The 57,671-nt window shown below is 53.8% G+C and carries 52 protein-coding genes (1 of these 52 running past the window's edge); 39 read left to right on the top strand and 13 right to left on the bottom strand.

The genetic code is table 11. The features are described 5' to 3' along the window. From C173_RS02485 to C173_RS02535, 11 genes are all read left to right on the top strand, one after another. The coding region (locus tag C173_RS02485; RefSeq protein ID WP_155991201.1) for an LPXTG cell wall anchor domain-containing protein at positions 1-1,272 on the top strand (1,272 nt) is incomplete at its 5' end. A gap of 484 nt (positions 1,273-1,756) precedes the next feature. Then, a complete protein-coding gene (locus tag C173_RS02490; RefSeq protein ID WP_036722297.1) occupies positions 1,757-2,722 on the top strand; it encodes an alpha/beta hydrolase in 966 nt (321 codons plus the stop codon). 494 nt (positions 2,723-3,216) lie between these two features. Then, positions 3,217-4,752, top strand: a complete 1,536-nt coding sequence (locus tag C173_RS02495; RefSeq protein ID WP_051477768.1) for an HD-GYP domain-containing protein — start codon at positions 3,217-3,219, stop codon at positions 4,750-4,752. 204 nt (positions 4,753-4,956) lie between these two features. Continuing rightward, entirely contained in the window at positions 4,957-5,346 is a 390-nt protein-coding gene (locus tag C173_RS02500) for a NusG domain II-containing protein (protein ID WP_036700638.1), read from the top strand. Further along, a complete protein-coding gene (locus C173_RS02505) occupies positions 5,330-5,893 on the top strand; it encodes a Gx transporter family protein (RefSeq protein ID WP_036700635.1) in 564 nt (187 codons plus the stop codon). The genes C173_RS02500 and C173_RS02505 overlap by 17 nt, the downstream gene beginning before the upstream one ends. A gap of 19 nt (positions 5,894-5,912) precedes the next feature. Beyond that, positions 5,913-6,779, top strand: coding sequence for an ATP-binding cassette domain-containing protein (locus tag C173_RS02510; RefSeq protein ID WP_051477769.1), 867 nt, complete (start codon positions 5,913-5,915; stop codon positions 6,777-6,779). Further along, positions 6,755-7,663 (top strand): energy-coupling factor transporter ATPase, encoded by a 909-nt coding sequence (locus C173_RS02515; RefSeq protein ID WP_036722110.1) that lies wholly within the window; start codon positions 6,755-6,757, stop codon positions 7,661-7,663. The genes C173_RS02510 and C173_RS02515 overlap by 25 nt, the downstream gene beginning before the upstream one ends. Further along, positions 7,623-8,447 carry an energy-coupling factor transporter transmembrane component T family protein gene (locus C173_RS02520; RefSeq protein ID WP_327196425.1) on the top strand — a complete coding sequence of 275 codons (825 nt, stop codon included), beginning with the start codon at positions 7,623-7,625 and terminating at the stop codon, positions 8,445-8,447. Before C173_RS02515 ends, C173_RS02520 begins: the two co-directional genes overlap by 41 nt. Before the next feature lie 21 nt (positions 8,448-8,468). Next, positions 8,469-10,394, top strand: coding sequence for a peptidase U32 family protein (locus C173_RS02525; protein WP_036722113.1), 1,926 nt, complete (start codon positions 8,469-8,471; stop codon positions 10,392-10,394). A gap of 126 nt (positions 10,395-10,520) precedes the next feature. Beyond that, positions 10,521-11,804: an aspartate aminotransferase family protein gene (locus tag C173_RS02530; RefSeq protein ID WP_051477770.1), complete on the top strand. Its 1,284-nt coding sequence runs from the start codon at positions 10,521-10,523 to the stop codon at positions 11,802-11,804. Positions 11,805-11,821: 17 nt separating this feature from the next. Then, positions 11,822-12,706 (top strand): UbiA-like polyprenyltransferase, encoded by an 885-nt coding sequence (locus C173_RS02535; protein ID WP_051477771.1) that lies wholly within the window; start codon positions 11,822-11,824, stop codon positions 12,704-12,706. An 844-nt stretch (positions 12,707-13,550) separates the two neighbouring features. On the opposite strand, the gene C173_RS02540 is transcribed toward C173_RS02535, so the two are convergent. The 4 genes from C173_RS02540 to C173_RS02555 form a co-directional block, all read right to left on the bottom strand. Beyond that, the gene (locus tag C173_RS02540; RefSeq protein WP_036722116.1) at positions 13,551-14,531 is read right to left on the bottom strand and encodes a polyprenyl synthetase family protein; all 981 of its coding nucleotides are present in this window, start codon (positions 14,529-14,531) and stop codon (positions 13,551-13,553) included. 18 nt (positions 14,532-14,549) lie between these two features. Beyond that, positions 14,550-14,999, bottom strand: a complete 450-nt coding sequence (locus C173_RS02545; RefSeq protein WP_036722118.1) for a hypothetical protein — start codon at positions 14,997-14,999, stop codon at positions 14,550-14,552. Between the two features lie 239 nt (positions 15,000-15,238). After that, on the bottom strand, positions 15,239-17,116 hold the full coding sequence (locus C173_RS02550; protein ID WP_036722120.1) for an FAD-dependent oxidoreductase: 1,878 nt from the start codon (positions 17,114-17,116) through the stop codon (positions 15,239-15,241). A gap of 49 nt (positions 17,117-17,165) precedes the next feature. After that, positions 17,166-18,071 carry a hypothetical protein gene (locus C173_RS02555; RefSeq protein WP_036722123.1) on the bottom strand — a complete coding sequence of 302 codons (906 nt, stop codon included), beginning with the start codon at positions 18,069-18,071 and terminating at the stop codon, positions 17,166-17,168. Between the two features lie 482 nt (positions 18,072-18,553). Between C173_RS02555 and C173_RS02560 the strand changes: the two genes are divergently transcribed. The 5 genes from C173_RS02560 (at position 18,554) to C173_RS02580 (ending at position 22,955) form a co-directional block, all read left to right on the top strand. Next, positions 18,554-18,757 carry a CsbD family protein gene (locus tag C173_RS02560; protein WP_036695255.1) on the top strand — a complete coding sequence of 68 codons (204 nt, stop codon included), beginning with the start codon at positions 18,554-18,556 and terminating at the stop codon, positions 18,755-18,757. 228 nt (positions 18,758-18,985) lie between these two features. Then, positions 18,986-20,401, top strand: a complete 1,416-nt coding sequence (locus C173_RS02565; RefSeq protein WP_036722127.1) for an ATP-binding protein — start codon at positions 18,986-18,988, stop codon at positions 20,399-20,401. A 101-nt stretch (positions 20,402-20,502) separates the two neighbouring features. Next, positions 20,503-21,777, top strand: a complete 1,275-nt coding sequence (locus tag C173_RS02570) for an MFS transporter (protein WP_036722129.1) — start codon at positions 20,503-20,505, stop codon at positions 21,775-21,777. Between the two features lie 25 nt (positions 21,778-21,802). After that, positions 21,803-22,465 carry an oxidoreductase gene (locus C173_RS02575; RefSeq protein WP_036722131.1) on the top strand — a complete coding sequence of 221 codons (663 nt, stop codon included), beginning with the start codon at positions 21,803-21,805 and terminating at the stop codon, positions 22,463-22,465. Positions 22,466-22,574: 109 nt separating this feature from the next. Beyond that, positions 22,575-22,955, top strand: coding sequence for a RidA family protein (locus C173_RS02580; protein ID WP_036722134.1), 381 nt, complete (start codon positions 22,575-22,577; stop codon positions 22,953-22,955). A 169-nt stretch (positions 22,956-23,124) separates the two neighbouring features. Here the strand turns inward: C173_RS02580 and C173_RS02585 are convergent, their stop codons facing one another. Next, entirely contained in the window at positions 23,125-23,889 is a 765-nt protein-coding gene (locus tag C173_RS02585; protein ID WP_036722137.1) for a tryptophan-rich sensory protein, read from the bottom strand. Positions 23,890-24,087: 198 nt separating this feature from the next. Between C173_RS02585 and C173_RS02590 the strand changes: the two genes are divergently transcribed. From C173_RS02590 to C173_RS32645, 3 genes are all read left to right on the top strand, one after another. Continuing rightward, on the top strand, positions 24,088-26,538 hold the full coding sequence (locus tag C173_RS02590) for a glycoside hydrolase family 31 protein (protein WP_036722139.1): 2,451 nt from the start codon (positions 24,088-24,090) through the stop codon (positions 26,536-26,538). 379 nt (positions 26,539-26,917) lie between these two features. Further along, on the top strand, positions 26,918-30,007 hold the full coding sequence (locus tag C173_RS02595; RefSeq protein WP_036722140.1) for a DEAD/DEAH box helicase: 3,090 nt from the start codon (positions 26,918-26,920) through the stop codon (positions 30,005-30,007). A 39-nt stretch (positions 30,008-30,046) separates the two neighbouring features. Then, on the top strand, positions 30,047-30,841 hold the full coding sequence (locus C173_RS32645) for a hypothetical protein (protein WP_051477772.1): 795 nt from the start codon (positions 30,047-30,049) through the stop codon (positions 30,839-30,841). Between the two features lie 640 nt (positions 30,842-31,481). Here the strand turns inward: C173_RS32645 and C173_RS02605 are convergent. Then, a complete protein-coding gene (locus C173_RS02605) occupies positions 31,482-32,144 on the bottom strand; it encodes a GTP pyrophosphokinase (protein ID WP_051477780.1) in 663 nt (220 codons plus the stop codon). Positions 32,145-32,428: 284 nt separating this feature from the next. Beyond that, positions 32,429-32,803: a hypothetical protein gene (locus tag C173_RS02610; RefSeq protein ID WP_036722142.1), complete on the bottom strand. Its 375-nt coding sequence runs from the start codon at positions 32,801-32,803 to the stop codon at positions 32,429-32,431. Between the two features lie 278 nt (positions 32,804-33,081). Between C173_RS02610 and C173_RS02615 the strand changes: the two genes are divergently transcribed. The 3 genes from C173_RS02615 to C173_RS02625 are packed head-to-tail and all read left to right on the top strand — an operon-like array spanning position 33,082 to position 35,122. Continuing rightward, a complete protein-coding gene (locus C173_RS02615; RefSeq protein ID WP_036722144.1) occupies positions 33,082-33,912 on the top strand; it encodes a zinc ribbon domain-containing protein in 831 nt (276 codons plus the stop codon). A gap of 36 nt (positions 33,913-33,948) precedes the next feature. Next, positions 33,949-34,767, top strand: coding sequence for a TrmB family transcriptional regulator (locus C173_RS02620; protein ID WP_036722147.1), 819 nt, complete (start codon positions 33,949-33,951; stop codon positions 34,765-34,767). Positions 34,768-34,816: 49 nt separating this feature from the next. Further along, on the top strand, positions 34,817-35,122 hold the full coding sequence (locus tag C173_RS02625; RefSeq protein ID WP_036722149.1) for a hypothetical protein: 306 nt from the start codon (positions 34,817-34,819) through the stop codon (positions 35,120-35,122). A 580-nt stretch (positions 35,123-35,702) separates the two neighbouring features. Here the strand turns inward: C173_RS02625 and C173_RS02630 are convergent. Both C173_RS02630 and C173_RS02635 read right to left on the bottom strand, forming a co-directional pair. After that, entirely contained in the window at positions 35,703-36,656 is a 954-nt protein-coding gene (locus tag C173_RS02630) for a diacylglycerol/lipid kinase family protein (RefSeq protein WP_051477773.1), read from the bottom strand. A 104-nt stretch (positions 36,657-36,760) separates the two neighbouring features. Then, positions 36,761-37,099, bottom strand: a complete 339-nt coding sequence (locus C173_RS02635; protein WP_036722151.1) for a DUF4870 domain-containing protein — start codon at positions 37,097-37,099, stop codon at positions 36,761-36,763. 526 nt (positions 37,100-37,625) lie between these two features. Between C173_RS02635 and C173_RS02640 the strand changes: the two genes are divergently transcribed. The 8 genes from C173_RS02640 to C173_RS02675 all read left to right on the top strand — a co-directional run bounded on the left by C173_RS02640 (position 37,626) and on the right by C173_RS02675 (position 44,126). Then, positions 37,626-37,814, top strand: a complete 189-nt coding sequence (locus C173_RS02640; protein WP_019913840.1) for a hypothetical protein — start codon at positions 37,626-37,628, stop codon at positions 37,812-37,814. A gap of 416 nt (positions 37,815-38,230) precedes the next feature. Beyond that, complete coding sequence (gene coxB, locus C173_RS02645; protein WP_036722155.1) at positions 38,231-39,280, top strand: cytochrome c oxidase subunit II; 1,050 nt, start codon at positions 38,231-38,233, stop codon at positions 39,278-39,280. Positions 39,281-39,408: 128 nt separating this feature from the next. Then, complete coding sequence (gene ctaD, locus C173_RS02650; protein ID WP_051477781.1) at positions 39,409-41,247, top strand: cytochrome c oxidase subunit I; 1,839 nt, start codon at positions 39,409-39,411, stop codon at positions 41,245-41,247. A gap of 6 nt (positions 41,248-41,253) precedes the next feature. Further along, complete coding sequence (locus C173_RS02655; RefSeq protein WP_036722156.1) at positions 41,254-41,880, top strand: cytochrome (ubi)quinol oxidase subunit III; 627 nt, start codon at positions 41,254-41,256, stop codon at positions 41,878-41,880. A gap of 4 nt (positions 41,881-41,884) precedes the next feature. Next, positions 41,885-42,208 carry a cytochrome C oxidase subunit IV family protein gene (locus C173_RS02660; protein WP_036722158.1) on the top strand — a complete coding sequence of 108 codons (324 nt, stop codon included), beginning with the start codon at positions 41,885-41,887 and terminating at the stop codon, positions 42,206-42,208. 25 nt (positions 42,209-42,233) lie between these two features. Further along, the gene (ctaG, locus tag C173_RS02665; protein WP_245368478.1) at positions 42,234-43,145 is read left to right on the top strand and encodes a cytochrome c oxidase assembly factor CtaG; all 912 of its coding nucleotides are present in this window, start codon (positions 42,234-42,236) and stop codon (positions 43,143-43,145) included. A 36-nt stretch (positions 43,146-43,181) separates the two neighbouring features. Beyond that, entirely contained in the window at positions 43,182-43,646 is a 465-nt protein-coding gene (locus C173_RS02670; RefSeq protein WP_036722160.1) for a DUF420 domain-containing protein, read from the top strand. Positions 43,647-43,739: 93 nt separating this feature from the next. Next, positions 43,740-44,126 carry a hypothetical protein gene (locus C173_RS02675; protein ID WP_036722162.1) on the top strand — a complete coding sequence of 129 codons (387 nt, stop codon included), beginning with the start codon at positions 43,740-43,742 and terminating at the stop codon, positions 44,124-44,126. An 8-nt stretch (positions 44,127-44,134) separates the two neighbouring features. Here C173_RS02675 and C173_RS02680 read toward each other — a convergent pair whose 3' ends face one another. From C173_RS02680 to C173_RS02690, 3 genes are read right to left on the bottom strand one after another with little or no spacing between them, the layout of a single operon-like run. Continuing rightward, positions 44,135-45,724, bottom strand: a complete 1,590-nt coding sequence (locus C173_RS02680; protein WP_036722164.1) for a methyl-accepting chemotaxis protein — start codon at positions 45,722-45,724, stop codon at positions 44,135-44,137. 29 nt (positions 45,725-45,753) lie between these two features. Further along, positions 45,754-47,754, bottom strand: a complete 2,001-nt coding sequence (locus C173_RS02685; protein ID WP_036722166.1) for a chemotaxis protein CheA — start codon at positions 47,752-47,754, stop codon at positions 45,754-45,756. A gap of 29 nt (positions 47,755-47,783) precedes the next feature. After that, on the bottom strand, positions 47,784-48,212 hold the full coding sequence (locus C173_RS02690; RefSeq protein WP_036722168.1) for a chemotaxis protein CheW: 429 nt from the start codon (positions 48,210-48,212) through the stop codon (positions 47,784-47,786). Between the two features lie 210 nt (positions 48,213-48,422). Between C173_RS02690 and C173_RS02695 the strand changes: the two genes are divergently transcribed. The 6 genes from C173_RS02695 to C173_RS02720 all read left to right on the top strand — a co-directional run bounded on the left by C173_RS02695 (position 48,423) and on the right by C173_RS02720 (position 54,186). Beyond that, positions 48,423-49,382, top strand: coding sequence for a tyrosine-type recombinase/integrase (locus C173_RS02695; protein ID WP_036722170.1), 960 nt, complete (start codon positions 48,423-48,425; stop codon positions 49,380-49,382). A gap of 496 nt (positions 49,383-49,878) precedes the next feature. Then, positions 49,879-50,607: a hypothetical protein gene (locus tag C173_RS02700; RefSeq protein ID WP_036722172.1), complete on the top strand. Its 729-nt coding sequence runs from the start codon at positions 49,879-49,881 to the stop codon at positions 50,605-50,607. Positions 50,608-50,659: 52 nt separating this feature from the next. Next, positions 50,660-51,070, top strand: coding sequence for a GntR family transcriptional regulator (locus C173_RS02705; protein WP_036722177.1), 411 nt, complete (start codon positions 50,660-50,662; stop codon positions 51,068-51,070). Further along, entirely contained in the window at positions 51,070-51,999 is a 930-nt protein-coding gene (locus C173_RS02710; protein ID WP_036722179.1) for an ATP-binding cassette domain-containing protein, read from the top strand. Before C173_RS02705 ends, C173_RS02710 begins: the two co-directional genes overlap by 1 nt. Positions 52,000-52,001: 2 nt before the next feature. Further along, positions 52,002-52,904, top strand: coding sequence for an ABC transporter ATP-binding protein (locus C173_RS02715; RefSeq protein ID WP_036722182.1), 903 nt, complete (start codon positions 52,002-52,004; stop codon positions 52,902-52,904). Beyond that, positions 52,897-54,186 carry an ABC transporter permease gene (locus C173_RS02720; protein WP_036722184.1) on the top strand — a complete coding sequence of 430 codons (1,290 nt, stop codon included), beginning with the start codon at positions 52,897-52,899 and terminating at the stop codon, positions 54,184-54,186. Before C173_RS02715 ends, C173_RS02720 begins: the two co-directional genes overlap by 8 nt. Before the next feature lie 93 nt (positions 54,187-54,279). On the opposite strand, the gene C173_RS02725 is transcribed toward C173_RS02720, so the two are convergent. Further along, positions 54,280-54,828, bottom strand: coding sequence for a TetR/AcrR family transcriptional regulator (locus C173_RS02725; RefSeq protein ID WP_036722318.1), 549 nt, complete (start codon positions 54,826-54,828; stop codon positions 54,280-54,282). A 229-nt stretch (positions 54,829-55,057) separates the two neighbouring features. Here C173_RS02725 and C173_RS02730 point away from each other — a divergent pair, with 229 nt between their 5' ends. The 3 genes from C173_RS02730 to C173_RS02745 all read left to right on the top strand — a co-directional run. Next, positions 55,058-56,059 carry an NADP-dependent oxidoreductase gene (locus C173_RS02730; protein WP_036722185.1) on the top strand — a complete coding sequence of 334 codons (1,002 nt, stop codon included), beginning with the start codon at positions 55,058-55,060 and terminating at the stop codon, positions 56,057-56,059. A 140-nt stretch (positions 56,060-56,199) separates the two neighbouring features. Beyond that, positions 56,200-56,898, top strand: a complete 699-nt coding sequence (locus C173_RS02735) for an SDR family oxidoreductase (RefSeq protein WP_036722186.1) — start codon at positions 56,200-56,202, stop codon at positions 56,896-56,898. 609 nt (positions 56,899-57,507) lie between these two features. Further along, positions 57,508-57,671, top strand: the start of a protein-coding gene (locus C173_RS02745) for a hypothetical protein (protein ID WP_036722192.1). It continues 526 nt past the right edge of the window; 164 of the gene's 690 nt are visible here — the first part of the coding sequence; it begins with the start codon at positions 57,508-57,510; the stop codon falls past the right edge of the window.

The following is a 57,671-nucleotide window of genomic DNA, read 5'->3' on the forward strand; positions in this document are numbered from 1 at the left end:
CCAACGGCAGTACCGACACCAACACCAACAGCAGTACCGACACCAACGCCAACGGCAGTACCGACACCAACACCAACAGCAGTACCGACACCAACGCCAACGGCAGTACCGACACCAACGCCAACGGCAGTACCGACACCGACGCCAACAGCGGGACCGACACCAACGCCAACGGCAGAGCCGACACCAACACCAACGGCAGAGCCGACACCAACACCAACGGCAGAGCCGACACCAACGCCAACGGCGGTACCGACACCAACGCCAACGGCAGAACCGACACCAACACCAACGGCAGAGCCAACACCAACACCGACGGTAGAACCAACACCGACACCAACGCCAACGGCAGAGCCGACACCAACACCAACGGCAGAGCCAACACCAACGCCGACAGCGGAACCGACACCAACGCCAACGGCAGAACCGACACCAACACCAACGGTAGAACCAACACCAACGCCGACAGCAGAGCCGACACCAACGCCAACGGCAGAACCGACACCAACGCCAACGGCAGAGCCAACACCAACGCCAACGGCAGAGCCAACACCAACACCGACGGTAGAGCCAACACCGACACCGACGGTAGAGCCGACACCAACACCGACGGTAGAGCCAACACCGACACCGACGGTAGAACCGACACCAACGCCAACGGCAGAGCCAACACCAACACCGACGGCAGAGCCAACACCAACACCGACGGTAGAGCCAACACCGACACCGACGGTAGAACCGACACCAACGCCGACGGTAGAGCCGACACCAACACCGACGGTAGAGCCGACACCAACGCCGACACCGACACCAGAGCCGACACCAACGCCGACACCGACACCGACACCGACACCGACACCAGATCCAACACCAGTAACAACGCCAGCGCCAACATCGCCGCCGTTCAGTTTCCCTCCAGTGCCTACGCCGACTCCGATTATCGGATTTATCGTGAGCAATGATGTGGTTGTGAATGATGATCCGCTGCCGCTTGGACCTGTAGCAACTCCAATAGCTACAACAGTGCCGACGCCGACACCGGCTGTTGCGGTTGCGCCAATAGCAGCAACACCGGAGCCAACGCCTTCAGCAGAACCGGCACCCGATGTAGTCCTTATTGATGATGAGGTTCCTCTAGGCGGTGTGCCTGTGGATGGAACCTTGCCGAAGACGGGCGAATCCAGTCCTGCGCCTTATTATTTTGCCGGTTTGGCACTCGCTGGTCTGGGCTTGATTCTTAGAAGAACCACCAGAAACAGCAAACGTAAGTGAGTGACCCGAACTGAGATTTATACAAACAAACGATGATCCTGTAATTTGACAAGGGCTGCTTTCGGAGAAGATGTTCTCCTGGAAGCAGCTCTTTTTTTCGTTGGAAATAAGTGCCCGGATACAGAATGTATGCGAAAAACAACATACAATGTGCCGGTGAGAGAGTCAGCGGACCAATGTATGCGAAAAACAACATACAATGTGCCGGTGAGAGAGTCAGCGAACCAAATGTATGCGAAAAACAATATACAATGTGCCGATGAGAGAGTCAGCGGATCAAATGTATGTGGAAAACAGCATACATGCAATCTGCTGCGGGAAGGCGAGTGTGCTAAATAGAGTCCACCTGCTTCTTTCAAGAGTCTTGCAGAGTACAATGGAGTTGAAGTTTGCGCCTCAGCCGTATTTTTAGTTGGCCGTACTCCCATGCTATACTAGGCTCAAATTAATATGGTTGCTTACTGAAGGAGGAACGTTGATGTGGATGATATACCTGCTTGTGGTGCTGATCGTGGTGGCCGGAGGGGTGGGGTATGCCGGATTCTATTTTTATGGAGTAGCCATTAAACGGGCCCCTAAGGAATTCCTGGCCAAGACCCCAGACCTTAAGATCGATCCGCCGCCGGTGGCCGGAGCCTCGTGGGGAGAAGGAGCGGAGTGGGTGTCCCGGCAGACCTTCCGTGAGGTAGAACTGGTCTCTGAGGATGGGCTCAAGCTGCAAGGCTATTATCTGGCGTCGGAGCGTGCTGCCGGACGGACGGTCATTGTTGCCCACGGTTATTCCGGGAAGGCCAAGGATATGGGAGCGACCGCCAAGAACTATTATGAGAACCTGGGGTACAATGTGCTGCTGCCTGATGCCAGGGGACACGGGAAAAGTGAAGGAGATTATATCGGCTTTGGCTGGCCGGAACGACGGGATTATCTGAAATGGATCGGATTCGTCCTGCAGGAGAATGGTCCGGACGCGCAAATCGTACTGCATGGTGTATCTATGGGCGGAGCCACGGTGCTGATGACGTCCGGCGAGGAGCTTCCTCCGCAGGTCAAGGCGATTGTCGCCGATTGCGGTTATACCTCGGTCAAGGCACAGCTGTCCTATCAGCTGAAGCGGATGTACCATCTGCCGAGCTTCCCGTTTGTGCCGGTGGCCAGTCTGGTGACCCGGATGAAGGCCGGCTATTCCTTCGGGGAGGCGTCTGCGCTGAAGCAGGTACGCAAGGCCAAGGTGCCGATTCTGTTCATCCACGGAGATGCGGATAAGTTCGTGCCTTATGCGATGATGAATGAGCTGTATGAGGCCTGCCGGAGTCCGAAGGAGCAACTGGTGGTGCATGGAGCGGGGCATGGTCTGTCCTATGATACGGATAAAAGCACATATATCCGCACAGTAGGCGAATTCGTGGAACGCTATGTACACAGCCCGGCTGCCGCTGAATCTGTCAGATAAAAGTCCCTGGAACGTAGACGCGCCCGATATCCGCTGACAGCGGTTATCGGGCGCTAATTATGTTCCACACATGGAGCCTTTCCCTGAAGAACAGAGAAGCAGCTATCCATGTCTTATCGGTATATTAATCCCCCGCCGTCTGTGAGCAAGACGGGTGTCGTTATTCCTTGTTATTTCCAGCAGCCGTGTGGCGAGAATAATCCTTCCAATACGACAAAAGCCCTACCTCTCTTTTGTCCTTGCGGCTCCGTGGCCGCGCCAGTGTGAATCGGAATGCTATGTTCGAATTTAGTCTCATAAAAGGGATAAGTACTGCAAGAAAACGTAAGATATTGTGTCCAAACCGCCGATAATATAGAGAAGTGATTCATCGGCCTGACATCTTCTTGATGGGGATAAACATACTCGAAAACAAATATTATTTTATTATAGCATGGTCTTTACATAAATGCAACTGCATATTGGGCTGAGGCCGGACGGGGATGAGGGGACAGATGAGACTATACAGAAGCTTTTTGAGAAATCAGATCCGGAACTATATCTTCGGCTCAGCGGTAGCGGTACTCGCGGTCGGGAGTCTGCTTATGTTATCTTCCCTGGAGATCAGCCGGGTTGAATATTACCGCCTCTTGCTGGTGCTTGCTTGTTCTTTCTTAATAATGGCCTCTATTGAGATTACTGTCTTTCTCAGACAGATCAGGCCCGTACGGGCTGCGCTGGTTCAGGAGAATGCCGCATTGTCTATGCTGGAGGAAGCTTATCTGCACACGCACCAGCTGCCCAAACGGGCCATACAGCGGATTATGGGGCCACATCTGTTCGGATTATCGGTGCCGGCCCTGCTGTTAACGTTCTGGATGATTCATACGGGCTGGGTTACGTTCCCTTATATCTATCTGATTCTGGCGATGTGCTGCGCAGTACTTGTGGCTTGTATGCATTCCCTTATTGAATTCTTCCTGACCTGCACCTCCATTATTCCGCTGATCAAGGAATTCAGGAACCGTGCGCTGGAGCAGTATGGTGTGGATTTTTCCCTGGAGGGCCATGTGTTCGTGCCGATACGCCCCAAATTCCTGGTAAGCTGTATGCTGATCGGCACCTTCCCGCTGTTCCTGTTTATTATGGCCACGCATATCCGTATGAACGGTGAAGGGGATTCGATAGTCGTCGTCGGACTTCAGAGCTACTGGGCCTGGGCGGGGATGGTGCTGCTGATCGGCACGCTGTTCTCCTCCATTGCGGCCTGGCTACTGACGAACAGCGTACAGCATCCGATCCATGAGCTGTATCAGGCGATGAACCAGGTGAAGGACGGCAATCTGATCCAGGTGCAGGATGAGTACTCCGATGAGTTCTCGAAGCTGGTGGCAGGCTTTAACATGATGGTCCGGGGGCTGCAGGCGCGGGAGCAGCAGAGCCACCAACTGCTGGACAGCTATTTCTCCACCCTTGCCGTGGCGCTGGACGCCCGCGATTCGTATACGGCAGGACACTCGCTCCGTGTAGCGGAGTATTCGGTAATTATCGGGCAGCTGGCCGGACTGAGGGGGCAGGAGCTGGATGATCTGCGCAAGTCAGCGCTGCTGCATGATATTGGCAAGATCGGGGTCAGAGACAGCATCCTCTTCAAGGAAGGAGCCCTAACAGATGAGGAATTCCTCCAGATTCAGAGTCATACTGTGCTAGGGGAGAATATTCTGCGGCAGATTGAACCGGCGGACAAAATGGCACCCTATCTGGGCGGCGTCCGCTCGCATCATGAGCGTTATGACGGCCGGGGCTACCCGGATGGTCTTGCCGGTATGAATATTCCGTTGCACGGCCGGATTATCGCTGTGGCGGATGCTTATGATGCTATGACGTCGGACCGGCCTTACCGTAAAGGGATGGACCATGAGCGGGCGCTGAATATTCTGGAGCAGGGCAGGGGGAGTCAGTGGGACCCTGAATTCGCCGGACTGTTCCTGGGGTACTTCGGCCGGAAGCCGGATGCCTCTAAGGATGCTCAGCCCGTCCAAGCCGGGTAATTCTATAAATGATTGCATTATCCTTATATTCCTTGCCGAAGCGGATACTATCCAGTTTATGGAGGTTCCGCTTCGGCTTTGCGTGCCTATTTTGTGAACTGCCATGGAAATGCGACAATTAACGACTACATTCATTGAAGGATTGAGGGCAGACCGTTATAATTATTAAGTCTGGATTTTAATTAAAATATAAGGGAGATTTCTATGAAACGCGCAGATGTGCTGCTGATTTCTATCGTTCTGATTGCTGCGCTCGCTTTTCTCGTGCCAAGATGGCTGTCAAACGATGCTGATAAAGGTGGGCCAGGCAAAGAACTCAAGGCCAATATAACGGTAGATGGTAAGTTATTCAAAACGATAACCCTGACCAAAGAAGAGCAGACTATTGAGGTCCGCACTGAACGGGGCTATAACATTCTGAAGGTGCATGATTATGGGGTTGAGATGTTCGATGCGGATTGTCCGGATAAGGTCTGCCTCGGCTTCGGATTCATCACGCTGCCCAAGCAGACCATCGTATGCCTTCCACACCGGGTATTGGTTGAGATTGCAAGTGCGGCCGGGGAGGATGAAGTAGATGGCTATGTCCAGTAGTGAATCGGCTACAGCGCTGAAGCGGACCGTAATTATTGCTATATTCGCTGCCGTTGCTGTCGTGTTGAGTATTGTGGAGGCACAGATCCCGCTGGCTGGAGTGGGGCTGATGCCCGGAGCGAAGCTGGGCTTCGCCAATATTATGATTTTGACCTGTATTTACTTTTTGCGCGGACGTGATGTCCTGGTTCTGGTGATCCTGAAGACACTGCTGACCGCCTTCCTGCTCGGCACGCTGTCCAGCCTGCTGTTCAGCCTGTTCGGTTCCCTGTTCAGCTTCATCGTGATGTTCGCGCTGGTGAAGCTTGGCCGCAGAAAGTTCAGTGTCATCGGCATCAGCATTGCAGGCGGATTGGCTCACAATACGGGGCAGCTGCTGGCAGCCTCGTTCGTGTTCAATTCAACGAGTATTTTCTATTACCTGCCGGTGCTGCTGATTACCGGTATTATTACGGGTATTGCTGTCGGCTTTGCCGTCCGGTATGTGGTTGACTCGCTATCCAAAATATCCTTGTTTGAAGAGTTCCTGAACGGACCGGGTCACTAGCTGCGGAAGGATGAGTAACATGAACCAAGCGTACAACGATACAAAAGCCGGTGAGAAGCCGGCAGTGATTGCCCTTGAGGGAGTATCCTTCGGCTATGACCCGGAACATCCGATTCTCCATGATATCAATGTGTCGATCCCGCAGGGCCAATGGGTGAGTATTGTGGGGCCTAACGGCTGCGGCAAATCGACCCTGGTCAAGCTGTTGAATGCGCTGCTCCCGAAGAGCGCCGGCCAGATCTCTGTCTGCGGACATACGCTGCAGGAAGAGACGGTTCAGTCCATCCGGCAATGCATCGGAATGGTCTTCCAGAACCCCGATAACCAGTTCATCGGTCAGACGGTGGAAGAAGATATTCTCTTCGGCCTGGAGGGCCAGTGCCTATCCTACGAAGAGATGAAGGAGCGGCTTGAATTCTATACTGGTAAGCTCGGGATTGGCCATCTGCTGTCGAAGCATCCCGGAGAGCTGTCGGGCGGGCAGAAGCAGCGAGTGGCCATCGCCTCGATTCTCGCCATGAAGCCAGGCATCGTCATCTTCGACGAGGCCTCTTCTATGTTGGACGAAGGCAGCCGCGATGAGCTGATGGGGATTCTGCGGGACATGCAGGCCGCGGGCAGCTACACGATTCTGCTGATTACCCATGATGCCGATGAGATTCTGGCTTCGGACCGGGTGCTTGCGCTGCACGGGGGAAGCATTGCGGCAGATGTATCACCTGCGGAGCTGTTCCGTGATGCGGAGCTGCTGGAGAAGTGTCATTTGCGGGAGCCTTATACTTGGCAGCTAGCCCGTGAACTGGAGAGCCGGGGAATTACGGTGGATGTACCCGCCAGCGAAAAGGAGCTTATAGACACACTATGGCAATACAACTACAGCAAGTAAGCTACACGTATGCCGACCGCAGTATGTGGAAGCAGACGGCGCTGCACGGGATTAATCTGGAGATTGCCGAGGGTTCGCTGACCGGCATTGCCGGAGCTACCGGCTCCGGCAAATCTACACTGCTCCAGCTGTTCAATGGCATTCTTAAGCCGACGGAAGGCACGGTGCAGGTGCTGGATGTAACGATAACTGCTGGGGAGAAATCACCGAGGCTGCTTCCGCTGCGGCGGAGGGTAGGCCTCGTCTTTCAATTCCCGGAGCAGCAGATGTTCGAAGATACGGTGGAGAAGGATCTCTGCTTCGGGCCGCTGAACTTCGGAGTCAGTCTGGAGGAGGCCAAGGCACGGGCCCGCAAGTCGATGACGGACATGGGGCTGGATCTGGCGCTGCTGGAGCGCAATCCCTTCCGGCTCAGCGGAGGACAGATGCGCAAGGCGGCTATCGCCTCCGTGCTGGCGATGGACCCGGACATTGTGGTGCTGGATGAGCCGACAGCCACCCTGGACCCGGTAAGCCGCGCGGAGCTGATCGCGCTCTTGGAGCGGCTGTGCCGCGAGCAGGGCCGGACGATCATCATCGTGACGCACCGGATGGATGAACTGTTGCCGTATGCCGACAACTGGGTGCTACTTAAGGATGGGGAGCTCGCCTTCCAGGGCAGTGGCGGCGAACTGGCCGCTGATCCGGCGATTCTTACGCGCTGCGGACTGCGGGTTCCGCAGTCTCTGCGTTACTGGCAAGCTGCCGCCGAGCGCTTCGGCCTTAGCGGCGAGAAGCCGCTCCTTACAGCGGAGGGCCTCGCGGGGCGGCTTGCGGCCTTGCTGGAAGAGCGCCGCACGCTGAATGCCTCCGGCACGGAAGAAATGGGGAATGGCCATGAATGAGCGTCTGCTGCTGGGACGCAGCATTGATACGGGCTCCTGGGTCCATAAGCTGGATGCCCGGTCCAAAATCACCGGGATGCTGCTCTATGTAGCCATCATCCTGCTGTCTACTTCGTGGAGATCGATCGGTCTGGTCGCGGTCTTCTCCATCGTGGTGATGGCGACGACCCGCATTCCACTGAAATATTTCATCAAGGCTGCGAAGCCTCTGCGTTATCTGATGTTGTTCATCTTCATCGTACAGGCGCTGTCCGTGAAGGAAGGGGAGGTGCTGTGGTCGCTTGGCTCGTTCTCGCTGCATGCGGGCGGCCTGCGGATGGGAGCATTTTCTGTCATCCGCATGTTATTCCTGCTGACCTTCACAGCCCTACTGACCTTCACGACGACACCCGCCAAGCTGAATCAGGGACTTGAGGGAGTACTGGCCCCGCTTAAGAAGCTCCGGCTGTCACCCGACCGGATTACGCTGATGATCAGCATCGCGCTCCGCTTCATCCCGACGATTCTGGATGAGGCGCAGATTATCCTGAAGGCGCAGGCCTCGCGCGGAGCGGATCTGAAGGAGCTGCCGCTGAAGGAGAAGGCGCGGATGCTTGTCTCGCTGCTGGTCCCGGTTATCGCCAGTGCGTTCCGGCGCGCCCAGGATCTGATCTATTCCATGGAAGCCCGGGGCTTCCGCATGGATGCGCCGCGCAGCCGGTATCACCGGCTCAGGTGGGGCGCGGCAGATACGCTTTTTGTTGCTATGTTCGTTGTACTGGGAGTTGCAGTTGCATTATTGTAAGACATTTAGGGGGATACGGGAATGGCACGTTATTTTAATGGTAAAGAAGTAGAGTTACTGGCACCTGCGGGAACCTTCGAGATCTTCAAGGCTGTTATTGAATCGAAGTGTGACGCGGTGTATTTCGGCGGTCCGGTGCTGAACATGAGAATGATGCGCAAGGGCTACAACTTGAGTCATGAAGAGATTATCGAAGCCCTGAATATCGCTCATAGTATGGACAAAAAAGTATATATCACGGTCAATAATTTGTTCAGCGAAGAGGATGTGGAAGAGGCCAGAGCGTACCTGAGCATCCTGGACACGGTCCGCCCGGACGCGCTGATCGTGCAGGATATGGCGGTGCTGGAATTGATCCGCGAGATGGGGCTGAATCTGCCGGTTCACGCATCCGTCATGATGAATGTGCATAATCTGGAGATGATCCACGCGCTGAAGGAGCTGGGCGTCAGTCGGGTGGTTACCTCGCGGGAGATGGATCTGCAGACTGCGAAGCTGCTGGGACGCCAGAGCGGTATGGAGCTGGAGTATTTCATCCATGGCGATATGTGCTCTGTCCACGGGGCGAACTGTTATTTCAGCTCTCAGGTGTTCGGGATGAGCAGCAACCGGGGCAAATGCATGAAGCCTTGCCGCTGGGATTACCGGATCAAGCGTGACGGCTATGTCTTCCCTGCGGAATATCCGCTGGCGGTGAAGGATATGTTCATGTATGAGCATCTTCCGGAGCTGATTGAATCGGGCATTACTTCCTTCAAAATCGAAGGCCGTATGCGCGATAAAGACTTCATGGTCATGCTGTCCAACAGCTACGGCGATGCGATTGACCGTTATATCGATGATCCGCTGGGCTTCGACCGGACCCAGGATTCCAAAGAGCTGTATAACAACCGTAAGCGTGATTTCTCCACGGCGTATGCTTTTGGCAGACCGGGACTGTCGAATATCAACCGCCGTTATGAGGGAACAGGCAAGTTCTACAGTACCGGCAAAGTGTTCAGTACGCCGACTGCCGAGCGTGAGCTATCTGTGGAGCGGGTGACGGAACTGCGGGCACGAATGGCTGAAGACAGACGCAGTACCCTTATCAAGCCTGAGCTGGCAGTGCGTGTGAATAATATGGAGCAGGCTCGTCTCGTACTGGAGATGGGAGTAGACAGCTTGTATCTGCCGGGCGATGTGTTTGAGCCGGACCGTCCTTTTACGAAGCAGGATATTAAGGATCTTGGAGCGGTAAAAGGCCATACCAAGCTATATCTAGGTCTGCCGCGGATGATGAACGAACTGCATTTCGACCAATATGATCATCTGCTGAACGGGGAACGGCTGCCGATTGACGGCCTGATCATTACGAACCTGGGGGCGATCCGCCGTTACCGTGGCACCGGTTACCCGATGATGGGCGATGCCAATCTGAATGTATACAACCATCTGTCAGCCGGACTGTATGCCGGACTGGGCCTGACGAAGCTGACCGTTTCGCCGGAGATGACGCTGGAGCATTTCGCCTCCTTCACCTCGCACAGTGACTTGCCGCTGGAGGTTGTGGTTCACGGAACGCCTGCATTGATGTATATGGAGCATGATCTGTTCGAGAATACAGAGGTGATGGAGCCGATTGGGGAGGAAGACAACCAGTATGTCCGTAATGAAGTGCTGGTGCTCAAGACCGACAAGGGCGAGAACCCGGTCTACCGTGACCAATATGGCCGCTGCCATCTGCTGTTCGCCAAGGAGCTATGTTATCTCCCGATGCTGGGTGAAATGAACGGCCTGGGAATTACAAGCTTCCGGATTGAAGGTGCGACATACAGCATAGAGGAGCTGCGCGCCATTATTGCTGCTTATCAGGCTGCGATGGATGGGGCGAAGCCGGAGGAGGAACTGCTGGGCGGGCTGAAGCCGGTCTATGCGGGATACACCCTCGGTTCACTGCAATTCAACTAATGCTAATAATTCAATTTTAAAATAAAGCTACTGCGAGTATAATAAGGGCATATGGCGCAATTATAAGTACCTTTTTTCACAAACTAATCATCTTGAATTATCAGCAGTTGAAAGTGAGGGATTTACATGGAACAGAGCGTCATCATTGGAAGAGAAGCGGTAGCTGCCAAAAGAAAGCAGTATTTCTACCCGTGCACCGCACATTTTTACCGGGATGCCCCGCAATTGGTACGCGGAAGCATGCAGTACGTCTACGATGAGAACGGCAAGGAATACACCGACTTCTTCGCAGGAGTCTCAGTGGTTGCCTGCGGCCACTGTAATCCAGCTATTACTTCCCGTACGATAGCACAGCTTCAGCAATTGCAGCACACTTCGCCGATCTACCTGACCCAGCCGAATGTAGATTTGGCGGAACGCCTGGAAGAAGTGCTGCCGGGCGCGCTGCGCCGGACATTCTTCGTCAACAGCGGCTCGGAGGCGAATGAAGGGGCGCTGCTGCTGGCGCGGATGCATACCGGCCGCAAAGGCTTCATCGCCCTGGAAGCTGGCCTGCATGGCCGGACCAATCTCACTATGAGTGTGACCGGGCTGCAAATGTGGAGGACCGATGCCTACCTCGATGAGGATGTAACGTTCATTAAACGCCCGTATCATCCGGAATTGACGCTGGAGGAAGCGGCGGCGCAGTCGATCCAGAATCTGAAGGAGGTACTCGCTGCCCAAGGAGACACCATTGCCGCCATGATCGTGGAGCCGATTCAAGGGAACGGCGGGATCGTCATGCCTGCGCTGTCCTATTTCCGTGAGGTGAAGGCGCTGCTTGAGCAGTACGGTGTACTGCTGATTGACGACGAAATCCAGACCGGCTACGGCCGGAGCGGAGCTATGTTTGCGATGGAGCATTTCGGCGTCGTGCCGGACATTATCAGCATGGCTAAGGCGCTGGGGAACGGAGTGCCTATCGCTGCCTTTTCCACAACGGATGAGATTGCGGCATCGCTGAACAAGCCTTCCGCCTCGACGTTCGGAGGGAATCCGGTCTCAGCGGCTACGGCGCTGGCGGTGCTGGACTACATCCGTGATGAGCGGCTGGCAGAACGTGCGGCTGAGCTGGGCGGGCAGCTGAAGCAAGGCTTGCTTGCTCTCCAGGAGCGTTACCCTGCGTTGATTACCGACGTACGGGGCAGCGGACTTATGCTGGGGGCCGAGCTAGCCGGTTCAGAGACTGAGGATGCCGCTGCGGTGACAGACTATGTGCTGGAGGAGCTGAAGGACCGCGGATACCTGATCGGCAAAAACGGTATAGGCCGCAACGTCCTCGCCTTCCAGCCGCCGCTTGTGGTCACTTCCGGTAATATCGATGCCCTGCTGGATGCACTCCATGAAGTGCTGCAAGCGATCCACTGAGAAAGAGGCCTAACAATATGGTTATCATTAATGCTTTTAAACATACGGCGCTTAAAATGAAAATGTTCAGCGAGCTGGTGATGTTCTCGCATACGCTGTTCTCACTGCCTTTTGCCATCATCTCGATGGTCTGGGCGGCGGGAGGCTGGCCTTCCGGCCATATGATGTTATGGGGACTAATCGCGCTGATTGGGGCACGCAACGGGGCGAATGCGTTCAATCGTCTGGTAGACCGCACCTTCGACGGCAATAATCCGCGAACCGCCCACCGGCATCTGCCGCAGCGTCTGCTCGCAGAGAAGGAAGTCATTCTGTTCATTATCATCAATTATGCCCTGTTCATTGTGGCCTCCGGGATGCTGAACCTGCTCTGCCTGGTGCTGTCCCCGGTAGCTATTGTACTGATCTCATCCTACTCTTATACGAAGCGGTTCACCTTCCTGAGCCATCTGTATCTGGGCTTCGTGATTGCTTCGGCCCCGATTGGCGCCTGGTTTGCGGTTACCGGGAATATCGCGTTCACGCCATTCGTGATCGGAACCGTGGTGATGCTCTGGATTGCCGGGTTTGATATCATCTACGGGACTCAGGACATTGAGTTCGACCGGAAGAACGGCTTATGGTCCATACCGAGCTTCTTCGGCCTGGAGAACGCGCTGCGGATCTCCAAAGGGCTGCATTTCATTATGGTTATGCTGCTGCTGTTCCTGTACGTCTGGCGTGATCTCGGCTGGATGTATCTGGTGGGCATCGGCATCGCTACGGTGCTGCTCATGACGGAGCACAAGATCATCAAGCCTGCTAACCGCAAGCTGATGAAGGTGGCTTCTTATAATTTGAATCAGGTGATCAGTATGGTGATCTTGCTGTGTACGCTGATTGATTATTTTTACGTTAATTAGGTGGGGGGGAAGGAGGTTGGGGAGCTGCACTGCGCGGAATGTTTGGACTTCCGGTCGCTGTTAACTTCGGATTCCCTGATTCGAGCCGCTGAACGCGGTAGGAATCCGAAGTTAAAGGCGAACGCTGCCGCTCCTACAGTTCCAAAATTCCTCTCCGTTCCGTCCTAACCTCTCCCTGAGCAACACTAACTTCAAAAAGACAACAGGCCTACCCAGCGGGGCGGGCGGCAAAAAAGCGCGAATAAGCTTAGAGCTTCGCGCTTTTCTTCTTTTTGGGCGGCAAACAACCCCGAACCCCAACCCCCAATGGCCAAAGCTCCCTGCTAAACTCACTCACGTACGCTCCGCTGCGTTCGCTATTTAGCGGATAGGTGAGATGTGGGCGGTTAAGTGTATTTCGTACAACTAAAAGACATCCAAAAAGCTAATTTCGTATGATACATGTATTCTGTACAACTAAAATAATGAAAAGTAGCTTTTGAGGGCATTCCAGCCTAAATAGGTGTACAGAGTGCAATTAAAGCACCTGCCAGCTCATTAGAGGGGACTTTAGTTGTACAAAATACAATTAGCGCGGCGAAATGTGATAAAAAACAAAAAAACGAGCCTTACTCAGGCTCGTTTACTTAATATGTGTTAATACATATAGTGTGAAGGGTGGAGCGTACAGTATGAACTAATAAAGCAGCGTGGAGCTTGCAGCATCATAATACAGCTGAGCTACGTAAGCATTGTACGAAAGCTTACAGATGCTAACCGATTGCAACAGCCTTGGCCAGGTATTCTCTGCTGACGGCCACAATGCGTTAGAGCATCGCTGGCTATAACCCATTCAGTCCGGAGCTCAGCGGTCACGCCCAGCGAAGTACTGCAGCAGGGTTTCCAGATCGGCATGCGCCGGGAAGCTGGAGAGCTGCTCCACAATCGCAGCAGCCCGGGCCAGATAGTCCTGGCTGACGGCCTCTGAGCGGGTTAGGGCATCACTGCCCCTTACCAGCTTCAGGACTTGTTCGATGTCGGCGGGAGATGAGCCAGGGCCTATTCTGCGGATGACAGGGGCAAGCTCGGCATCCTCTAAGGCAAAGAGCACCGGAAGGGTAACCTGGCCGTGGCGGAGATCGCTGCCGGCCGGCTTGCCTAGTATATCCGCCGATTGCGTGAAGTCCAGGATATCATCCTGGATCTGGAACGACATCCCCAGCGCTTCGCCGAAATCATAGAGGAGCTGGGCTGTCTCTGTGCTGCTCTCCGCCGACAGTGCGCCTACCCGCAGGCAGGTGGCCATTAGCAGCGCGGTTTTGTTACGGGATTTCTCCAGATATTGCTCCAGCGTAAGATCATAATCGAAGGCATGCTCTAATTGCTGATATTCACCCAGACATAACTGGGCCGTGGCAACAGAGGACAGATCGTGAACATAACGGTCCTTATCCCCGGTGTACTTGCTGAGCAGTTCAATGATGCGGGCAGACATATAATTACCGATATGAACAGCGGATAGAATGCCTGTCTTGATATGAAGCGCAGGCTCGCCCCGCCGCAGCTCGGCGTTATCAATAATATCGTCATGAATCAGTGAGGCCACATGGATAAATTCAGCCGCAGCGGATAATTGCAGAGTTCGGCGTCCGGCAGGTCTCAGGCCAAACCGGCTGCCGACAATAACCATCAGCGGGCGGAGGCGTTTACCGCCGGAGCCTGTTAATTCGAGAATGCTCTGCGCCAGCTGCGACTTTTTGGGAACATCCTTATCATGGGTGACCAGATTCTTAATTTCACGGTTAATTTCATTCAGATCAATATTCAAGGCTTCATGCAGCTTCATCGTTCATGTTCCCACCTGTCAAATGGCTTTACTGGTACGGCTTCGTTGTCTGCGCTCCTGAATGAGGAATTCATCCAACTCCCGGGCCGGATTGTGTTCGGTGAACTCTCCATTTGAACGTGCGATCTGCATTTTTTTGATGGAAGGGGCCATGTAGGCAACCAGATCCAGCTCCCGGCATTTCACTGCAAACTGCAGATAGAAGCTGTACAGATAATCTCCATCCAAAATGTTACGGGTCAGGTCAGGATGATGTGGGACACATTCCATATGGCGCTGTGCTGCCACGGTAAGAATGGTATAAATGCCTAGCAAATGGGTTTTGCGGTCATATTCCAGATCATGGCGTTCCAGTACCGAGAGCATTTGCTCACATTCTGCCGGAGAGAGAGACAACTGAATTCCGGCGATCTTAGACATCTCAGCCTGAAGCAACCGGAATGTATCTTGGGCGATTTTTTGGTTCACAAGCTTCTCTCCTTCATGTCGGTTTTGCTGGATGGAACCGAATCCCTGATTATCCCTACAAAACCATTTTGTTGAAAACAAACATATAAATGTACTTTCACCTCGTTAAACAAGGAGAGTAATGTGTCCTAGGGACACATTACTCTTAAGAATATCCTATTCAGCTTGCAGCAGCGCAGCTTGTGCATACGCCGCTGTTATAAATGAATGTAGTTCTTAACCACCGGTTACCCGGTTCATCAGTCGGTATACAGATACCAGCGCCGGACGAGAGGTATTCTCTTCCACTGCTTTTTGAGCCAAGGAAGAACATAGTAATCCAAGCTGAACACGGTGCCGGAACCGCCGATGCAGGCAATCGCTGCCCCAACATACCAGAGCATTTCTGTTGCTGCCATCTTGGTGGTCCAGATCATAACCGCCATACCTATCGTGGCTATAGCAGAGATAGCTGTGAACAGACCGACGATCAGCATTACACCGAAGACGATCTCGGCACAGACCATACCGATTTGGAACCATTTGGCGAGGAAGGTGTAAGAACCATCCGGGTTATAGAACATGAGATCCATGAACCAGTTAGAGATATCATAAATGAAGCCTGGAACCGGAAGAGCCGATACAGCTTCTTTGGCAGTGGATACTGCGGAAGCGGCAGATTGGGCATCTACGGTAGTTTTGACTGCATCCACAGCCTGACTTGCTGCCGATGTGGCGTCTGCATAAGGAGCCGCAGGAATCAGGAAAATCTTATTCGGATCAACCCAGATTTTGCGGATCTTCTCTATACCTTCATATAACCACATTCCCCCAAGGAGCATACGGAGTGGAACGAGCCAGAAGTTCGGCGAGCGCTTGGAGAAGTAACCGCCGACGAAGCTCTTGCGGTTCTCAACATGGAAGAACTCGTGCATCATGTAGGTCCAGACCTTATTGAAGCCTACAACCTGTGACAGATAGAACATATTGATGAAATGTTTGGACAACATAGCCATGAAGCCGGTCAGCATGAAGAACTTGCCCGGAAGACCAACGTTCGCTACACCGTAGCGGCTGCCAATCGAAACCATGGTGCCGTGGAAGCCTGGTTTGTATGCTTTTTTAGGCGTACCCTTGATATCGGCAGTGATATTGCCTGCGATAACCGGAGCCGCTTGTTCAGCATTCTCAACCATTTGCGGAACTGGACGTTCTTCGCCTTCAGGGATGAAGAAGATGTTATCCCCTACAACGTATACGTTCTTATGGTCAACACTTTCAAGGTGTTCATTGGTAACAATACGTTTGCGGCCTTGCTGCTGAACATCAAGGTTGCCGACAATTTCGGAGCCTTCAACACCGGCTGTCCAGACAATTGTCTGTGCATCCACGATGTTCTTCTCGCCGAGGGCAACAGAGCCTGCGCCTACTTCGGTGATTTTGGCGCCTGTAACAATTTCTACCTTCAGCTTACGCAGACGGGCTTCGGCTTTCTGGATCAGCTTATCCGGCAGGATAGGCAGGATCTTCGGAGCCATATCAGCCACGATTAATCTCACTTCGGAAGGATCGATGAAGAATTCTCTGCAGAGCTCATCGCGCTGCTCGGCCATTTCACCTACAAGCTCAACGCCGGTAAAGCCGGCACCGATAATTACGAAGGTCAGCATAGCACGGCGTGTAGCCGGGTTCTTTTCCTTCGCAGCTTTGGTGTACATGTCGCGGATTTGACGCTTCAAGGCAACTGCATCATCGTAGGACCAGAAGGAGAAGGTGTTCTCTTCTGCTCCGGGGATTCCGAAGAAGGTTGGCTTGCTTCCTGTGCCGATGACCAGATAATCATAAGCATAAGTGGCTTTGTCGGACTTCAGCTTCTTGTTCTTGAAATCAATGTTGCTGATTTCGTCCAGAACAACATCTACCTTCAGGCCGGCAAAGATTTTCTTCAAGTCAATTTTGATCGAATCCTCAGGTGCGCGATTCGCAGAAACCTCATGCAGCTCAGTCAAAAGAGTGTGGTATGGATTTCGGTCGATCAGTTTGATTTCTACATCTTTGTCGTTCTTAAATTTCTTTGCCAGTTTCTTAGCCGTGAGTACGCCGCCGTAGCCGCCGCCCAAAATGACTATTTTCTTCAAGAGAAACTCACCTCATTCATCTGATTAGCTGCAAAAGGGTAGCGAATAATTATTTCGCGCCTTCGAGTGCTTTTTGTGCAAGTGTGAAATATTCACCAACGTGGATGGATACGCCGGAGATTGCATCTGTTTTACCTTCAGCATCCAGGGTAGGAGCTACGCCTTTGTTCTCAAGGAAGTATTTCTCGGCAAGGGCGATTTCTTCATGCCATTCAGCAGCAGCGCCGCCGGCTTTCATGCCGTATTTGCCATCTACAGAATATTGTTTCTTATCGTCGCCTGCAGCATTCACACCGCTGAAATTAACAGCTACAACGTTGCCGTTAGCAACAGAGAGAGCTACTGTGGACTTCCAGCCGGATTTAGCATCCATTTCACCTTCAGCAGTATATCCGCCATCTTTGTATGGGCCTGCTTGTGCAGGGCCGGCAGCAAGTGCAGCCTGAGCCGCGCCAACGAAATCACTAACGTGTACGGATACACCGGAGATTGCATCTGTTTTGCCTTCAGCATTTACAGTGAGAGCAGCAGGATCTTGTTTTTCAATCAGGTAGGCTTCAGCAAGAGCAGCCTGTTCATGCCATTCGGACTTCGCTCCGCCGATTTTTACCAGGCCGTAGTTGCCGTCTTCAGATACTTTTTTCTTCAAATCGCCCGCTTTTTTAACATTGAAAGCATTCCAGTCAGCTTTGGTGATTTTGCCGCCTTCTACAGTCAGTTGTGTAAAGGTCTGCCAGCCAGTCTCTGGATCGGCATCCACTGTACCGTAGTAGGTTCCGTCCTGGTACTTGCCTGTTTCGGCTGCAGGTGCAGTAGTTGCTTCAGTTGCAGCTGTAGCAGTTGCCACAGGTGCTGTTGTTGCAGCAGCGTTCTCTGCTTTGTTGCTGTTGCCACAACCTGCGAGTAAAGTACCCAATACCAGAGCGCTCGACAAGATTACAGAAGCTTTTTTCATTTTGATATGACCTCCAAGAAAATAGTTTAAAATATATATATTAAAATGTAAAACATTTTAATAGCGGTGGAAGTGATAAAAATCACTTTCTAAATGATAAATGTCACTTTCATCTCGGTCTTAAGTCCCTTTTTGTAGCAGGCATACGACATATATCGGCAGACAATAAGAAAAAATTGAATCATATCGTTTCTTGTTCGATGGCATTTTAGCACAAGCTATGGAACTATCATGTGAAAATAATCACTTAAATCATAAATAAATTTACTTCTGAAGTATATCAAATTTTAAGATAGTTGAATAGCTTTTTAAAAAGACTTTTATGTGACAAAAGTTGAGTTATTCTGCATGGTTTCAAGCAATTGCAGGTGCAGCCCCTGCACAGCCTGGAGATTCAGCCAAAAGTCATGGGGGTAATAGATCACAAGCAATTATAAGCTTTCGCCAGACATTAAATAGACAACTAAGGAGATGAGCTTGTAGTGGATAACAATGTGATCAAAGGTAAATGGCTGCAGATTAAAGGTGAAGCCAAGAAACAATGGGGCAAGCTGACAGATGACGATCTGGATATCATCGATGGTGAAAAAGACAAGCTGGTAGGCAAGCTGCAGGAGCGTTACGGCCATTCCAAGGATGAAGCCGAAGCGGAGTACCATAAATGGGAGTCCTCCCACCGCAGCTAATCAGAAGGATAATTTATAGCATAAAACATATAAATAAATTCTTATATTTCAAGGAAAGAGCGCAAATCGTATCTGATTTGCGCTCTTTTGCTGTCCCCCCGGACATTCCGCAGCCATCACTCTCATACATATACATATGCAATAGCCCTCACGCTTCATGTTTTTCATTCCTCCAGTATGATACTATAAATATTATTGTGAACTTATTTTCGCTGCAGGAGTGAAGCCATGGAATATGTCAAAATCTTTTTTGTGAATACAGCTTTACTAATCACTCTGTCGTATCTGGCGAATCTAATATACAAGTACACTGTAACCCACGCATCCGAGCCTGTAAAAAGAGTAAGCTGGGTGCTGCTCGCGGTCTTCGCAGGGTGGATCAGCACCTTTTTCGGCTACAGACTGCATGAGCATGTCATTTTTGACCTGCGGTATGTACCGCTGATCATCTCTACACTGGCTTACCCCCAGCCCTTGGTCCTGATTATCATCGGAATCGCAACCGGGCTTACGCGCCTGACCTTTGGAGTAAACGAGGCAGCGCTGGTAGGCGTGCTGAATCTGACTATCCTGGGCTTTGTCTGTGCCGCGCTAAGCGTACAGATGAAGCGTTCGTCTTCATCGGTGATGTATAAGGGAATTGCTACTATTCTGGTAGTCAATGTAGTGAATGTGCTGAATATTGCCGTATTTGGGGTCATTCCCACACATGATTACATAACGAAGATTCTGCCGGTTACCTTTCCCGCAGGCCTTGTCCTCAGTGCGTTGTTCGCGCTGATTATCCGCGATTTTCATCTGGACCTGATGCGTACAGGACAGATCATTAGAGCGAATAAGCTGTTGTCCGAGCAGACGGAGGAGCTGCATAAGAATAAAATTGTGCTCGAGGAAAGAGCCAAGCAGCTTATGCTAGCCTCACAGTTCAAATCGGAGTTCCTGGCGAACATGTCCCATGAACTAAGAACCCCGCTGAACAGCATTATCAACCTGTCCCAGATGATTGAAGAAGGCGGTGAGTCCCTGAGTGCGGAGGAGCTTGCTGAATATGGGGGGATCATTCACCGCTCCGGGGAGGATCTCCTGTCGCTCATCAATGATATTCTCGATCTGTCCAAGGTGGAGGCAGGGAAGCTGGATATTATTATAGAGGATTTAAATACCAGCGAGGTCCCTGATCTGCTCGTCCAGCAGTTCGGCGTCTTAGCCAGACAGAAGCAGCTCACCTTCAGTGTCTCCCTGGACGAAGGGGTGCCTGCGGTAATCTACACGGACCCCCAGCGGGTGCAGCAGATTCTGCGCAATCTGCTCTCGAATGCGTTCAAGTTCACGATGACTGGCGGGGTCACTATGAATATCCGTGTAGTGGAACGTCAGGAGGGGGCTGCTGCACAGAAGTGGATTGCCTTTGAGGTGCAGGATACCGGAATCGGCATTCCCCCGGAGAAGCATGATCTGATCTTCGAGGCCTTTGAACAGGCGGATATCAATGTCAGCCGCAAGTATGGCGGTACGGGGCTGGGCCTGTCTATCAGCAATGATCTGGCCAGGCTCCTGGGCGGCTTCATTACCCTGCATAGCCGCGAAGGCCAGGGCAGTATATTCTCCTTATATTTACCACTGCATTCAGACGCGTCCGTATAATCCCCGCAGCTCCAACTTTATTTGTGATTTCGGTGTATTGACAGGAACCTGGTGCTGAGTAGAATGAAGCAAAAGCCGCATCAAAGGAGAGTCAACACCCCATGAACATCATGAGAAGCCGGCCGCTGCGGAACCGTTCCAAGGATTTGCGCAAGGCCTCCGTACACCGCAAGAATCTGCAGATCGCTACCTTTGAGGGGATACCATCCACCATATTCCAGGTGCTGCTGCAAGGCCAATTTCTTACAGGATTTTTGTTATACCTGGGTGCCAGCTCCAGTCAGATCGGATTTGTCCTCGCGCTTACTACGCTGGTGAACGTCGCACAGATCGGTGTGGCTTTCCTGATTCAGAGGCTGCCGAGCCGCAAGTGGGCGCTCGTGACTTTTATTGGCTTACACCGGCTGTTGTGGGGATCTACGGGCCTGGTTCCGTTTATTTTTCCGCAAGAGCACTGGGTTACTGCCTTCATCGTACTATATACCATTGCCTTTATTGCCAACACTGCCGGCGGTGTGCTCTGGAATTCGGTCATCAGTGACCTGGTGCCTGCAAGGGTCCGGGGCCGGTATTTCGGTATTCGCAATACGTTCCTTAATGCGCTGGGAAGCCTGGTGATGTACGGAGGCGGTATTATTCTTGACCGTTATCCGGGCGGACACGGATTCCTTATCCTGTATATTGTAGTGTGGATTTTCTCGATCTCGAATATTGTGGTGTTCTTCTTCTACCCGGATGTGCCGTTTGAGAAATCGGAAGAGAAGGACTTCCTGCCGATGCTCAGGAAGCCGCTTCAGGACAAGATGTTCATGAAATCCACGCTGTTCCTGTCTGCTTGGCTGCTGCTGCAGAACCTGACCGTGCCGCTGTATTCCTATGTCATGCTGCAGCTGCTGAATATCAATTATGAGAAGCTGTCCCTGCTGAATGTCGCGCAGACGGTCTTCATGATGGCCAGCTTCTATGTATGGGGCAATCTGAACGCCAGGCACAGCAACAAGAAGCTGCTGCTGTGGACGCTGCCGATTATCGCGGTCTCTTCCCTGATCTGGGGACTCTTGTCTGTGCTGCCGATGCTTCCGGTATTATTTGCGGCCCATATTGTGTTCGGCGTGGGTGTGGGAGGCTTCAACCAGCTCGCCTTCAACTTCATTATTGGCGATACGCCGAAGCGCGAACGGCCGATGTATATGGCGATGTATGCGGCGCTTACCGGTCTGGCGGCCTTCTTCGGCCCACTGCTGGGCGGCCGTATCTATGAATGGATTAAGGAATGGCCCCAGTGGATGCAGATCTACGGCATGCAGTTAGTGGTAGGCGTGCTGATGATTCTGCTGGCACTGCTGCTGGGCCGCCGTATTCTGCGGGATGAATAAGGAGGAATAGAAGGAGGCTATTTCGGTGACAAGAATTGCACTGGTACTGGGAGCTACAGGGCTGGTCGGCAGTGCGCTGACCCGGGACCTGCTGGGCGGGAATTGGGACGAGGTCCGTGTACTGGTCCGCCGTCCGCTTGCGCTTGAGCATCCGAAGCTGAGACAGATTCAAGTGGATTGGGACCGGCTTGAGCAATACAGCGAGCAATTCGCCGGTGTATATGCAGTATTCTGCTGCCTGGGAACGACGATTAAGCAGGCGGGCTCGCAGGAGCAGTTCGAACGGGTGGACCTGGAATATCCGCTTGCGGCTGCGGCCCTGGCCAAAGAGCATAATGTGAAGCAGTTCCTGGCCGTGTCCTCTATGGGAGCCAGCGCCAAATCGCGCACCTTCTATAGCCGGACCAAGGGGAGGACGGAGGAGGGCCTGATTGCTGCCGGATTCCACGGCCTGCATCTGTTCCGGCCTTCGCTGCTGCTCGGTGACCGGGCAGAATTCAGGCTGGGTGAACGCGCCGCAGCTGTGGTTATGAAGGCGCTGGATTTCGCCATGATCGGCAAGGCTGCGAAGTTCCGGGCCATACCGGCCGCCACGGTAGCGCGGGCGATGATGAACATTGCCTTGGCCGATACAGGCGGTGTTCATATCTACACCAATGAGGTCATTCATGTGATCGGCAAGCATTAGAGGGGCATCAGGGTTTGCAAACCGCAGACCCCAGGACTTACAATAAACATACGATTAGAATGTACATAGCGGTCTACAGGCCGCGTACAGCATGCAGGAGGCGTTCACTATGACCAAAAAACAAGTAGCTACAAAGAAAGCTCCAGGAGCGATCGGCCCTTACAGCCAGGCCATTGTTGCCGGCAACTGGGTCTACACTTCAGGCCAGCTGGGAATGGACCCGGAGACGGCGGAACTGCCGGGCAGTGTGCAGGAGCAGGCACGCCAGTCGCTTAACAATGTGAAGGCCATCCTGGAAGAGGCCGGAGCATCAATGGATCAGGTAGTGAAGACAACCGTGTATCTGAAGGATATGAATGATTTCGCGGCGGTTAACGAGGTGTACAGCACCTTCTTCACCGAGCCTTACCCGGCCCGCAGTGCCGTTGAAGTAGCCCGTCTGCCGAAGGACGCGCTGGTCGAGATCGAAGCGGTAGCACGCAAGAAATAAGCCAGAACGGATGCATCCGGTAGGTTACAGGAAAATCCCCCGCACGTGAATCAGGCGTGCGGGGGATTTTGCGTGCATATATAAGCATATCTACATAGATTGAACTTGAATCAAAACTTCTCTGGAGTCACGGCTAATCCCAAAATAGAAAACCATTAGTTCAATTTATTTAGTATCTGCTGCGGGAACGGCGCGGAGTCAGCAGCAGCCAGATACTGTAGAGCAGAAGAAGGCCTGCTGCAATCAGGCCGGTGAAATACACCTCATTCGTAGACTTATGCTCGATAGCAATGGCGATATAGGCCCAGACGAAGACGAGCGGATAGATGCTGTCACGGTACGGGTAGCTTACCAGCACAGCCAGCACAGCACCGACGCAGAGCATGATGACGGCCCAGAACGGTCCGCTGAGTCCGAAGCCTCCCCAGTCGTTCTTCACCAGCACAACGCTGACATTGACGATGGTGGCTACCGAGATCCAGCCGAGGTAGAGGCTGAACGGCAGCTTCACGAGCCATTTCTCGCCTGTCGTGGGATCTGCGATGAAGCGGGTTTTGCGGTAAATGACGATCAGGGAGAGCAGCAGAAGCACCATCGCCACCAGCGACAGCTCAATGTACAGGTAATGCCAGAGGAGCAGCCAGCCCATATTGAAGAGACAGCTGAGCATGAACCAAATCCCGATCCGCTGGACGGAATCCCTGCCCCCGCTATCGCTGCGGAACTGATAAATAATGAATCCGGCCAGCAGCAGATAGATCAGGGACCAGATGGAAAAAGCATATCCGGCCGGTGTGAGGTACGTATGATACCTGTCCGAGATTTCGGCGGTGCTGTTCCCGCCAAGCGGCAGGACGACCGAAAGGGTATTGATGGCAATGACGCCGAGGAAGAGCAGTAAATTCCCCCACTTATAAGGATTAGTTCTAGTCATATGACCACTCCCTAACTTGTTTGATAACTACGGTTTGGCCTTGGCCTATATAGAATATACCCGCTGTGGCGGAAATTAAGACTAATCCGGCAAAAAAAATGACCAATTGGTCATAAGAATCGCGGATAGTATTCCTTAGGCCCGGGGTAATATGTAGTCAAGAAGTAGATCAGCAAGCAGCGAAGGGAGAGAAGATTCATGGAGAGCAGTGAGGCGATACGCCCCGAGAAGATGGGGCCGATGGTGATGAAGGAGACCTGGAACACGCCGGGCAGCGTGGTGTCCTGGGAACGCTCCGAGAATATCTACATCGTCCGGGGGGAATGCGCCGGGATGGCTTTTATCTTCCTGAGCGATGATATGTTCCGGATGAAGGTCTTCCATAGCAAGGTACCGGACCTGACCACCTCGGAGGCTGTGCTGAAGGAGTGCTGTATTCCGCATCTGTTTCCGGTAGAGGAGACGGAGGAGCAGCTCATTTTTTCTACAGGCGCCATCCGGCTGATTATTGAGAAGGCCTCGTTTCTGCTCCGTGTGGAGAATACATCCGGGAAGGTGATCATGCAGCAGAATCTGGCGAGCTGGAACCCGCGCGGCGCAAGCCATGCGGAATATGATATGCAGCCGGACTCGCATTTCTACGGACTGGGTGAGAAATCGAGCTTCCTGGACAAACGCGGGGAGCGTTATACGAACTGGAACACCGATGTGTTCGCCCCTCATCTGCCGGAGATTGAAGCGCTCTATGAGTCGATACCGCTCATTATCCACATGCACGGTGACCTCTCCTACGGGCTGTTTCTGGATAATACGGGCCGGAGTGATTTCGACATGCGCTCGCACGGCGTTGCTTTTACCATTGGCTGTTCTACGGGAGCGTACGATATCTATTTCATTAATGGGCCCGAGATGAAGGATGTCGTCCGAAGATACACCACGCTCACCGGCCGGATCGCACTTCCGCCTAAGTGGGCGCTCGGTTATCACCAGTCCCGCTACAGTTACATGAATCAGCAGGAGGTGCTGCAGCTGGCCAAGACCTTCCGTGAGAAGAATATCCCATGCGATGTGATCTATCTGGATATCCACTATATGGACGAGTACCGCGTATTCACCTTCGACCCTGTCAACTTCCCTGATCCGCAGAAAATGATCTCGGAGCTTGCGGAGCTGGGTGTGCGCATTGTCCCGATTGTAGATCCCGGCGTCAAAAAAGACCCCAAATACGAGGTGTATAAGCAAGGGGTGCTGGAGAAGCATTTCTGCCGCCGCCTGGAGGGCGATATTTTCTTCGGTGAGGTGTGGCCGGGGATCAGTGCCTTTCCTGATTTCAGCGACAGCCGGACCGCCGAGTGGTGGGGAGATTTGCACAAATACTACACAGAGCTTGGCATTCAGGGCATCTGGAACGATATGAACGAGCCTGCGGTCTTCAATGAGACCAAGACGATGGATCTTGATGTGATGCATTTCAACAACGGGCGGCCGGTGACGCATGAGGAATACCATAACCTGTACGGGATGATGATGTCCAAAGCGACCTATGAAGGGCTGGCCGAGCATATGGGGGGTGAGCGTCCCTTTGTGCTGACCCGTGCGGGGTATGCGGGCATCCAGCGCTATGCAGCCGTATGGACCGGCGATAACCGCAGCTTCTGGGAGCACATGGCGATGGCGATGCCGATGGTGCTCAACATGGGGCTGTCCGGGCTGGCCTTCTCGGGGCCGGATATCGGCGGGTTCGCCCATCATACGTCGGCGCAGCTGCTGGTGCGGTGGACGCAGATGGGCGTCTTTTTCCCATACTGCCGCAATCACTCCTCCATCGGGACGCTGCGCCAGGAGCCGTGGTCCTTTGGGGAAGAGATGGAAGGGATTCTGCGTGAATTCATCGGACTGAGGTACCGCTGGATGCCGCATTTGTATAATCTTTTTCATGAGGCGGAGAAGAGTGGTCTGCCTGTCATCCGTCCGCTGGTGCTTGAATATCCGCGTGATCCGCATGTCAGTAACCTGTGTGACCAGTTCCTGCTGGGTGAAAATGTGCTCATTGCCCCGGTCTACCGCCCGGATACGGATCACCGCTCTGTCTATCTGCCGGAAGGCCGCTGGCTGGATTATTGGGACGGAGAGATTCACGAAGGCGGACGGCATATTCTTGCGGCTGCACCGCTGCACATCATGCCGATGTATGTGAAGGCCGGCAGCTTCGTGGCCGAAGGCCCGCTGAGACAGTATGCGCTGGAGGACACGGAGGAGACGATCATCTTCCACCTCTACGGGGCGGAAGCGGCTGCGGGCTTCTCTTCGTCCTTCAAGCTGTATGAGGATGACGGCCACAGCTTCAGCTACCGCAAGGGGCAGTATACGGAGCTTGCCGTGCAGGCCGAAGGCGGGGAAGGTCTGCTTGCACTGAAGTGGGCGTATGCGGTGCATGATTACAAGCCGCGCCGGGAGACACTCCGCTTCGCGCTCTGCTATCCGTTCTTCACTGCCGCTGCGGTGGAGGGACTGGCAGAGATTAGTCTGGAGCAGCTGAATGAGGGGGCGCTGGGCTGGGCCCGGAACGGCAAGAACGGCGCGATCATCGTTCAGGTAGCGGATGCTGCCGGGGGCGGGGAGCTGCGGATTCTGGCAGGTACGGATTAGAGGGCAGGTAGATGTAGCCCGTCAGATTTTGGTAGTCCAGCACGAGTTGCTACACAGGATTTCAGGACCGGCTAGCCTGGAGAGGGCGGGCCGGTTCTTTCTGCTGCAACGCTATCTGGACAGTAATCGCCTGATCTGAACAACAATCTGCTGAAAATCACAGAAAATGTGCAGAAAAGTTTTTAAATATAGGCTTTTTCGTATAAGATGAAGGGATGAAGAAAAAGTTGCAGCAGACAACGTAACAGGAAGGCTGTACGGCTAGAGCTATTGCTGCCGGTGCAGCTTCATAATATATTTCTCGCGCAGCAGGAGGCAGTCTTCCGGATTGGAAGGGCTGCTCTTGCTGTTTGCTCACAAGAATGGAGATTAACCAACAATGATTAAGCATCTGTATGCAATATGGTTAGGGGACGTATTATTCTGCTTCTCGGGCGAAACCTCCGAGCCGAAGGTGGACGCATGGACACGCGTGATTAAACGGCTGGAGCTCCGCAGCGGCTGGCGTCCTTTTGCGGGTGCTGCACTGCGGCTGGCGGAAGTGAAGTATCCTGCGGCCGCCGCCGTGGAGGGCAAACCGGCGCGGCGCGGACTGCCCGGACGCACGCTGGAAGGGCTGGCGCTGTCGCCGAAGGATGCCTTCGAGCTGCTGCTGGCCTGGGATGAGCAGGCGAGCCGTGCCCAGGGCATTGAACCCGGGGGGGAGCTGCGCTACTGGTCGGCAGCCGCCCGCTTCGCGCTGGAGCTGATGGGCAAGGGCGGGATTGTGCCCGGCGCCCAGCCGCCGCGCAAGATCGGTTCGCGGCGGCGCGGCGGCGAACAGGCCGCTGCCGTATGCTGGTCACCGGCGTTCCGGGAAGAGGCGGATAAGGAGTTCTTCCTGCAGATGGCGGCTTCCATGCCGGTGCTTGCACTTGGCACACACGTAGCTGAGGAAGGCGACCTGTCCTCGCGGGAGGAAGCGGGCGGGTATGTGCTGTATTCCTTCCTGCAGGCGGTCATGACCGCCGAGATCAAGAATGTGGTTGCCGCCCATGAGAGCGTGCTGTCGCCGTATAAGGCCAATTACCGCCGCGGCTATTCTCCGCTGACGGAGCTGTGGTGGAACAGTCTGCTCACGGGGAGCCGGGATATCCCCGTGCAGGGGACTCCGGCTGAGGTAACGGAGCTGCTGGCAGTGGTGAACGAGACGGCGGGCCATGAGGTGCCGCATTTCGAGACTGAGGAGGCCCGCAGCGGACAGCTAAGCCTGGGCCTGCGGCTGGAGCCTCCGGCGGAGGAGAGCGAGCTGTGGCAGCTGACCTTCTGGGCGGAGAGCCGGGAGGAGGGGGGATTCTGGATTCCGGCGGAAGCGGTGTGGAGCAGCCGGGAGCGGGAATTCACCCTATGGGGCAAGCGTTACCGCAATATTCAGCAGCAGCTCCTGGCTGCGCTGGGACGGGCGGCGAAGAGTTCGCCCGACATCCGGCGCTCGCTGGCTGAACCGGCCCCGCGCGGGATTGAGCTGCCGCCGGAGCGGCTGTATTTCTTCCTGAAGGAGAGCGTGCAGCAGCTGCGGGAACGGGGAATTACCGTGCAGATGCCTTCGCGCTGGAGCCGGGAGGGACGGCGGCGGATCGGCATGAGAATGAAGATGCAGCCCCCGGCGGGTGCAGCGGATGGCCCGGTGCAGTCTGCGCTGGGTATGGAAGAGCTGATCTCTTTCCGTATTGAAGCCTCTCTGGGAGATTCAGACATCACAGAGGAGGAACTGAATGCCCTGGTGGAAGCAGGCGTGCCATTTGTGCGCTTCCGGGGAGAATGGATTGAAGTGGACCCGAAGGAAGTTCGTCAGGTCCTGAGATATATTAAGCGTGGTGAGAGCGGAGAGATGACTGCAGCCGACTGGATGCGCCTGGAGGCTGAAGATGGTGAAGAGCGGCTGTGGAAGGGCATGTCGGTTACCGGCATGGAGACCTCTGGCCTGCTGGCCTCCCTCATGCACGGCGATGTGCTGCGCGGGATGCCGCTGCGTCCGGTGCCGGAGGATCTGAACGGAACGCTGCGGCCATATCAGGAGCGGGGTTATCAGTGGCTTACGGCACTCAGCAATCTCGGCTTCGGCGTCTGCCTGGCTGATGACATGGGCCTCGGCAAAACCGTGCAGGTCATCACCTGCCTGCTCGACCGGGCGCTGAATGCCCCGCCGGGCGAGAAGCAGGAGCCTGTGCTGATCCTCTGCCCGACTTCGCTGCTGGGCAACTGGCAGCGGGAATTGCAGCGCTTCGCCCCTTCGCTTAGCTTGCATATTCACCATGGAGGGCGGCGGGTGCGCGGCGAAGGATTCAGAGAACTGGCGGCCAGCCATGAGATTGTGCTAACTACCTACCATCTGGCGGGCCGGGACAGCGAGGATCTGGCCGGGGTACGCTGGTCCACGGTTGTGCTGGATGAAGCGCAATACATCAAGAATCACCGCACCAAGCAGGCGCAGAGCGTCATGAAGCTGAGCGCGCCGCACCGGATCGCAATGACCGGGACTCCGGTGGAGAACCGGCTGGGCGAGCTGTGGTCGATTTTTCATTTTCTCAACCCAGGTTATCTGGGGACGTATCATTCCTTCCGCCAGCGTTATGTGTCGGGAGAGGGCGGCGAACGGCTGCGTGAGCTGCACCGGCTGGTCTCGCCCTTCCTGCTGCGGCGTCTCAAGAGTGACCCGGATATCTCGAAGGATCTGCCGGAGAAGCTTGAGCTGAAGTCCTATTGTCCGCTTACGGAGACCCAGGCCGCGCTGTATCAGGGGGTTGTGGATGAGATGCTAGGCGTCATCGGCGAGCGTTCGGGCATGGCCCGGCGGGGGCTGGTGCTGTCTTCCCTAACCAAGCTGAAGCAGATCTGCGATCATCCCCAGCTGTTCCGCAAGGACGAGGGGCGGAGCCTGCGCAGTGAGCCTTCGGGCAAAATGGACGTCATGTTCGAGTTGCTCGACAGCATCTCTGAGCTTGGCGAATCGGCGCTGATCTTCACCCAGTATGTAGCGATGGGCGAACTGCTGGTCAGCCGGCTGGCCAGACGATACGGGCAGACGCCGCTGTTCCTGCATGGCGGCATCTCGAAGCGTGAGCGCGACGAGATGGTGCATGCTTTTCAAGAGGGGGACGGTCCGGCCTTCTTCGTTCTGTCGCTTAAGGCGGGAGGCGTAGGCCTCAATCTGACACGGGCGAATCATGTGCTGCACTATGACCGCTGGTGGAACCCGGCTGTAGAGAATCAGGCGACGGACCGCGCCTTCCGGATTGGACAACATAAGAATGTACAGGTGCATAAGCTGATCTGCCAGGGAACGCTGGAGGAGCGGATCGACGAGCTGATTGAACGCAAAAAAAGCCTGTCCGAGCAGGTCGTCGGCTCCGGCGAGAACTGGTTGACCGAGATGTCTAACCATGAGCTCAAAGAGCTGATTGAACTCCAGGGACAGGACTGGATGTAAACAGGGCAATACATTGTAAGGCAGAAGGAGGCAACATCTATGAATGAGCTGCTGGAGCTGCGGCTGGAGGTGCTGCCCGGGGTCATTAAGGCCATCGGGAGTGTGGGGCCTGCTGCTGAAGGAGCAGACAGACGCAGCAGCAAAGCCGGAGCAGAGATAGAGAAGCAAGGGGAACAGGGCCAGCGGGCGGTTGTTACTCTGCGTATTCCGCAGTGGACACCCGCCAGGAAGAATGAAGTGCTGCATCAGCTCGCTGCGCATCCGGGCGAATTGTATGATCTGCTGCAGGGTAGCCTGAATGGCGGGCTTGCTGCACTGGAGCTGCTGCCTGTAGATGACGAGCTGAGGCTGGCTGCAGAGGAACAGGGCACGGGTCTGTTGCCTGCTGAGGAGCTGGTGCAGCGGGTCCGGCAGCAGCTGACCCAGGAGCCGCTGCTTGCATTCGCCCTGCGCGGACTGTCCAAGGAAGAGCTGCTCTCCGGCGTATTCGCCTTGTGGGCGGAGCAGGAGAACGAGCGGAGCACTGAAGAAGACGCGCCTGCGTCTGTGTCGCTCGCGTCCGAGCTGGCCCGGCTGGAGCGTAAGGGGCCGGCCGTATCCTCTGGAGAGTGGCTGGCTGAGGCAGCGGCTGAAGGCTCTCTGCACCAGCCGGGGCCGCTGTTTCACGAGATCTCCTCACGTCCGTTTCCGGCTATACCTGAGGTAATGGAGCCAGAGGAGGATTGGAGCGCACTCCTGCCACAGACACCCAAGGCGCGTGAAGGGCTTGCGCTGCTGATGCGCCGGGTCTCGGAAGCTGCTGCGAAGCGCGCGGCGGGCTTGAATAAGCTATAGCTGCGCGGGGTTCGTGAGATGGGGCTTGAGTAAACTGGAGGAGCACGGATAGGTGTGATGGGAATGAATGAGCTATAGCTGGTCGGGTTCGTGAGATGGGGCTTGAATAAGCTGTAGGAGCATGGATAGGTGTGATGGGAATGAATGAGCTATAGCTGATCGGGTTCGTGAGATGGGGCTTGAATAAGCTGTAGGAGCAAATGAGCTATTGTTTGTGCGGCGACTGAAACTGCTCTTTAAGTAATATTGAGGGTAAACTAGGCCAACTGGTGGAATTGAATCGGATGCCGGGACACGAACGTAAGAGTTGTTCTACCAAGTAACATTAGTTTTGAGCGCAGTGCGCCGGGTAGGTTGCGAGGTGGCTGCACGGGAATAAAGTAGATAAATCCCTCTGGATCGGCTAGAAGTCGGCGTGCGGACATTTTGCTACTATTCAGCAGGCGGGAATGAGGAGCAGAAGAAGTGGCAGAAGAGCACCTCACTTCCGTCCTGATCGCCAGAAAGAAGTGAGCAAAACAAAAGAGGAGCACACAAGTGCCCCTCTAGTAGCCGGATAACGACCTGGCTGCAGCCATTTTACCCTAAGATTATGTCTACTTGGTTATGTTATTCACTTATACTACGGCAACAAGCGCAATTAAGACTCGTTGCCGCCGCTGCCTTCTGACAGCTCCAGGATCTCCCGGCGCAGGCGGAGCATCTTCTGATCCAGCTCATCGGCAGCACGAGCGGCTTCCTTCAGCTCCTCGGCCACATGGGAGGGCAGCTGTTTGTCGAATTTATAGTAGAGAATATGCTCCATGCTGGCCCAGAAATCCATGGCTAACGTACGCAGCTGCATTTCTGCCTTAACCCAGCGGGTGCCATCCAGAAGTACCAGCGGTATAGCCACGATAAGGTGCAGGCTCTGGTAGCCGTTCGGTTTCGGATGGGCAATATAATCCTTAATCTCAAGCACACGGATATCCTCGCGGGCGCACAGGTGGTCCACCAGCCGGTAGATATCCTTCACAAAGGCGCAGACAATCCGCATCCCCGCAATATCATGGATGTGCTGTTCCATATTATCCAGGTTAAGCTCATAGCCCTTACGCTGCATTTTTTGCACAATGCTCTTCGGTTCTTTGATCCGGCACTTCACATGCTCAATCGGGCTGAAGCCGTCACGCACCTGCCACTCGGTCCGGATGATATCGATTTTATTCTCAAGCTCATTCAGAGCATGACGGTACAGCGCCGGCAAAGCCTTGAAATTCTCAACCTGCTTGGCAAAATCCTCGTTAATCTGCCACTTCTGCATATCCTTCACATGGACCTGCAACTTGTTCAATGTTACTTGTGTACTATCATATTCTTCCACTGAAACTCTCCCGGTTTTCGTTATTTGTGACTGTAGACCATGAATGGATGACTACGGCAATCTTATACAGCGCTAGCTGCGGTTCTGATTCTATTTTAACCGATGTACAGCCCCGGAAGCAAAATAAAACCGTAACCCTGACCGAAGAGAAACATTCTTCCCTCCGGCGCGTATTAGCTCAGTATAGGCTTTAGGCCGTCCTTATGGCGCAGCTCCGTTCATTCTTATTTGTTGGTGGGAGAGCCTGTGCCGTAGCCTTCATCCTGATAGCCTGTATTCTCCAGCTTCTGCAGGACGTTCAAGCCTTCGATCTGAAGGCGGGTCTCGTCAGTGCCATGGTCGTGCAGATACTGGAACAGGCGGATGGTGGTGTCATCGAACTGCTCCGCGGCATCATCATGATCGGCTGACTTGTAGGGAACCAGAGCACGCCGGAAGGCGTAGTCATCCCCGCTGGCCAGATCGGCCAGAAGATCCTGAAGCACAGTCAACCCGTCACTGGACAGCAGAACCTCGTACTCACTGGAGTCGCCTCTCTCTTCCTGAATCAGACCGTGATTCACAGAGACGAAATATCGGTTAAGGTTATCGTCAGGCACAATTCATCCCTCCATCATTCGATAATGTACGGGTACGCAGGAACGGATCCAGCAGAAGGCAATATGTATGATTGCTTCTTCCGCAGCATACTCATTCCAATAAGAACGCTAACCGCCTCTACTTGGTATTTACCACATGACGACAAATAATGAATCTGCCGTGGACTTTTGGTATGATAGAATCACGTTTCCGCTGCTGCGTGGGGCGGCAATCGGAATGTAAGGATATACGCGGCTGCGAATCAGCCTATTCTCACTCTGGAGAAGGAGGAACTACAATGAATTTACTGCAACGCATTAAAGACGGTGCCAGCCGGGTGAGTGAAAAAGCGCAAAGCTCGGTGGAAGTGAGCAAGCTGAATGGGCAGATTTCGGATATTGAGCATGAGATGCAGGTTGAATTTCTGAAAATGGGGAAGCTGTTCTATGAGGGATATCGTTCAAGGGATATGTCGGTGGCTGAAGGCCAGATGATCGAGCTTGCGCGGGGCTGTAACAAGCTGCAGGAGCAGATCGAGGACGTACGCTCAAGAATTGCCGAATTGAGAAATGAACGCTTGTGTGCCTGCGGTCAGATCGTAGGGCTGGATGCCAATTTCTGTCCGCATTGCGGACGTAAGCTGGAAGCACGCAAGCCGGAAGATAAGGAGATTTCACTGCGTAAAGAGCCGTCTTCGGCCGCCGCCGCTACCGCAGCACCGCCTGTGGTTACCGTACATACGGTGCTGGAGCATGAAGATGAGGAAGACCAGTACTACGGTGAGGAAGAGCTGACCGAAGCGGAACGGGAGCTGGCCAGAAGACCCGAAGCACGTGTGCAGTATGCGGAGGTGCTGCCTGAACTGGAAGAAGAGGCAGAGCTGGAGGATGCGGACCGGATGGCTTCAGGTTCTGACCGGAGCCGCCGGGAGGCAGATGAACTGGAACGGGAACGGGAGCGGCAACTGGAGCTGGACCGCCGGATTAGGGACTGGAAGGCAAGTGAGCCAGCCGAAGAGCGGGTAGCCGGAGACGCGGATACACGGGAGATTGTGAATTGCCAGATCTGCCGCGCCGATCTGCCGAAGGGCTCCATGTGGTGCCCGCGCTGCGGCTCGGAGCAAATATAGACAGTGTAGTACTGACAGCTTAGGGGGACAACATAGATGGAACAGTTGCTGCTGCATCTGCGCAATTTGGGTTTCACAGAGATGGAATCCAAAATTATGGTTGAGCTGGCCACCAAGGGCCAGGCTTCGGGCTACGAAGTGGCTAAGCAGCTAGGAGTATCAAGATCGAACGTATATGCGGCGCTTCAGCGCCTGACTCAGCAAGGCTACGTGCGCTGCGGAGAAGGGGAGCCGGCACGCTACAGTGTACTGGACCCGGAAGAGCTGGCCACGATGATATCCGGCCGGGTGCAGGCCTCGCTCGCCTATATGGAGAGTGAAATGCCGCGCGGAGGTCCGGTCAGCCCCTCCTTCTACAACGTGGAGGGTGACCGGAATGTCATAGGAGAGCTGGTCCGCCAGCTGAATCTTGCCGCCCAGGAGATTGTAGTGGATGTATGGCGGGAGGAAGCCTCGCTGCTGCGCAGTGAGCTTGAGCAGGCGGAGAAGCGCGGAGTGAAGCTGCTGTGGGCTTTTGACGGCGGTGATGCTGTGCCGGCACCTTATCCGGTATGGCCGCCCCTGCCGGGGAAGCCGGAACGCAGCGGAGGCCGGAAGTTCTCCTTCGTCGTGGACCGGAGCTGGTGCATGCTCGGCATGCGTTATGAGGACGGGAGCGCCCAAGCCGTGATTACCGAGCATCCAGTGCTTGTGGAGCTGCTGCTCAAATCTTTTACACAGGAATTGGTATTGTTCGAGCTGGAGGAAGATATGGGCCCCGAACTGCAGCGACGCTACGGGGAGCGCTATAGCCGGATCTACAGCAAATATGTGCTGCATGATCAGGAGGAATCGGGGGAAGAGCCGGAGGAATAGGGCTGCAATAGTAAGTGCCCAAGTTCACTAAGCAAGGGAGGTGACAAGCATGGAGTGTATTGTACATTTTGAAGTGCAGCATGCAGAGGGCGTCAAGCCGCTGCGCGGACTGCTGTTCCTGGAAGAGGGCAAGACCCCGGGAGAGCGGGAGCTGGTGGAGATGTTCAAGGACATGAAGTTCAACGTCCGGCTGGATAACCGGGAGAAATGGATTTTCAAGCCCGTGGCTCCGGGAGAAAGTTATTCCGAGATCCGCATTACCAGCTTTGACAACGGGAAGAAAAGCAGCACGACGGAGGGTGAGCTGAAGTCGATTGTCGGCAACCTGCTGCCCCAGAAGCCAACCGGGATATAACCGGAGCAGCGGGGTTCCAGCGGTTTTTGTCCAAAGATAAGAATTTATATGCTTCGCGCTATAATTATCCTTATCTTTCTCGCTGAAACGGTACCGTCCTTTAAAAGGACGGCAAAGCCGGTTCAGCTTGGCCAGCAGAATTACAGCTGCTAGCGGAAGATATCTTTGTGATCAAGGTCTGTTCCTGCACGAAGCAGGAAACGGACCCGGCGGAAACGTGAAATATGTAACAAAGAGCAGGCCCAGGGGAATACCTGGGGCCTGCTCTTTGTGTTGGGAAATATCATTCCAACTTCTTCATTAGCCGGACCAATCTGCTCCTAACAGACCTGAGAGACCTTATCCCCTGGAAAACACCGCTTTTGGTATCTTATAGGACCGAGGAGACCTTAAGGTAGCTCAAAACGATACTTAAGAGCAGTATTTCAGAGAATAAGCTCCGTGTGGTCCGTTACTTGCCTGATTTATGACTTTCATCCAGAATAAGAGCGCCTCAGTCCGTTACGCGGAGCCACATATATACCCCGCCGCGCCTGTCCCGCCGCGTCCGTCCCGCCACACCCGTCCCGCCGCGTCCGGCCTAGCCGCCCGCGCGGCAGGACCCCGCGGCGTCGGCAGCCACCGCCGGGGCTGCCGCCAGCGGCGAGAGCACGCGCAGCGCGCCCGGCTCGCAAGCCACGGCCAGCGGCGCTGTGCCGAGCGCTTCGCCGTCGCCGATGGCGTGGCGCGGCTGCGCGAAGTGCACGGCTACGCTGCGTCCGCGCAGCATGGTGACATAGGGCAGCTTCGTGTGCCTGCCCTTCACCACCGTCGGGAACAGCCGCAGCAATTGCCCGCGGCTGACCCCGTGCACGACGCAGACGTCAAGCAGGCCGTCGCCTGATTCCGCCTGCGGGCAGATCAGCAGCCCGCCGCCGTAGCTGGGCAGGTTGCAGACCGAGACCAGCCACGCCTGGTCGAAGGCCTGCTCCTTCCCGTCGCAGGTCACGCTGACGCGGCAGGGCTTGAAGGTCATCAGCGTATGCAGCACGCCGATGATATAGGCTAGGCGCCCGGCGCCAATGGCGTTGCACAGCCGCTTGTAGCGGCTGCCGTTCACATTGACGGCCACCTGCGCGTCGAAGCCGCTGGCCACCGCCGTCAGGGTGAGCCGGGCTGCCGCGCTGATCAGATCGGCTTCGATGCAGTGTTCCTGCAGCGCGGTGTCCAGCGCAGCCTCAGGCGCGAGCGGGATGCTGAACCCGCGCGCGGTGTCATTGCCCGAACCCGCCGGGATGACTCCCAGCGGGACCCCAGTGCGCCGCAGTGTGCCCAGCACACTGTGGATCGTGCCGTCGCCGCCGACAACGATGGCGGCGCGCCAGTCCTCGCGGCGGGCAAGCGCCTGCGACACCTGATTCTCTACGCTGGCAGCGCTCTGGGTGAACAGCGCTTCATACGGAACAGCCTGCGCCGCAAGCAAGGCCTGTACGGTGTGCCAGATCCGCCGTCCCGCCCCGCCGCCGGAGCGGGGATTTATGATGAACAAATACATGGATGCTTCCCCCAGCCTGTAGATTCCTGCATGTCTTATCCCATTGTAAGGAGCGGGCAGGCAAAAGGGAAACTATTTTCTGCTGCGCAGAGCTACATCTACAGCTACAGCTGCCGCAGCTGGCTTTCGGCGATCTCTCCCACCCAGGGGAGCTTGAACCATCTGCTGCCCAGGGCATGGTAGATCATCAGGAGCCAGACTGCGAAGCTGCATAGGGAGATCAGGGCGCCTGCCACATCACCGAGAAGCGGAATGAAGCCGCTGAGCACATGGGCGATCATAAGGACTCCGAAGGCAATCAGGGATTGAAGCGAGTGGAACAGGACAAAGCGGCTGCGCTTCTCCAGAGCGAGGAAAATAATCGCACCGATAAACGGGAAAAAATAACACAAGGCGGCGGCAAGGTTATCGGGCAGTCCGGTCGAAGATCTGAAAGGCGACAAAGGGCTCACTCTCCTTGGATTGTAGAAGAAAAAGGCAAAGATTATTCGTGCTTCTTCCCTACAAGCCTATGAGGTGTCCGGGCAAAGTATGAGCTGTGCGGAATGCTGTCCAATAATTTTGGGGGATAGGGGGCATACTATGATCAGGTTCCCAAACGGAAGGTCAAGCATATACTATAAAAAATTTCCATTTGCATTTTTACATGGAAAGGTGGAAGTTAATCTGGAATATGATACAATATAACGATAAGGCCCGAAAGGAGTGATTCAGCAAGTGGCTCTTCGGGTAATTAAAGTGTCAAGGTGTCTTTGCAGTGGGACATCCTTACTCTCAGCCCAAATCACGACGAACCTGCTTCACCGGCAAGGCGGATTTCCAAGTTCATGGAATGGTAGTCTGGACGGGTAATGCAAGCCGCGTATGTGTAATGGTTTCTTACTTGCATTTCAAGGTTACGGCGAACTTTTCATCATGCATTCTCTACAACGGAGCATTCATTTTCAATGTTTTGGGAGGGAACTGATCATGGCAAGTAAAGGTCATAACGAAGTCAAGGAAAGTCTGCGGGAAATGACACGTATTTTCCGGCCCAAAGATCCCAAGAAATTTGTGAAAGAGTACGTCCGGAAGTATCGGATCACGGGAGGATACGAGGAAGAGCTGACCATGGTTGTGGAGCATGAGCTGGTTAGAATGAATTCTTCCGTCTCCTGAAGAAGCGGGCAGAGAGAGTGATTCTGTTTCGTGCTGTTTGATGCCGACAACTATACATTTAATCTACATTCAAGCGATAACATCCATGAGGATTCTCATAAACCGTGCCCGGGCAGCCTTCTGCTTCTGGAATCGGTTTTTTTTGTATGCATATTGCAGATCATCTTCGTATGTCAAATGAATGTTTAGACACAAATAGATATGAATACGCTTCAAAAGTAGTTTAACAGTTTTCCGGAAAAATTGAAAGCGCTTATAAAATCAGTATTGACAAGCTTTCCGCGACTTCAAAATGATTATGTGAATTTGTTGTGAACGATTGACAAAAACGTAGACCGAACTTATATTAATAGTGATTGTTATAATTGACAGGAAAATACTCTAATCTACGAATTCGGGAAAAGCGGGGTAGATCAATGATGAAAACGTGGCAGGCTGGTAAGCGGCTTCTTCCCATGACCGCAGCACTTGGACTCCTTCTGGCCGGATGCGGGCGTGAGGACTTGTCGGTACTCAGACCGCAGGGACCCGTAGCGGAAAGCTCTTACGGACTGATGAAGCTGTCGATCACGATCATGATTGTGGTGCTGCTGATCGTCTTCTCCATTGCGGCTTATGTATGGATTCGCTTCCGCCGGAAGAAGGATCAGGATGAGATTCCGAAGCAGGTGGAGGGCAGCTTCAAGCTGGAGGTGCTATGGACGGTCATCCCGCTTATTCTCGTCATTGTGCTGGCGATTCCTACGGTGAAGGTGGTCTTCGCTGCCGGCAATGATCATTCGGATGACAAGGACGCCATCAAGGTCAAGGTGACCGGCCACCAGTACTGGTGGGAGTTCGAATATACGGATTACGGAATAACGACCGCGCAGGATCTGATTATTCCTACAGGTAAGCACATTGCCTTTGAGCTCAGCACCAAGGATGTGCTGCATTCCTTCTGGGTACCCTCGCTGGCCGGGAAAATGGACACCAATCCCGACGGCACGGTGAACCGCTTCAGCTTCAGTGCACCGAATGAAGGCGTTTACCGGGGGAAATGCGCGGAGCTGTGCGGACCCTCCCACGGGTTCATGGAGTTTAAGGTGAAGTCGGTCAGCGGTGAGGCCTTTGACAAGTGGGTGGCTTCAATGAAGGCGCCGGAGTCGGTGATGCCGGAAGATCCAGTACTGGCTGAGAAATTCAAGTCCCAGTGCCTGACTTGCCATGCTATTGGCAGCATGCCTGCATCACCGGTGGCTCCAAGCCTGACCGGAATCGGCTCCCGTGAATCGGTTGCCGGAATTCTGCTTAATGATGACACTCGAGAAGACGGGGCGCCGGTCCTTGAGAATCTGAAGACTTGGCTGCATGATCCGCAGAGCGTGAAGCCCGGCAACAAGATGCCGAACCCGAAGGATATGGGCTTAAGTGATGAAGAGATCGACGGCATTGCCGAATATCTGGCCGGTTATACGGTGGAATAGGGGCCTATGACTGAAGCGGAAGCAGCATATTTGATAAGGGGGTACATACCTTGGCTCACGCAGCGCAATCCTTGCAGCCCTCCCAGCCCTTGCAGCCCGGCCACAGCGCCAAGCGGCATACCGGGCTGATGGACTGGATTACCACCGTCGACCACAAAAAAATAGCCATCCTGTATCTATGGGCCGGCGGCCTTTTCTTCGGCATTGGCGGCCTGGAGGCGATCCTGATCCGTATTCAGCTGATTAAGCCGATGAATACCTTCCTGGATGCCCAGACCTTCAACGAGCTGATTACCATGCACGGCACGACCATGATCTTTCTAGGAGTCATGCCGGTTATTTTCGCGCTGATGAATGCGGTGATTCCGCTGCAGATCGGCGCGCGGGATGTCGCCTTTCCTTTTCTCAACTCGCTGGGCTTCTGGACCTTCCTGTTCGGCGGTCTTCTGCTTAACCTGAGCTGGGTGATGGGCGGCGCGCCGGATGCGGGCTGGACGTCCTATACCCCGCTATCGAGTACGGGCTACAGCCCCTCACACGGAGTGGACTTTTATACGATAGGGCTGCAGATTGCCGGACTCGGCACACTGATTGGCGGGATTAACTTCCTGGCTACCATCATCACGATGCGTGCACCGGGGATGTCCTTCATGCGGATGCCGATGTTCGCCTGGGCTACCTTCATTACCTCAGCCATTATTCTGTTTGCATTCCCTGCGGTTACCGTAGGACTTGTCCTGCTTACCTTCGACCGGATACTGGACGCCAATTTCTTCAATGTTGACGGTGGGGGCAATCCCGTACTGTGGCAGCATATCTTCTGGATTTTCGGCCATCCCGAAGTGTACATTCTGATTCTCCCGGCCTTCGGCATCATCTCCGAGGTCATTCCGACCTTCTCGCGCAAGCGGCTGTTCGGGTACAGCTCCATGGTCTTCGCCACGATTCTGATCGCCTTCCTGGGCTTCATGGTCTGGGCGCATCATATGTTCACCACCGGCCTCGGTCCGGTCGCGAACGCCTTGTTCTCCGTCTCTACGATGCTGATTGCCGTCCCGACCGGGATCAAGATCTTTAACTGGCTGTTCACCATGTGGGGCGGACAGGTACGGTTCACGACTCCGAATCTGTTCGCGGCCGGGTTCATTCCTACCTTCACGATGGGCGGAGTAACCGGGGTGATGCTGGCCTCCGCGCCGGCAGACTTCCAGTTCCATGATACGTACTTCGTGGTGGCGCATTTCCACTATGTAATCGTTGGCGGTCTGGTGCTCGGGCTGTTCGCCGGTCTGCACTACTGGTGGCCGAAGATGTTCGGGCGGATGCTCAGCGAATCCTTGGGCAAGTGGACCTTCTGGACCTTCATTATCGGGTTCCACTTAACGTTCTTCGTGCAGCATTTCCTGGGACTGATGGGGATGCAGCGGCGCGTATTTACCTATTTGCCGAACCAGCAGTTCGATACGCTCAACCTGGTCAGTACGGTGGGGGCGTTCCTGATGGGAGTGGGCATGATTATCTTCCTTGTAAATGTGTTCTTGACCTCCAGACGGCCGGCGGATGCGCCGGAAGACCCGTGGGAAGACGGGCGGACCCTGGAATGGACGATCCCTTCGCCGCCGCCGGAATATAACTTCAAGCAGACGCCGCTTGTGCGGGGCCTGGATGCTTTCTGGAAAGAGAAAATGGCCGGGCATAAGGCCATGACCCCGGCGGAGCCGATTGGTCCGATTCATATGCCGTCGGCCACGATTCTGCCGTTCCTGATGTCCGTCGGTATCTTCATTGCGGGCCTTGGCTTTATGTTCAGCCGTGATGAATTCAGCAGCAGCATTATGAGCTTCCTGTTCAATAATTATATTGTTACAGCGCTGGGGCTTCTTATTACCTTCGGATCGATGCTGATGCGGTCGCTGTTCGACGATCACGGCTGGCATATTGAACCCGAAGAGCTGGAAGGAAGGTGAGCAGAGATGACAACGGCACATGCTGAAGCAGCGGACGGTACACTCCCGCATGAACCCGAGAAAGCGACCCTGGAAGGACGCAATAAAGTGCTGGCCTTCTGGCTGTTCCTCGGAGGGGAGGCGGTGCTCTTCGGCACCCTGTTCGCTACCTTCCTGGCGCTGCGCAATCAGACGAATGAGGGACCCTCGGCGGCTGAGCTATTCCATCTGCCGCTGGTCGCGGCAGCGACCTTCCTCCTCCTGGTCAGCAGTCTGACCAGTGTGTTCGCCATTCAGGCCATGCACCGGGGAAATGTGGCCCAGCTACGGAACTGGCTGGTGGTGACTGTCCTGCTCGGCCTTGCCTTCCTGATCCTGGAGATCTACGAGTTCAGTGTATATATCCGGCATGAGGAATTCGGGATGACGACGAGTGCGTTCAGCTCGGCCTTTTATACGCTGGTCGGGTTCCATGGTGCCCATGTCGCCTTCGGGATTCTGTGGATCTCCGTGCTGATCGGGCAATTGGCGCATAAAGGCTTGACGGTCGTTACTGCACCGAAGATCTATGTCTCGGCGATGTATTGGCATTTCATTGATGTGGTGTGGGTCTTTATCTTCACAGTCGTATACCTGCTCGGAAAGGTGGGGTGAAGCCATGACGACGAAGCAGCCTTCTTCAGATTCTGCGGTGAAGCACCGGCACCGTCCGGAAGGACCGCAGCGGCATATTGTGGTGTTTGTGTTCTCCGTGGTGCTGACGCTGATCGCCTTTGCTGCGGTGGCGGCCGGAGGGGTGAATGCTACCTTTGCGATCATCCTGCTGCTGGTAATGGCTGTGCTGCAGGTGTTCCTGCAGATGGGCTTCTGGATGCATCTGAAGGACAAAGGGCATATGCTCCCGATTATCTTCATGCTGGGCGGCTTTTTTATCGCAGGCACCTGTATTGTAATGGCGCTCTATTGGGTATGGTGGGATTGATTCTATCTCCGGGGAGGTCTTGAGGATGATACCGGGATTGCAATATTTCAGCTTTACGGAACTATGGAGTCCGTTGTTTCTGGCCCTGATGCTCCTCCTGACTGCCGGATATTTTGTGCTGATCGGTCCGCTGGCCTCCCGTTTTGAGGGCAGCACTGCAGTCCCCTTCTGGCGGAGGGGGCTGTTCTTATGCGGAATGCTGGCCCTCTATCTTGCGCAGGGAGGACCTGTCAGTCTGCTGGGACATATCTTATTTTCCTTCCATATGGTGAGTATGGCCTTATCCTATCTGGTGGCGGTCCCGCTGATTATGCTTGGTATCCCCGACTGGTGCTGGCGCGCCCTGCTGCGGGTGAATCCGCTGAAGGGACTGGCTTTTCTCGCGAAGCCGGTGGTGGCGGCCCTGCTCTTCAATGGCCTGTTCTCGCTCTACCACATCCCCGCCATCCATGATTATGTCATGCTGCATTTCACCGTTCACCGTCTGTATTATGGCATCCTGTTCCTGACCTCGGCGCTGATGTGGTGGAATTTGATCAACCCCTTGCCGGAATACCGGGCGCTTAGCGGTCTGGGGCAGGTGGGCTTCATCTTCCTGAACATGGTGCTGCTGACACCAGCCTGCGGGCTGATTATTTTTGCGGGCTCCCCCCTCTATGCTACGTATAGCGACCCGGGCACCTGGGCGAAGGCGATGGGCTACTGTGTACCGCAGAGTCCGGCTGCATTATTGCAGGCTTTTGGCGGTCCCGGCTTCTTCGGATCTCTGTCCCCCAAGGTAGATCAGCAGGTCGGCGGCATCGTGATGAAGTTCATTCAGGAATTTATTTTCGCCTCGATGCTTGCTTATGTGTTCTATCATTGGTATAAAAAAGAGAACGGACAAGAGGACACAGAAGTGTCCGCGTCACCCTCTGCCCTGGCGGAGGAGGTCTGAACTATAACGAGCTGGTAAGTACCGAGGGGGATATTCATGGATATTTTCACATTGTTTCCTACGATCAGTACATCGTTCATCGTCATAAGTGCGGTGCTGGTGGCCATCGGCTGGAGACAGATCATTCAAGGCAAACGCGAGGCGCACAAGAAGACGATGATTGCGGCTGCGGTGGCAGCAATTCTGTTCTTCCTGGTGTACTCGTCAAGAACGGTGTTCGTAGGCAATACCTCCTGGGGAGGACCCGATGAGCTGACGACGATCTACCATGTCTTCCTGATCTTCCACATCGTGCTGGCTACCGTCGCTGCCGTATTCGGCATCACCACGCTGACGCTCGGCTTCAAGGCCAAGTATGCCAAGCACCGCAAGTGGGGCAGAGTGACCTCCGTCATCTGGTTCATCACCGCTATTACGGGAGTCGCTGTCTACGTCCTGCTGTATATCTTCTATCCGGGCGGACATACGAAGCCGGTCTGGGAAATCATCCTAGGCGCTTAAGCCGAGGGAAGAGAAGCCCTGGATCATAGGGGAAAAGCCTGTCCATCTGTCGCTGCTGCGGGGGAGGGGCGGGCTTTTTTTGGGATTAGGGGCTTGGAGTGGGCCGAATGTAATCGAAAAACCGATTACATTGAGCTGGCGGCGAGCGCGCGTGCGGAATGTAATCGAAAAACCGATCACATTGGGCTGGCGGAGGGTGTGCGTGCGAAATGTAATCGAAAAACCGATCACATTGGGCTGGCGGAGGGTGTGCGTGCGAAATGTAATCGAAAAACCGATTACATTGGGCTGGCGGAGGGTGTGCGTGCGGAATGTAATCGAAAAACCGATTACATTGGGCTGGCGGCGAGCGTATGGGCAAAATGTAATCGAAAAACCGATCACATTGGCTTGGCGAAAGCCTACCCGCCCCGCCTGCTTCCGCAAAAAATCCAAAAAAACCTGCAAGCTCCGAAAGGGAGCTTGCAGGCTGTTGAATGAACCAAGAGCTACAAACGGAACGAAGACACCGTGCTCTGCAGCTCCTCAGCCAGGCTGGCTAGGGACTGGGCGGAGGAGGCGGTCTCTTCGCTGCTGGCGGCGGACTGCTGGGTGGTGGCGGAGATGCTCTCCACGGCAGCGAGAACGTTGGTGGACTGGGCGGCTTGTTCTTCGCTGGCGGCGGCGATTTCGGATATCTTCTGTCCGGCGTTGTTGACCATCGTCACGATCTGATGAAAAGAAACGCCGGTCTTCTGCGACAGCTCCGCACTCTCCTGCACAGCGCTCACGCTGTAGCGTGTATTCACCTGCATCCCCTTGATGATGCTGGTGATCTGCTTAGTGGCCTCGCCGCTGCGCTCGGCCAGCTTGCGCACCTCGTCAGCCACCACCGCGAAGCCCCGGCCCTGTTCCCCCGCTCTTGCGGCTTCAATGGCGGCATTCAGAGCAAGCAGGTTGGTCTGATCTGCAATATCCTCAATAACATCGATAATCTCGCCGACCTTCTGCGAGTCCTCCTCAAGCTTAGCCATCTGTCCGCTGACAGCCTGCATACTCTCCATCGACTCCTGAATGATGCTGTTCCCGTTCTCGGCAATCGTAACGGTCTCATCGGAGATGACCGAGGCCTGCTCGGTATTCTGGGCTACAGAGTGGATCGCGCTGGACAGCTCTTTGAATAACTCGCTGATGGTCCCGGCATCATCCGCTGTGGTCGTGCTGCCGCTTGCCACCTCTTGCGTACTGGCGGAGATCTCCTCGGCGGCGGCGGACAGGCTCTGGGAATGCAGCAGGATGGAGCCCACTGTGTTACGGAGGCTGCTGACCATCTCGTTCACCTTGGCAGCCAGGATGCCGATTTCATCTCTGGTGTCGATATCGGATTGGCTGCGCAGGTCGCCGTCAGCCACCTTCGAGAGAACCTTGACAACCTTCGCCAGCGGATTAGAAATAATCCGGGAGATGATATACCCTAGCAGGATGCACAGAATGACTGCACCGATAATGATACTGAGGGTAATATTACGCGAAGAGCTATAGAGTGCGGCTCCGCTCTGTCTGGCCTGATCCGCTTCCTTGGTGTTGGTGAGAATCAGCTCGTTCAGAATATTCTTCAAGGTATCGCCTTGGTTGTTAAGCGTGCTGCCGCGCAGCATCTCCAGCAGCTTCTCGTCCTGTCCCGTCAGGGAGAGGCTGACAAGAGAATCGTACGTTAACAGATAATCATTCCATGCCGCTTCAAAAGGGGCAATGGCTTGAACCGATTCCGCGCTCAGCTTGGTTTTGCGGAAGGCCGCGATGTTATCGAGTACGTTCTGCTTCTCTTTTTTATAATCGTCCACCCGCTGCTGGCGTTCCTCAGGGGTCTTCTTAATGTACAGATCCCTGACGATAACGCGCATGACCGAGAAGCTGTTCTGTGAGCTTTGCAGGGAGGAGACGGGAACCAGATTGTTCACATACATATCGTCCAGACTGTTATTAATCGAGCCGAGGTTGCTGAGACCGTAGAGGCCCACGAAGGAAAGAATGACAGCGACGGTCAGGAAGGACGAGATTAATTTCACGCTTGTTTTTAGATTATAGAACCATTTCATACCTGTTTCCCCCAGTAAAGATGATTTTGTTAAGCGAAGACTCCCGTATTGAAAAATAAGCTGGCTGTATCTATGATCAGAGCGATATTGCCATTTCCCAGGATGGTAGCTCCTGATATGTTCTCAGTCTTGCCCATGTAGGCGCCGAGCGATTTGATTACGATATCCTGATTGCCGATAAGTGTATCCACGGCCAGTGCCAGCCGTTTCTCTCCCCGCCCCACGATAATCAGCGGAATGGATGCTGATCTGCCGCCCGCACCTGCGGGGAGCCGCAGAATATCCTGCAGCCAGACCACCGGCACGAGCTGCCCCCGTGCGGTAATGACAGGCTGGCCCCGGACGGAGCTGATCTCCTCTGGAGTGACGCGGACAATCTCGGCCACACTGCTCATGGGAATCACGAAGGTGGCTCCCCCGGCATGAACGAGCAGACCCCGGATGATGGCGAGCGTCAGGGGCAGACGAATCCGGAAGCGGGTGCCTTGCCCCCGCGTGGTCTCGATATCGATCATGCCGTTAATCCGTTCAATATCATTGCGGACGATATCCATTCCGACCCCGCGGCCGGAAATATCGCTGATGTGCGGGGCGGTGGAGAAGCCGGGCCGGAAAATAAGCCGCAGCGCCTCATCCTCAGTCATCCCGCCGGCCTCTTCAGCCGTAATGATGCCCTTCCGCAGGGCGGACTCTGCAATCAGGCTGGAATCAATCCCGGCCCCGTCGTCCTCGATGACCAGGATAACCTGATTATCCTCATGGGAGGCCGCGACGCGAACGGTTCCGGTCTCGCTTTTGCCGGCGCTGCGGCGGATTTCAGGGGTCTCTATACCGTGATCAACGGCATTGCGCAGCAGATGGATCAGCGGGTCGCCAAGCTCTTCAATGAGCGTCCGGTCCAGCTCCGTCTCCTTGCCTTCAAGAACCAGCTCAACCTGCTTGTTCAGGGAGCCGGACAAGTCCCGGACCATGCGGGGCAGACGGTTGAACAGCTGCTCTATCGGCAGCATCCGCACCTTAATCATGCTCTCCTGCAGTTCCCCCGTAATCATAGCCAGATGGTCGGCAAGCTGGCCCAGCTCCTCTGTCAGATCATTGGTTCCGTATTGCTGGTGGAATCTGCGGTTCAGCAGATGGAACCGGGTCTGATCGATGACCAGCTCACCCGCCAGGTTCATCAGCTTCTCCAGACGCTCCACCTGGACGCGGATCGTTTGCGGCTTGGTTTTGTCAGCGGCAGACGACGGGGATTCTGGTACTTCCGGGAGCTCCCGGCTCCCCGTCTCCGGATGGGGCGGTCTCACGAATTCACCGGGACGCGGGGAATCGTTAAGCACTTCTTCTATGTATATACGATCAACATCCATAATGGATAAGACCTCCTGACGGAGCTCCTCGATATCGATCTTAGGCGACAGCAACCAGGAGGCCTCGTCGATCCGGCTGTCGTGGTCCTCTATCTCTTCCAGCTCCGGCTTCATGCGCAGGACCGCAGCGACAGTCCGCAGCTTGGCATCGATCAGGTGAAGACGGGGCAGCTTCATCTCACAGCCGGAAGAGAGCCACACATGCACCCAGAACAGCTGGAGGGGAAGCTCTGCCTGACTTGTCTGCACAGCAGGGACCTTATCCTCCGGCTTCTGCAGCTCCTCCGCTGCGAATGTACTCAGCCGCTGCACCAGACCGGACACATCTGTGGTCTCCTGATCCGTAGCAGCGATCTCGCTCTGCAGCGCGCGCATTCCATCCAGCGCTCCGAAGAACAGGCGGATCAGCTCCGGCGTGACCGTCCGTTCCCCTCCCCGCATCTGATGAAGCAGATGCTCCAGATGATGCGTGACTTCCTTCAGCCCGTTGTAGCCCATAGAGGCCGAGGAGCCCTTAAGGGTATGGGCCGCCCGGAAGAACTGCTGGATTCCATCTTCTGTCTCCCCGGTCTGCTCCAGCCTGAGCACCTCATCCTCGATCAGCTGCAGCTGGTCCTCCAGTTCCTCCAGAAATATCCCTCGGTATTCCGATAAATCAACCATGGTTCGCCTTCTCTCCGTTTAGCCTTTGTTTAGTCTCGCAGCAGGATCTCATCCAGCCGCAGAATGCCGACCAGCTCGGAAGAAGAGAAGCCTACTCCGTTGAAGAAGGAGCCGCTGACTCCAGAGATGCTGCCCTGTGCAGGCTGAATATCGCTGAAGGTCGTCACTTTATTCACGTTGTCGACAATAACGCCCAGGGATTCCTCCTGGTGATGGACCACCAGAATGCGTGTGTGTTTGGTCGGCTCCACTTCTTCCATCTGAAGCAACACTCTAAGGCTGAGCACCGGCACAATTTTACCCCTGAGGTTGATAATGCCCTTAACGTAGTGACGGCTGCTGGGGATTTCCGTTATTTCCTGCATTCTTATAATTTCATGAACATCTGAGATCGGGATCGCATAATGCTCGTGATCTACCCCGAATTCAACATATTGTTTCTGCAAAACGGTCTCCATAGTTACCCTCCGGCTTCTCATATTACTTAGCTGGCCCGCAGCTGCTATTTTGCCTCCGTCCCCCTCCTGAGTTCTTCGCGTTACCTTCTGCTGATCTTGTGTATTCCGGTCTTTAGCCATTCCTGTGTGATAATGGGACAAAATACCACAAAAATGTCGTACAATATCACTTATGCGACATGTCTATTCCTGAGGAGTGATGAAAAAAGAATGAGCCAGACCGAATTTATCCGTACGGCGCTCAGCTTGGTGAACCCGGAAGAGGGCTACCTAAGCGATGATCAGATTGTTCAGATGTTTATGGCTACCTGCTGTACGAATGTTAATACAGGTCGGAATTATAAGCGGGCGATTGCCGATTTCCGCAGATTTATTGCAGGCACCTCCTTAAGAGCAGTGACCTGGAGGGAGATGGAGGCGTATAAGATTTTCCTGACGCAGGGGGGCTACAGTTATCAGAGGCAGCTGGCACCGGCAAGCATAGCGGCATTCCTTGCGCCGTTGAAGTCTTTTTATAAATGGGGGAGTGACCAGCATATCGGGATTTTTGCAGTGAATCCGACCTCTTCGGTACGCATCCCCAAAATAACCGTTACCAGCCGCAAAAACTTCCTGACCAAGCGGGAGGTGGGGGAATTACTGAATGTACTGGAGAAGCAAGGACTGCGCAATTATCTGATCGGGCTGACGCTGGTAGTGCTCGGTCTGCGGGTGTCAGAGCTGACGGCGATGAAGTGGGGGGACTTCCATAATGATCTGCTGGAGACCTCGGTCTGGCTGACCGTGGAGAACGGCAAGGGGGGTAAGCCTAGAGAAATTAAGGTTCCGCCAACCCTGTGGCAGCTGTATTCCAAGTTGTCTGATACTTTGCCAGGGAAGGAAGAGGTCACCCCGGAGCAGCGGATGTTTCCGTTATCTTCACGGCAGGTGGAACGGATTATCAAGAATGCCGGAGAAGCCAGCTCAATTGAGAAAAAGCTGACCCCGCACTGGCTTCGCCACACGAATGCCACGCTGGCCTTGCTCCAAGGAGCGTCGCTTCAGCAGGTTCAGGAATCGCTGGGGCATTCCCACATCAACACCACTCAGCGTTATCTCCACACCGTTCAGCAGATTCAAAAGGCTGCCCCGGATTTTGTCGAGGACAGCCTGCGCACGTTCATTCAATAGATTAGATTCGACAAAAATTGCAGAAGCACGAATGGAACATAATTGTGGAAACAGAGGGGCTGATCCAGCGAAGTTTCTATACAGAAGTTAGGAAATGACCTATAATAAACGCATGGCTGCTTGATTATGCGCAAGTATGCATGGTTTATCGTATTTTACTCAAAAAAAGTCGCATAAGTGATATTGTACGACAAAAAACGTCAAAGTATACATACAGACTTAGCTTCATGTGGTTTGTTGCATCGAAATCCGGCCCTTGTGCCGCAAATCCCGCGTATGCTCCAATAATAAAGTCCAGACTCCGCCTATGTGCGGGGTTTTTTTCGTGCGTGGAATCGAAATACTAAGAATAGTAGAGGTTTTCTGTTGACAGTGGAAAACACAGGTCATATACTGTGTATATAGATATATACAGTAAGCACACACAGATACACACTGAGGCTAGCTGATCTGCCGTCTCCTGCCGTTCAAGACGAATAAAGCGAGGTTAGAAGTTATGACAACATTAAAGCAAGCGTGGGTCATCGTACGCAGCGAATTCCACGGTGACCGCTGGAAGCTGCTGTGGGCACTGCTGTTCTCGCTCCTGTTCATGGGATATTTTGCCGCACTGTCAGGAATGGTCATCGACGATACGCTAACAGGACATGACAAGCAGTTGCTCAGCGATGTTCTGATGGTTACGATGATGCTCATGCTCACGATCACCTTCTCCCGGCGGACCATGAAGTATATCTCGGAGGATTCCTATACCCGGATGCTGGCGTATATGCGGGCGTTGCCGGTACCGGTAGCAGCTATTCTCTGTAAAAGAAAGCTGGACACCCTGCTCGCCGTTGCCATGAACAGCACGTTGTTCTTCAGCCTGATCTATCTGCTCAGCCCCGGAATACGCTCTGAACTGCCGCCTGCTTCGTATCTGGTTTTTGCTTTTACCTGGATCGGTTACAGTCTGATTGTCGCAGGCATGTACATTATCATCGAGTTCTCGGTCAGCGGCGTCATGTACTTCTGGATCATCTCAGCCGTTATGCTGCTGGCGCTGGGCGTGTCAGGACTAGTCTACCTGGCGGGAGGCAATATACTGCTCGCCACGGTCGCTGTATCCAAGGAGTGGGGCCTATTGTCTCCCTTGATGTGGGGGGCGCTGGCACTTGGCATGCTATCGATTCAGCTATTCTCCAGATGGACGATTCACCGGCTGAAGAGCCGTGATCTCGTATGAGACGGGGCAAGGCGTTCATCCGGGGGCCGGGCCTGGAAGGCGGGTGTAACTAATGTGGATTCCGATACAGATCAATGAGAACAGTGCGGAGCCGCTGTACCACCAGATCGAGACACAACTGAGGTCGCTGATCATCTCCGGCGCAATAACGGAAGGAACGCTGCTTCCTTCCATCCGCGAATTCGCGGGTGACCTGAAGTGCAGCGTCATTACCGTCCGCCGCGTCTATCAGGATCTCGAGAACGAAGGCTTGCTGCGGACCCGGCAGGGGACGGGCACCTTTGTATCCCATATCGGGACCGGGGCAATGGAGGACTATAAGCAGGAGACCATCCGCAAGGCGCTGGAGAGCGCCGTGGAGGCGGGACTATCCGTCCATTGCAGCGAAGAGGAACTAACCAGGCTGTTCACAGAGATCGTGAAGAACAAATACGGGAAGCAGGCAGAAAGAGGGGGAAGCTGATGGGACAGCAAGCCATAGAACTGCGGGATGTATGGAAGAAGCGGCGCAACAAGACCATCGGGCCGATGAATCTCCGGCTGCCGCAAGGATATATTACAGCGCTGGTGGGCCAGAACGGCGCGGGCAAAAGCACGCTGCTGAATATGCTCCTGCAGCTGATTTTGCCGGATGAAGGGGAGATCCGCTGGTATGAAGAGACTTACCGCGGTGTGCTGCCGATGGAGCTCCGCCAGAGCATCGCTTACGTGCCGGAGATGCCCCAGCCTGAGGAGAACTTCTGGACACCCGGTGAGGCGGCCGCCTTCCGCAGCCATTGGTATCCTTCCTGGGACCAGAGCTACTTCGAGGAGCTGGTCCGCAAGTTTGAAGTTCCAGAGAATGCCAGACTGGGTAAAATGTCCAAGGGCGAGCGCCGCAAGTTCGAGCTTGCCGCCGCCCTCGCGGTGAAGCCCCGGCTGCTGCTACTGGATGAGCCGTCTTCGGGCCTGGACCCTTTTGCCTGGAAGATCATGATTGAGACGCTGCAGAGATACATGGATGAACACGAGGCCACGATTGTCATCTCGACCCATATTGTTGAAGAAGTCCGGCGGCTGGCGGATTATATCGTGCTGATGCACCAGGGGCAGCTGCTGGGAATGACCGAGAAGGACAGTCTGTTTGGTTCATGGAGTGAAATATGGGTTCAAATTGAGGGAGAGCAGGCGCTGCAGGAGCTGGCAGCGGAGCTGCCGCAAGCGCTGGAGCTGAAGCTGGAAACGCCGGGTGTAGCTTCATTTTTAACCCAGCAAATTTATCTGTATGAGAAACGCATTCACGATTTGGGCGTAAAGGTACTCAAGAGCCGCAGCCTGGAGCTGGATGAAATCCTAAGCTTATGGACCCGGGGACATCGTCCGGTTCTGATTGACCAGAAGAGAGGGGAATAAGAATGGAAGCATTGCAGTTGAAGCAGGTAGTGAAGCAGTACGGTGAGAAGACGGCAGTCAACGGAATCAGTCTAAAGGTGGAGCAAGGCGAGATTTACGGTCTGCTGGGTGCCAACGGCGCCGGCAAAACAACGACCATGCGCATGGTGCTCGGCCTGATCTATCCCGACGAAGGGAGCATCCTGTATAACGGCAAGCCGTATAGTAAGGAGCTTCAGCATCTGATGGGCTATCTGCCGGAAGAACGGGGATTATATCCGAAGGTCAAGGTAAGCGATCAGATTATCTATCTGGCTCAGCTGCGAGGGATGTCCGCGAGTGAAGCGGATAAGAGCCTGAAGTACTGGCTGGAGCGCTTCGATGTACCGGAATATTACAATAAGAAGATCGAAGAGCTGTCCAAGGGCAATCAGCAAAAGATGGGCTTCGTCGCCGCTGTGGTCCATAAGCCGAAGATTCTGATCCTGGATGAAGCCTTCAGCGGCCTCGATCCGGTCAATGTGGAGCTGCTGAAGGATACCGTCAGAGAGATGCGGGATCTGGGAACGAGCATTCTGTTCTCCACGCACCGCATGGAGCATGTTGAGGAATTATGCCGGAATATCACGATTCTTGACCGCTCGAACACCGTGGTTCAGGGAGATATCCGTGAGATCAAGAAGGGGTATCCGCGGGAAGAAGTTGTACTGCGCACCGCCGGGGAAGTGAACGGACTTGCCGAGCTTGCCGGAGTTACCGGAGTGCAGCGGCAGGAGCGCGGGTATGTTTTAACCATCAATGACCTGGGAGCGGCGCAGCGCATTCTTCAACTGGCTGTGGCTCAAGGCGAGGTCGAGCATTTCGAGATTAAGGAACCGACGCTAAACCAAATCTTTATCAGAGCGGTGGGTGAATCCAATGAATAAAATGGCAACCATTATCGGCTTCACATTCAAGAATAAGGTAAGAACGAAATCCTTCATGATTACCACCTTAATTCTGGTGCTTCTGCTTAGTATCGGGATGAATATCCCTTATCTGATCAAAGTGTTCAACGGAGAAGACGGGGCCAAGGACGCGACACAGATCGGAGTCGTTGCCCAGCAGGGCTTCCGGCCTGCCGAGCTGCTGCTCGCTTATACTCCGCCGGCTGAAGCCGAAGATAAAGTCGTATTTACCGCTTATCCTTCCGCAGATGATGCAACCCTTAAGAAGGGGCTGGAGGATGAGAAGATTGAGGGGTATCTTACCTTTGCCGACAAGGGCAGTGTAGGGGTGCCTCCGGTAACGTATCACAGCAAAGACGGAGACATCAGCAGCAAGCTTAGAACGAATCTGCAAGCCGCTCTGCAGCAGGTGAATACCGGCCTGATTGTCGGCGATAAGCTGACCGAGAGCCAGGTGGCGGCGATCTTCGCTCCGGTGTCGATTGATAGCGCGCAGCTAAGTACTGACGGGGCTGCGGGTGGCGTAGACCAGGATCAGGACAAACCGATTATCAACTATGTCATTGTCTATATCCTGCTGATTCTGTTCTTCATGTCGGTGATGATGACCGGCAACATGATCTCGGCCGAGATTACGTCGGAGAAAAGCTCGCGCATTATGGAGATTCTCATCACCAGCGCCTCGCCACTAACCCAGATGTTCGGCAAGGTCATCGGAATCTTCCTCGTCGGTCTGATGCAGATCGCCATTATCTCGGCTGCCATCGCCGTCAACCTGATGCTGCCGCATAATTCCACGATCCTGAGCGATTTCGATCTGAATCTGGGACAGTTGAATGTCAGCATGATCGTCTATGGCTTCATCCTGTATATCCTGGGCTACTTCCTGTACGCCCTGATGTATGCCGCTGTCGGCTCCATTGTCAGCCGGACAGAGGATCTGGGGCAGGCCGTGATGCCGGTCATGATGCTGGGCTTCGTCAGCTTCTATCTGCCGCTGTTCAGCATCTCGAACCCGGATACACTGCTGGTGAAGGTAGCGAGCTTCGTACCATTCACCTCTTCGCTCAGCCTGCTGCTCCGCATCGGGGTCGGGGAGGTCGCCTTCTGGGAGATCATGGTCTCGCTGGCGATCCTGCTGGCTACAACCTTCCTCTTCGGCTGGCTCGCCGCCAAGATCTACCGCACCGGCGTCCTGATGTACGGCAAGCGCCCTAGCATCAAGGAGATCAGAAAAGCGATGAAGGCTTATAAAATTTAGGATTTGACGGAAGTAGTGTGATGGATTTCTCGCAGGGAGCAGTTACCTCAGGTAACTGCTCCCTGTTGTATATTCAGCCATCCCCTCCAGGATTCAAACCCCTTGTTTGATTAAACTCCAGAGGCGTTCAAACCGTTCTTGGTAGTCTGGTGAATTCCAGGATCCTTTAAAAGAGGGGAGACTAAACACTGCAAACGCAGATAGAATGGCCTCTGCCCGTTCAAATTGAGGATCATGATATTCCATGAAACCATCAATTATTTGATAAGAATCCCAAAGCACATCACGTAATACCAATGGATTACTGTCCACATATTGTGTATTCAAGGCGAACATTTGGGGATTCTCATTATAAGCGCGTTTTTTGGCATTAACAAATGCCCATAGCCAATCGTGGAGCACTTCCTGCGGGGAGGCTGAATTAGTCATGTTTATACGGATTTGTTCTGAAATCATCCGGTTGAACCAGCCTTTAGCTACTGCCGCCCACAGTTCTTGTTTGTTTTTGAAATGTTTATAGAGTGCAGCATGGGTGATGTTCAATTCATCCGCTATTTGAGAGAGCGTCACCTCAGATTTTTCCGTACGCTCAATTAATGTCTCGGCAGTTTCAATAATAAGCTCCTGTGTGATTTTAGCCATTTGTTGTGGCAGGTGAATGGGGGAGTGCAGGCACTTACGATTAACCCCCCAGTGTAACACCATGCTGCCAACCCTTCTTTCGTTAATTAATAATATCCACTTATAGTTTAGCATGAAAAAACAAAGTAACAAATGTTGACTTTTGTAACTTCTAGTCTTATGCTTGGTGTGCAAGTTACAAATCGTCGTAAATGTTACTTAGGATCTTGCGGATAGGAGGGTATTAATTATGAAGGCGGCACAGATCACCAAATATTCCAAACCGTTTCAAGTTGAAGTGCGCGATATTCCAGTCCCGGAAATAAGTGATTACGAAGTTTTGGTTAAAGTAAAAGCGGCGGCGGTTAACCACTTGGAGCTGCTCATCGCTACCGGAAGCGTGAAGTTAATCCAGGACTATGAGTTCCCCTTGACCCTTGGTAACGAACTCACAGGTGTTGTTGAGAAGATGGGTAAGAAAGTCGCTGGCTTCAAAGTAGGTGATGCCATTTACTCCCGCCTGCCGCTGCGAAAAATTGGAGCATTTGCCGAATATGCGGCGGTTCATGTAGAGGCTATGGCTCACTTGCCGGGTAATCTGGATTTTGTAACCGGTGCGGCTGCGCCTTTAACAGGATTGACAGCCTATCAAAGCCTGCATGAAGAGTTAGCTGCCAAAGCTGGCGAAAGAGTGTTCATTCCAGGGGGCTCTGGTTCATTTGGCCAAATGGCGATTCCTATCGCTAAAAGCATGGGGCTGAAGGTCATCGTCAGTGGAAGTCCACAGGCGCGCGAACGTACAATGGCCGCGGGAGCAGATCAATACATTGATTACAAGGCGGAGAACTACTGGGAACGACTTCGTGATCTTGACTATGTGATTGATACCTTGGGCCCCGGTGAATTTGACCGCGAACTCTCCATTATTAGACCAGGCGGCCATCTTCTTTCTCTACGGACCGGACCAAACAAACGATTCGCCAAAACTATGGGCTTGGTAGGTTGGAAGCAAAAACTATTCAGTATTGCTGGTGCTAAGTATGATCACAAAGCCAAGAAGAAGAAGATTGAATATCATTTTGTGTTTGTACGCAGCGATGGAGAACAATTACGGCAAATCACAAAAATCATTGAAGAGAACCAAATTATACCCGCGGTAGACGCCCGGGAGTTCCACATTGAAGATATTAATGAAGCTCTAAATCTGGTTGCTACAGGTCACCCCCAAGGGAAAGTGGTTATCCGATTTTAAATATTCATATAATTATTTACCGATCGTTCTCAATATGTTATATTGAATTTATAGGACATCACTGCATGATGAGATTAGGTTATTATATCTTCTCCTGTGCATTTTCTAGAACGATCATTCTCATATAGGGAGCGAATACAATGAACATTTCTGAACAAGTGGCATTGGTTACTGGAGCAAACCGGGGGCTTGGCCGCCAGCTTACGCTTGAACTTCTAGCTAGAGGGGCTAAGGTCTACGCGGGAGCAAGAAATCCGGAAACTCTGGATATTCCAGGAGTTACACCTGTAAAGCTTGATGTTACCAACCCTCAAGAGGTAGCGGCAGCAGCCAGCCAGGCTAAGGATGTTACGATTCTGATCAACAATGCAGGATCATCTACAGGCGCTTCTTTGCTGGAAGGGGATGTGGAGCAGATCCAGCTGGAATTGAATACGCATTTCTTCGGTACGTTATCCATGGTTCGCGCTTTTGCACCGGTCATCGAGAATAACGGGGGAGGATCGGTTCTGAATATTCTTTCCGCATTATCCTGGTTTAGTGGCGGAGCTGCGGGTGCCTACACGGCGGCAAAGGCTGCAGCATGGGCGCTGACGAACGATCTTCGTTTGAATCTGTATCCCCGTCATATTAGAGTAGCAGGCTTACATGTGGGTTATATGGAGACAGACATGACGGCCGGCCTGGATGCTCCCAAATCAAACCCTTCAGATATTGCGAAAATAGCTATTGACGGCATAGCAGCCGGCAGCTTCGAAATTCTTGCCGACGATACCAGCCGTATGATCCAAGCCGGACTTGCAGGCGGCGTGTCCGCCCTCTACCCGAATCTGTCCTAATCCCAATATTACGCAGTAGCAGCGGCGCAGAAAGAACGGGCTTCCATATTTCACCTGGAACACCTCTTGGAGGGATTCAAGGCGGAGAAGGCCTTGGCTAAAGGAAAAGTATACAGGAATCCCGATGATGACCAATCTGGTCAACCATCGGGATTTTTGTTCTAAATAAGTAGTTTGCTAGAGAAGTATTAAAAATTATCTGATGTATTATCGTCGCAAAAATCATGTATGACATCCTCAGCATCGTAAAGAGACACTTCAAGGTTGATTCACTTGATATTTTTTCCAAGCGATTGATTAAGGATAGGAATGTTAATAGAATAACCGGGGCTTCCGGCGATTTCTGCTTCGCGCCATGGAGAAAGTGACGCTTGAGGTCGGATGGCTTTCCCTTGCTCATAATCTGCTGGAGCAAGCCGCCAATGACCAAAAACGCAGAGCAGCGATCCTCCAATAACGGGAGAATCGCTGCTCTGCTCACTTTTTGTAGCATTAAGAATGAAGTGACAGGTCTTCCGCCGTAGAAAATCTACTTTGGGGACAGCCCCTTCTTTTTTATTGTTTAGGAAGTTATTATGATTCTTATACCTCTAGAAACGGAGGATTGAGATGAATATAAAAAGGATAATAACAGCTGCCATTGCATCAATTACGGTATTCGGATTCCTAACGGGTTGTTCCAATCTTTCTTCTGAATTAGATGAATTAGCAGCAGCAAGTCTGTCGGCAGAGCAAATTAAGGAGCTTCGTAAAGAATATCCTTTATCCACCGG

Origin of the sequence: Paenibacillus sp. FSL R7-277, assembly GCF_000517965.1 — a bacterium.
Taxonomy (GTDB): Bacteria; Bacillota; Bacilli; order Paenibacillales; family Paenibacillaceae; genus Paenibacillus_AQ; species Paenibacillus_AQ silagei.

Coding starts and splice junctions, on each gene's coding strand:
- C173_RS02490 (WP_036722297.1), top strand. CDS start 1,757: ATGATATACCTGCTTGTGGTGCTGATCGTGGTGGCCGGAGGGGTGGGG.
- C173_RS02495 (WP_051477768.1), top strand. CDS start 3,217: ATGAGACTATACAGAAGCTTTTTGAGAAATCAGATCCGGAACTATATC.
- C173_RS02500 (WP_036700638.1), top strand. CDS start 4,957: ATGAAACGCGCAGATGTGCTGCTGATTTCTATCGTTCTGATTGCTGCG.
- C173_RS02505 (WP_036700635.1), top strand. CDS start 5,330: ATGGCTATGTCCAGTAGTGAATCGGCTACAGCGCTGAAGCGGACCGTA.
- C173_RS02510 (WP_051477769.1), top strand. CDS start 5,913: ATGAACCAAGCGTACAACGATACAAAAGCCGGTGAGAAGCCGGCAGTG.
- C173_RS02515 (WP_036722110.1), top strand. CDS start 6,755: ATGGCAATACAACTACAGCAAGTAAGCTACACGTATGCCGACCGCAGT.
- C173_RS02520 (WP_327196425.1), top strand. CDS start 7,623: ATGCCTCCGGCACGGAAGAAATGGGGAATGGCCATGAATGAGCGTCTG.
- C173_RS02525 (WP_036722113.1), top strand. CDS start 8,469: ATGGCACGTTATTTTAATGGTAAAGAAGTAGAGTTACTGGCACCTGCG.
- C173_RS02530 (WP_051477770.1), top strand. CDS start 10,521: ATGGAACAGAGCGTCATCATTGGAAGAGAAGCGGTAGCTGCCAAAAGA.
- C173_RS02535 (WP_051477771.1), top strand. CDS start 11,822: ATGGTTATCATTAATGCTTTTAAACATACGGCGCTTAAAATGAAAATG.
- C173_RS02540 (WP_036722116.1), bottom strand. CDS start 14,531: ATGAAGCTGCATGAAGCCTTGAATATTGATCTGAATGAAATTAACCGT.
- C173_RS02555 (WP_036722123.1), bottom strand. CDS start 18,071: ATGAAAAAAGCTTCTGTAATCTTGTCGAGCGCTCTGGTATTGGGTACT.
- C173_RS02565 (WP_036722127.1), top strand. CDS start 18,986: ATGGAATATGTCAAAATCTTTTTTGTGAATACAGCTTTACTAATCACT.
- C173_RS02570 (WP_036722129.1), top strand. CDS start 20,503: ATGAACATCATGAGAAGCCGGCCGCTGCGGAACCGTTCCAAGGATTTG.
- C173_RS02580 (WP_036722134.1), top strand. CDS start 22,575: ATGACCAAAAAACAAGTAGCTACAAAGAAAGCTCCAGGAGCGATCGGC.
- C173_RS02585 (WP_036722137.1), bottom strand. CDS start 23,889: ATGACTAGAACTAATCCTTATAAGTGGGGGAATTTACTGCTCTTCCTC.
- C173_RS02590 (WP_036722139.1), top strand. CDS start 24,088: ATGGAGAGCAGTGAGGCGATACGCCCCGAGAAGATGGGGCCGATGGTG.
- C173_RS02595 (WP_036722140.1), top strand. CDS start 26,918: ATGATTAAGCATCTGTATGCAATATGGTTAGGGGACGTATTATTCTGC.
- C173_RS32645 (WP_051477772.1), top strand. CDS start 30,047: ATGAATGAGCTGCTGGAGCTGCGGCTGGAGGTGCTGCCCGGGGTCATT.
- C173_RS02605 (WP_051477780.1), bottom strand. CDS start 32,144: ATGCAGAAGTGGCAGATTAACGAGGATTTTGCCAAGCAGGTTGAGAAT.
- C173_RS02615 (WP_036722144.1), top strand. CDS start 33,082: ATGAATTTACTGCAACGCATTAAAGACGGTGCCAGCCGGGTGAGTGAA.
- C173_RS02620 (WP_036722147.1), top strand. CDS start 33,949: ATGGAACAGTTGCTGCTGCATCTGCGCAATTTGGGTTTCACAGAGATG.
- C173_RS02625 (WP_036722149.1), top strand. CDS start 34,817: ATGGAGTGTATTGTACATTTTGAAGTGCAGCATGCAGAGGGCGTCAAG.
- C173_RS02630 (WP_051477773.1), bottom strand. CDS start 36,656: ATGTATTTGTTCATCATAAATCCCCGCTCCGGCGGCGGGGCGGGACGG.
- C173_RS02640 (WP_019913840.1), top strand. CDS start 37,626: ATGGCAAGTAAAGGTCATAACGAAGTCAAGGAAAGTCTGCGGGAAATG.
- coxB (WP_036722155.1), top strand. CDS start 38,231: ATGATGAAAACGTGGCAGGCTGGTAAGCGGCTTCTTCCCATGACCGCA.
- ctaD (WP_051477781.1), top strand. CDS start 39,409: ATGGACTGGATTACCACCGTCGACCACAAAAAAATAGCCATCCTGTAT.
- C173_RS02655 (WP_036722156.1), top strand. CDS start 41,254: ATGACAACGGCACATGCTGAAGCAGCGGACGGTACACTCCCGCATGAA.
- C173_RS02660 (WP_036722158.1), top strand. CDS start 41,885: ATGACGACGAAGCAGCCTTCTTCAGATTCTGCGGTGAAGCACCGGCAC.
- ctaG (WP_245368478.1), top strand. CDS start 42,234: ATGATACCGGGATTGCAATATTTCAGCTTTACGGAACTATGGAGTCCG.
- C173_RS02670 (WP_036722160.1), top strand. CDS start 43,182: ATGGATATTTTCACATTGTTTCCTACGATCAGTACATCGTTCATCGTC.
- C173_RS02680 (WP_036722164.1), bottom strand. CDS start 45,724: ATGAAATGGTTCTATAATCTAAAAACAAGCGTGAAATTAATCTCGTCC.
- C173_RS02685 (WP_036722166.1), bottom strand. CDS start 47,754: ATGGTTGATTTATCGGAATACCGAGGGATATTTCTGGAGGAACTGGAG.
- C173_RS02690 (WP_036722168.1), bottom strand. CDS start 48,212: ATGGAGACCGTTTTGCAGAAACAATATGTTGAATTCGGGGTAGATCAC.
- C173_RS02695 (WP_036722170.1), top strand. CDS start 48,423: ATGAGCCAGACCGAATTTATCCGTACGGCGCTCAGCTTGGTGAACCCG.
- C173_RS02700 (WP_036722172.1), top strand. CDS start 49,879: ATGACAACATTAAAGCAAGCGTGGGTCATCGTACGCAGCGAATTCCAC.
- C173_RS02705 (WP_036722177.1), top strand. CDS start 50,660: ATGTGGATTCCGATACAGATCAATGAGAACAGTGCGGAGCCGCTGTAC.
- C173_RS02710 (WP_036722179.1), top strand. CDS start 51,070: ATGGGACAGCAAGCCATAGAACTGCGGGATGTATGGAAGAAGCGGCGC.
- C173_RS02715 (WP_036722182.1), top strand. CDS start 52,002: ATGGAAGCATTGCAGTTGAAGCAGGTAGTGAAGCAGTACGGTGAGAAG.
- C173_RS02720 (WP_036722184.1), top strand. CDS start 52,897: ATGAATAAAATGGCAACCATTATCGGCTTCACATTCAAGAATAAGGTA.
- C173_RS02725 (WP_036722318.1), bottom strand. CDS start 54,828: ATGGCTAAAATCACACAGGAGCTTATTATTGAAACTGCCGAGACATTA.
- C173_RS02730 (WP_036722185.1), top strand. CDS start 55,058: ATGAAGGCGGCACAGATCACCAAATATTCCAAACCGTTTCAAGTTGAA.
- C173_RS02735 (WP_036722186.1), top strand. CDS start 56,200: ATGAACATTTCTGAACAAGTGGCATTGGTTACTGGAGCAAACCGGGGG.